General features: G+C 68.6%; 56 protein-coding genes and 1 tRNA gene (2 of these 57 running past the window's edge). 26 read left to right on the top strand and 31 right to left on the bottom strand.

Going from position 1 to position 57494, the window contains the following annotated elements; translation table 11 throughout:
- From uvrC to ASG53_RS12190, 9 genes are all read left to right on the top strand, one after another.
- A protein-coding gene (gene uvrC / locus ASG53_RS12230; protein WP_056133309.1) for an excinuclease ABC subunit UvrC crosses the window boundary here: on the top strand, positions 1–2019 show its 3' portion. It extends 138 nt beyond the left edge of the window; 2019 of the gene's 2157 nt are visible here — the last part of the coding sequence; its start codon lies beyond the left edge, outside the window; it ends in the stop codon at positions 2017–2019.
- Between the two features lie 42 nt (positions 2020–2061).
- Positions 2062–3006: an RNase adapter RapZ gene (rapZ, locus tag ASG53_RS12225; RefSeq protein WP_056133306.1), complete on the top strand. Its 945-nt coding sequence runs from the start codon at positions 2062–2064 to the stop codon at positions 3004–3006.
- A gap of 2 nt (positions 3007–3008) precedes the next feature.
- A complete protein-coding gene (locus ASG53_RS12220) occupies positions 3009–3974 on the top strand; it encodes a gluconeogenesis factor YvcK family protein (protein ID WP_235533913.1) in 966 nt (321 codons plus the stop codon).
- A gap of 79 nt (positions 3975–4053) precedes the next feature.
- The gene (gene whiA, locus ASG53_RS12215) at positions 4054–5034 is read left to right on the top strand and encodes a DNA-binding protein WhiA (RefSeq protein ID WP_056133300.1); all 981 of its coding nucleotides are present in this window, start codon (positions 4054–4056) and stop codon (positions 5032–5034) included.
- Positions 5035–5630: 596 nt separating this feature from the next.
- Positions 5631–6635, top strand: coding sequence for a type I glyceraldehyde-3-phosphate dehydrogenase (gap, locus tag ASG53_RS12210; RefSeq protein ID WP_056133296.1), 1005 nt, complete (start codon positions 5631–5633; stop codon positions 6633–6635).
- Between the two features lie 130 nt (positions 6636–6765).
- On the top strand, positions 6766–7965 hold the full coding sequence (locus tag ASG53_RS12205) for a phosphoglycerate kinase (RefSeq protein WP_056133293.1): 1200 nt from the start codon (positions 6766–6768) through the stop codon (positions 7963–7965).
- 89 nt (positions 7966–8054) lie between these two features.
- Positions 8055–8849 carry a triose-phosphate isomerase gene (gene tpiA, locus ASG53_RS12200; protein WP_056133290.1) on the top strand — a complete coding sequence of 265 codons (795 nt, stop codon included), beginning with the start codon at positions 8055–8057 and terminating at the stop codon, positions 8847–8849.
- A 318-nt stretch (positions 8850–9167) separates the two neighbouring features.
- Entirely contained in the window at positions 9168–9419 is a 252-nt protein-coding gene (secG, locus tag ASG53_RS12195) for a preprotein translocase subunit SecG (protein WP_056134243.1), read from the top strand.
- Positions 9420–9450: 31 nt separating this feature from the next.
- Complete coding sequence (locus ASG53_RS12190) at positions 9451–9801, top strand: RNA polymerase-binding protein RbpA (protein WP_056133287.1); 351 nt, start codon at positions 9451–9453, stop codon at positions 9799–9801.
- 317 nt (positions 9802–10118) lie between these two features.
- Here the strand turns inward: ASG53_RS12190 and pgl are convergent, their stop codons facing one another.
- The 5 genes from pgl to tkt form a co-directional block, all read right to left on the bottom strand.
- Positions 10119–10865 (bottom strand): 6-phosphogluconolactonase, encoded by a 747-nt coding sequence (gene pgl / locus ASG53_RS12185; protein WP_056133285.1) that lies wholly within the window; start codon positions 10863–10865, stop codon positions 10119–10121.
- A complete protein-coding gene (locus ASG53_RS12180; RefSeq protein WP_056133283.1) occupies positions 10862–11782 on the bottom strand; it encodes a glucose-6-phosphate dehydrogenase assembly protein OpcA in 921 nt (306 codons plus the stop codon). Before ASG53_RS12180 ends, pgl begins: the two co-directional genes overlap by 4 nt.
- A gap of 51 nt (positions 11783–11833) precedes the next feature.
- Positions 11834–13375: a glucose-6-phosphate dehydrogenase gene (gene zwf, locus ASG53_RS12175; RefSeq protein WP_056134239.1), complete on the bottom strand. Its 1542-nt coding sequence runs from the start codon at positions 13373–13375 to the stop codon at positions 11834–11836.
- Between the two features lie 148 nt (positions 13376–13523).
- A complete protein-coding gene (tal, locus tag ASG53_RS12170; RefSeq protein ID WP_056133280.1) occupies positions 13524–14660 on the bottom strand; it encodes a transaldolase in 1137 nt (378 codons plus the stop codon).
- A gap of 250 nt (positions 14661–14910) precedes the next feature.
- Complete coding sequence (tkt, locus tag ASG53_RS12165; protein ID WP_056133277.1) at positions 14911–17088, bottom strand: transketolase; 2178 nt, start codon at positions 17086–17088, stop codon at positions 14911–14913.
- A 596-nt stretch (positions 17089–17684) separates the two neighbouring features.
- Between tkt and ASG53_RS12160 the strand changes: the two genes are divergently transcribed.
- The 13 genes from ASG53_RS12160 to ASG53_RS12100 all read left to right on the top strand — a co-directional run bounded on the left by ASG53_RS12160 (position 17685) and on the right by ASG53_RS12100 (position 29313).
- Positions 17685–18617 (top strand): heme o synthase, encoded by a 933-nt coding sequence (locus ASG53_RS12160; RefSeq protein ID WP_056133274.1) that lies wholly within the window; start codon positions 17685–17687, stop codon positions 18615–18617.
- 9 nt (positions 18618–18626) lie between these two features.
- A complete protein-coding gene (locus tag ASG53_RS12155; protein ID WP_056133271.1) occupies positions 18627–19580 on the top strand; it encodes a site-specific tyrosine recombinase XerD in 954 nt (317 codons plus the stop codon).
- A 104-nt stretch (positions 19581–19684) separates the two neighbouring features.
- Entirely contained in the window at positions 19685–20563 is an 879-nt protein-coding gene (locus ASG53_RS12150; RefSeq protein ID WP_056133269.1) for a ParA family protein, read from the top strand.
- Positions 20547–21578 (top strand): segregation and condensation protein A, encoded by a 1032-nt coding sequence (locus ASG53_RS12145; RefSeq protein ID WP_056133266.1) that lies wholly within the window; start codon positions 20547–20549, stop codon positions 21576–21578. Before ASG53_RS12150 ends, ASG53_RS12145 begins: the two co-directional genes overlap by 17 nt.
- A complete protein-coding gene (scpB, locus tag ASG53_RS12140) occupies positions 21575–22246 on the top strand; it encodes an SMC-Scp complex subunit ScpB (RefSeq protein WP_056133263.1) in 672 nt (223 codons plus the stop codon). Before ASG53_RS12145 ends, scpB begins: the two co-directional genes overlap by 4 nt.
- 4 nt (positions 22247–22250) lie before the next feature.
- Positions 22251–23042: a pseudouridine synthase gene (locus tag ASG53_RS12135; protein WP_056133260.1), complete on the top strand. Its 792-nt coding sequence runs from the start codon at positions 22251–22253 to the stop codon at positions 23040–23042.
- A gap of 83 nt (positions 23043–23125) precedes the next feature.
- Positions 23126–23488 (top strand): chorismate mutase, encoded by a 363-nt coding sequence (gene aroH, locus ASG53_RS12130; RefSeq protein WP_056133258.1) that lies wholly within the window; start codon positions 23126–23128, stop codon positions 23486–23488.
- 20 nt (positions 23489–23508) lie between these two features.
- Positions 23509–24273, top strand: coding sequence for a (d)CMP kinase (cmk, locus tag ASG53_RS12125; protein WP_408669697.1), 765 nt, complete (start codon positions 23509–23511; stop codon positions 24271–24273).
- Between the two features lie 173 nt (positions 24274–24446).
- Positions 24447–25154 (top strand): lysophospholipid acyltransferase family protein, encoded by a 708-nt coding sequence (locus ASG53_RS12120; RefSeq protein WP_235533912.1) that lies wholly within the window; start codon positions 24447–24449, stop codon positions 25152–25154.
- Positions 25155–25267: 113 nt separating this feature from the next.
- Positions 25268–26839 carry a ribosome biogenesis GTPase Der gene (gene der / locus ASG53_RS12115; RefSeq protein ID WP_082544001.1) on the top strand — a complete coding sequence of 524 codons (1572 nt, stop codon included), beginning with the start codon at positions 25268–25270 and terminating at the stop codon, positions 26837–26839.
- A 241-nt stretch (positions 26840–27080) separates the two neighbouring features.
- Entirely contained in the window at positions 27081–28478 is a 1398-nt protein-coding gene (locus ASG53_RS12110) for a UTP--glucose-1-phosphate uridylyltransferase (RefSeq protein ID WP_056133255.1), read from the top strand.
- Between the two features lie 89 nt (positions 28479–28567).
- A tRNA-Pro gene (locus ASG53_RS12105) sits at positions 28568–28644 on the top strand.
- A 309-nt stretch (positions 28645–28953) separates the two neighbouring features.
- On the top strand, positions 28954–29313 hold the full coding sequence (locus tag ASG53_RS12100; protein ID WP_056133252.1) for a hypothetical protein: 360 nt from the start codon (positions 28954–28956) through the stop codon (positions 29311–29313).
- Between the two features lie 12 nt (positions 29314–29325).
- On the opposite strand, the gene ASG53_RS12095 is transcribed toward ASG53_RS12100, so the two are convergent.
- From ASG53_RS12095 to ASG53_RS12075, 5 genes are all read right to left on the bottom strand, one after another.
- Entirely contained in the window at positions 29326–29964 is a 639-nt protein-coding gene (locus ASG53_RS12095; protein ID WP_056133249.1) for a hypothetical protein, read from the bottom strand.
- Positions 29961–30587 carry a recombinase family protein gene (locus ASG53_RS12090; RefSeq protein WP_056133246.1) on the bottom strand — a complete coding sequence of 209 codons (627 nt, stop codon included), beginning with the start codon at positions 30585–30587 and terminating at the stop codon, positions 29961–29963. Before ASG53_RS12090 ends, ASG53_RS12095 begins: the two co-directional genes overlap by 4 nt.
- Before the next feature lie 116 nt (positions 30588–30703).
- On the bottom strand, positions 30704–31420 hold the full coding sequence (locus tag ASG53_RS12085) for a hypothetical protein (protein ID WP_056133243.1): 717 nt from the start codon (positions 31418–31420) through the stop codon (positions 30704–30706).
- Between the two features lie 64 nt (positions 31421–31484).
- Positions 31485–31700, bottom strand: a complete 216-nt coding sequence (locus tag ASG53_RS12080) for a hypothetical protein (protein WP_056133241.1) — start codon at positions 31698–31700, stop codon at positions 31485–31487.
- Positions 31697–32299, bottom strand: coding sequence for a hypothetical protein (locus tag ASG53_RS12075; RefSeq protein WP_056133239.1), 603 nt, complete (start codon positions 32297–32299; stop codon positions 31697–31699). Before ASG53_RS12075 ends, ASG53_RS12080 begins: the two co-directional genes overlap by 4 nt.
- Positions 32300–32506: 207 nt before the next feature.
- On the opposite strand from ASG53_RS12075, the gene ASG53_RS12070 reads away from it, so the two are divergent.
- A complete protein-coding gene (locus ASG53_RS12070) occupies positions 32507–32788 on the top strand; it encodes a hypothetical protein (protein ID WP_156382772.1) in 282 nt (93 codons plus the stop codon).
- A 61-nt stretch (positions 32789–32849) separates the two neighbouring features.
- Here ASG53_RS12070 and ASG53_RS12065 read toward each other — a convergent pair whose 3' ends face one another.
- The 12 genes from ASG53_RS12065 to ASG53_RS12010 form a co-directional block, all read right to left on the bottom strand.
- A complete protein-coding gene (locus tag ASG53_RS12065) occupies positions 32850–33560 on the bottom strand; it encodes a hypothetical protein (protein ID WP_156382771.1) in 711 nt (236 codons plus the stop codon).
- Positions 33557–34504 carry a hypothetical protein gene (locus ASG53_RS12060; protein ID WP_056133231.1) on the bottom strand — a complete coding sequence of 316 codons (948 nt, stop codon included), beginning with the start codon at positions 34502–34504 and terminating at the stop codon, positions 33557–33559. Before ASG53_RS12060 ends, ASG53_RS12065 begins: the two co-directional genes overlap by 4 nt.
- A 120-nt stretch (positions 34505–34624) precedes the next feature.
- Complete coding sequence (locus ASG53_RS12055; protein WP_056133228.1) at positions 34625–35554, bottom strand: hypothetical protein; 930 nt, start codon at positions 35552–35554, stop codon at positions 34625–34627.
- Between the two features lie 303 nt (positions 35555–35857).
- The gene (locus ASG53_RS12050; protein WP_056133227.1) at positions 35858–37471 is read right to left on the bottom strand and encodes an FtsK/SpoIIIE domain-containing protein; all 1614 of its coding nucleotides are present in this window, start codon (positions 37469–37471) and stop codon (positions 35858–35860) included.
- A complete protein-coding gene (locus ASG53_RS12045) occupies positions 37468–38568 on the bottom strand; it encodes a hypothetical protein (RefSeq protein ID WP_056133224.1) in 1101 nt (366 codons plus the stop codon). Before ASG53_RS12045 ends, ASG53_RS12050 begins: the two co-directional genes overlap by 4 nt.
- Entirely contained in the window at positions 38565–39203 is a 639-nt protein-coding gene (locus ASG53_RS12040) for a J domain-containing protein (protein WP_056133217.1), read from the bottom strand. The genes ASG53_RS12045 and ASG53_RS12040 overlap by 4 nt, the downstream gene beginning before the upstream one ends.
- Positions 39200–39958, bottom strand: coding sequence for a hypothetical protein (locus ASG53_RS12035; protein WP_156382770.1), 759 nt, complete (start codon positions 39956–39958; stop codon positions 39200–39202). The genes ASG53_RS12040 and ASG53_RS12035 overlap by 4 nt, the downstream gene beginning before the upstream one ends.
- Entirely contained in the window at positions 39955–40404 is a 450-nt protein-coding gene (locus ASG53_RS12030; protein ID WP_056133212.1) for a hypothetical protein, read from the bottom strand. Before ASG53_RS12030 ends, ASG53_RS12035 begins: the two co-directional genes overlap by 4 nt.
- The gene (locus ASG53_RS12025) at positions 40404–41030 is read right to left on the bottom strand and encodes a hypothetical protein (RefSeq protein WP_156382769.1); all 627 of its coding nucleotides are present in this window, start codon (positions 41028–41030) and stop codon (positions 40404–40406) included. Before ASG53_RS12025 ends, ASG53_RS12030 begins: the two co-directional genes overlap by 1 nt.
- Positions 41031–42151: 1121 nt before the next feature.
- A complete protein-coding gene (locus ASG53_RS12020; protein ID WP_056133207.1) occupies positions 42152–42577 on the bottom strand; it encodes a GNAT family N-acetyltransferase in 426 nt (141 codons plus the stop codon).
- Between the two features lie 49 nt (positions 42578–42626).
- Positions 42627–43175, bottom strand: a complete 549-nt coding sequence (locus ASG53_RS12015; RefSeq protein WP_056133204.1) for a hypothetical protein — start codon at positions 43173–43175, stop codon at positions 42627–42629.
- A 141-nt stretch (positions 43176–43316) separates the two neighbouring features.
- Complete coding sequence (locus ASG53_RS12010) at positions 43317–43751, bottom strand: hypothetical protein (RefSeq protein ID WP_056133202.1); 435 nt, start codon at positions 43749–43751, stop codon at positions 43317–43319.
- A 92-nt stretch (positions 43752–43843) separates the two neighbouring features.
- Here ASG53_RS12010 and ASG53_RS12005 point away from each other — a divergent pair, with 92 nt between their 5' ends.
- Positions 43844–44485, top strand: a complete 642-nt coding sequence (locus tag ASG53_RS12005) for a hypothetical protein (RefSeq protein ID WP_156382768.1) — start codon at positions 43844–43846, stop codon at positions 44483–44485.
- A gap of 382 nt (positions 44486–44867) precedes the next feature.
- Here ASG53_RS12005 and ASG53_RS12000 read toward each other — a convergent pair whose 3' ends face one another.
- From ASG53_RS12000 to ASG53_RS11975, 6 genes are all read right to left on the bottom strand, one after another.
- Complete coding sequence (locus ASG53_RS12000; protein ID WP_056133196.1) at positions 44868–47675, bottom strand: hypothetical protein; 2808 nt, start codon at positions 47673–47675, stop codon at positions 44868–44870.
- Positions 47676–47885: 210 nt separating this feature from the next.
- The gene (locus tag ASG53_RS11995) at positions 47886–48215 is read right to left on the bottom strand and encodes a glutaredoxin family protein (RefSeq protein WP_082544000.1); all 330 of its coding nucleotides are present in this window, start codon (positions 48213–48215) and stop codon (positions 47886–47888) included.
- The gene (locus ASG53_RS11990) at positions 48212–48763 is read right to left on the bottom strand and encodes a hypothetical protein (RefSeq protein WP_056133193.1); all 552 of its coding nucleotides are present in this window, start codon (positions 48761–48763) and stop codon (positions 48212–48214) included. Before ASG53_RS11990 ends, ASG53_RS11995 begins: the two co-directional genes overlap by 4 nt.
- Entirely contained in the window at positions 48760–49239 is a 480-nt protein-coding gene (locus tag ASG53_RS11985; protein WP_156382767.1) for a hypothetical protein, read from the bottom strand. Before ASG53_RS11985 ends, ASG53_RS11990 begins: the two co-directional genes overlap by 4 nt.
- Positions 49240–49283: 44 nt before the next feature.
- On the bottom strand, positions 49284–49856 hold the full coding sequence (locus tag ASG53_RS11980) for a hypothetical protein (RefSeq protein ID WP_056133184.1): 573 nt from the start codon (positions 49854–49856) through the stop codon (positions 49284–49286).
- 119 nt (positions 49857–49975) lie between these two features.
- Complete coding sequence (locus tag ASG53_RS11975) at positions 49976–50764, bottom strand: helix-turn-helix domain-containing protein (RefSeq protein WP_162246150.1); 789 nt, start codon at positions 50762–50764, stop codon at positions 49976–49978.
- Between the two features lie 250 nt (positions 50765–51014).
- Here ASG53_RS11975 and ASG53_RS11970 point away from each other — a divergent pair, with 250 nt between their 5' ends.
- The gene (locus ASG53_RS11970) at positions 51015–51773 is read left to right on the top strand and encodes a hypothetical protein (protein ID WP_056133178.1); all 759 of its coding nucleotides are present in this window, start codon (positions 51015–51017) and stop codon (positions 51771–51773) included.
- Between the two features lie 104 nt (positions 51774–51877).
- Positions 51878–53668: an SIR2 family protein gene (locus ASG53_RS11965; protein ID WP_056133174.1), complete on the top strand. Its 1791-nt coding sequence runs from the start codon at positions 51878–51880 to the stop codon at positions 53666–53668.
- 10 nt (positions 53669–53678) lie between these two features.
- Here the strand turns inward: ASG53_RS11965 and ASG53_RS11960 are convergent, their stop codons facing one another.
- From ASG53_RS11960 to ASG53_RS19515, 3 genes are all read right to left on the bottom strand, one after another.
- Positions 53679–54608 carry a hypothetical protein gene (locus tag ASG53_RS11960; RefSeq protein WP_056133172.1) on the bottom strand — a complete coding sequence of 310 codons (930 nt, stop codon included), beginning with the start codon at positions 54606–54608 and terminating at the stop codon, positions 53679–53681.
- Positions 54609–55467: 859 nt separating this feature from the next.
- Complete coding sequence (locus ASG53_RS11955) at positions 55468–56679, bottom strand: hypothetical protein (RefSeq protein ID WP_056133169.1); 1212 nt, start codon at positions 56677–56679, stop codon at positions 55468–55470.
- A gap of 202 nt (positions 56680–56881) precedes the next feature.
- On the bottom strand, positions 56882–57494 hold the 3' portion of the coding sequence (locus ASG53_RS19515; protein ID WP_162246149.1) for an FRG domain-containing protein. 353 nt of this gene lie beyond the right edge of the window; the window shows 613 of its 966 coding nt (coding positions 354–966); its start codon lies off the right edge, out of view; its stop codon occupies positions 56882–56884.

Below are 57494 nucleotides of genomic sequence, written 5' to 3'. Positions count from 1 at the left end.
TTCCAGGATCTCTCGGCGCTGCACCCGCGCACCCAGACGATGGTCACGACGGCGTGCTCGGTCGAGTGGACAGTCGTCGGGACCGAGGTCGAGGCTCTCGCCCTCGAGTACTCGTGGATCAAGGAGTTCGACCCGCGCTTCAACGTCAAGTACCGCGACGACAAGTCGTACCCGTACCTGGCCGTGACGATGGGGGAGTCTGTCCCGCGCGCCCAGGTGATGCGTGGCTCCAAGCGCGCTGGCACCCGGTACTTCGGTCCCTTCGCCCACGCGTGGGCGATCCGCGAGACCCTCGACCTGCTGCTGCGGGTCTTCCCGATCCGCACCTGCTCGGCGGGCGTCTACAAGCGCGCCCAGCAGTCGGGTCGCCCGTGCCTGCTCGGGTACATCGACAAGTGCGCAGCGCCGTGCGTCGAGCGCATCTCCAAGGACGCCCACCGCGCCCTGGCCGAGGACTTCTGCGCCTTCATGGCCGGTGACACCGCGAAGTTCATGCGTCGCCTGCGCGACGAGATGGCCATGGCCGCCCAGAACCTCGACTACGAGCGTGCTGCCCGGCTGCGCGACGACATCGGCGCGCTCGAGCGTGCGATGGAGAAGAACGCCGTCGTCCTGCAGGACGGGACCGACGCCGACATCTTCGCGCTCACCGGCGACGAGCTCGAGGCTGCCGTCCAGGTGTTCCACGTCCGGGGTGGGCGCATCCGCGGTCAGCGCGGCTGGGTCGTCGAGAAGGTCGAAGACCTCACCGACGCGGACCTCGTCGAGCACCTGCTCCAGCAGGTCTACGGCACCGCCGACGAGGCGGCCGGCGGCGACGTGAAGGCCGCCCGCGACAGCGGACTGGTCCCGCGGGAGGTCCTCGTCCCCGTCCTCCCGGCGCACCTCGAGGAGATGACCACCTGGCTCTCCGGCCTGCGCGGTGCGCGCGTGGACATCCGCGTCCCGCAGCGGGGTGACAAGCGTGAGCTCGCCGCGACGGTGCTCAAGAACGCCGAGCACGCGCTCGCCCTGCACCGCACCCGTCGTGCGGGCGACCTCACCAACCGGAGCCTCGCGCTCCGCGAGATCCAGGAGGCGCTCGACCTCGACAGCGCGCCGCTGCGCATCGAGTGCTACGACATCTCGACGACCATGGGTACCCACCAGGCCGCGTCGATGGTCGTCTTCGAGGACGGGCTCGCCCGCAAGAGCGAGTACAGGACCTTCGGTGTCAAGGGGCCTGACGGCGAGGGCGCTCGCGACGACACCGCCGCGATGTACGAGGTCATCACGCGGCGCTTCCGACGCTACCTCGCGGAGCGCTCGGACTCGGCCGACCTCGAGATCGAGACCTTCGGCGGCGAGGTCGACGCCGAGACCCCCGCGACCGACCGCAAGCGCTTCGCCTATCCGCCGAACCTCGTGGTCGTCGACGGCGGTCCGCCCCAGGTCGCCGCAGCGGCCAAGGCTCTCGCCGACCTCGGGATCGACGACGTCGCCCTGTGCGGTCTTGCCAAGCGCCTCGAAGAGGTGTGGGTGCCGGGGGAGGAGTACCCCGTGATCCTCCAGAGGTCCTCCGAGGGCCTGTACCTGCTGCAGCGTGTCCGTGACGAGGCGCACCGCTTCGCGATCACCGCGCACCGCAAGAAGCGCGGGAAGGGCATGACGGTCTCCGAGCTCGACTCCGTGCCCGGCCTGGGCCCGGCCCGCAAGGGTGCGCTGCTCCGGCACTTCGGATCGCTCAAGCGCCTGCGCGCGGCGTCGGCCGAGGAGATCGCCACGGTCCAGGGCATGGGTCAGCGCACGGCCGAGGCCGTGGTCGCGGCGCTCCACCCTGCGGGGTCACCGGCTGAGGAAGGCTCGGCCACGGACACCGTGGAGTCGGCGGCGATCCCGTCAGCCGAGCAGTCGGAGCTCGGCGGGTCGGCAGTGGCGGACGCTCCCGAGGGCGAAGGTTCCGTGGCAGCGGGCTCTCCGGGGCCGGGCTTGGACGCGCCCAACCCCGCGCCGGTCGAGACCTCCGACGCGCGGGCCTGACCTGCGGGTGAGTCGGCGACGGAACACTGGCATGCTTGAGGCATGACTGACGACGTCGCTCCGAAGACCGTCCCCGTAGGGATCCCGCAGGTCGAGGCCGTCACGCACCCTCCTGAGCCAGAGGCGAGCGAGGTGCTCATCATCACGGGCATGTCGGGCGCCGGCCGGTCGAGGGCTGCCATGGTGCTCGAAGACCTCGACTGGTACGTGGTCGACAACCTCCCGCCCCGGATGCTCGTCCCGCTCGTCGACATGATGACGCGCGCGGGTTCGTCGATCACCCGCGTGGGTGCTGTCGTCGACGTCCGAGGCCGTGAGTTCTTCAACGACCTGACCGAGGTGCTCGCACGGTTCCGCAAGCGCGGCATCCCGTACAGGATCCTCTTCGTCGACTCCTCTGACGAGGTGCTCGTCCGTCGCTTCGAGCAGGTCCGCCGGCCGCACCCGCTCCAGGGCGAGGGTCGCATCCTCGACGGGATCGCCGTCGAGCGTCAGCTGCTCTCGGCCATGCGCGACCGCGCCGACGTGCTCATCGACACCTCAGAGCTCAATGTCCACGACCTCGCCCGCGAGGTCCGCCGCAGCGTCGCCGAGACCGGCCAGAGCCCCGAGACGCTGCGTATCAACGTGGTCTCCTTCGGCTTCAAGTACGGCATCCCGCTCGACGCCGACCACGTCGTCGACATGCGGTTCTTGTCCAACCCGTACTGGATCACCGAGCTGCGCCACCTCACAGGCCGCGACGCGCCCGTCCGCGACTTCGTGCTCGCCCGCCCGGGGGCCGTCGAGTTCATCGACCGCTACGTCGACGCTCTCGAGCCTGTGCTGTCGGGCTACCTCAACGAGGAGAAGCGGTACGTGACGATCGCGATCGGCTGCACGGGCGGCAAGCACCGCTCGGTCGCCGTGAGCGAAGAGATCGCGCAGCGCCTGCGCGACCGCGGCCACCGTGTCGCCGTCACCGCCCGCGACCTCGGGAAGGAATGACCGTGGGGTCTGGCGACGCCCCCGCTGTCGTCGCGCTCGGAGGGGGGCACGGTCTCTCCGCGAGCCTCTCCGCGCTGCGTCTGATGTCGGACAGGCTGACCGCGATCGTCACCGTGGCGGACGACGGCGGTTCGTCGGGTCGGCTGCGTGAAGAGCTCGGTGTGCTGCCTCCAGGGGACCTGCGCATGGCGCTCGCTGCGCTCTGCGACGACTCCGAGTGGGGTCGGACGTGGCGCGACCTGCTCCAGCACAGGTTCACCTCCACGGGTGACCTCGACCAGCATGCCGTGGGCAACCTGCTCATCGTCGCGCTGTGGGAGCTCCTCGACGACCCCGTCGAAGGGCTCGACTGGGTCGGACGGCTGCTCGGTGCCCGCGGTCGGGTGCTGCCCATGGCGTCGGTCCCGCTGTCGATCGAGGCCGACGTCGTCAGGGACGGCGAGCTGACGACCATCGTCGGGCAGTCCGCCGTCGGGTCGACCGCCAGCCGCGTCGAGAGCATCCGGCTCATCCCGTCGGACCCGCCCGCCCACCCGCAGGCCGTCGAGGCAGTCATGGCCGCCGACTGGGTCGTGCTCGGCCCGGGCTCGTGGTTCTCCTCGGTCATGCCGCACCTCCTGGTGCCCGAGCTCGCCGAGGCCCTCGTCACCTCAAAGGCCCGGGTCTGCCTCACGCTCAACCTCGCGAGCGAGACCGACGAGACCCACGGCATGACGACGGTCGAGCACCTGCGCGCGCTGGCCCGCCACGCCCCGGACCTCCACGTCGACGCCGTCGTCGCGGACCCCCTCGCCGTCGACGACCCCGACCTGCTGCTGGCCGAGGTCGAGCAGATGGGCGCGACGCTGCTCATGCGCCAGGTCCGTCGCGGTGACGGCACGCCCCGCCACGACGCGCTGCGGCTCGCGGCCGCGTACAGGGACGTCTTCGACAACTTCCTCGGAGACGTCGGCACCCGCAGCCTCTGAGTCTCTGAGGCCGTGCAGGCACCCCCGGTGGTGGTCCTGCGGGTCTCGGGACGACGAGCAGGGATGGCAGGATTGACCCATGGCGCTCACGGCTCAGGTGAAAGACGAACTCGCACGGCTCCCGGTCGACAAGACCTCCTGCCGTAAGGCCGAGGTCGCAGCGATGCTGCGGTTCGCCGGAGGTCTGCACCTCATCCAGGGACGCGTCGTCATCGAGGCCGAGCTCGACACCGCCATCGCCGCGCGCCGGCTGCGCCAGGCCATCGCCGAGGTCTACGGCCACACGAGCGAGATCGTGGTCGTCTCCGCCGGTGGCATCCGACGGGGGAGCCGCTACGTCATCCGGGTCGCGAAGGACGGCGAGTCCCTCGCCCGGCAGACCGGTCTGCTCGACGCCCGGGGCCGTCCGGTCCGTGGTCTGCCGCCCCAGGTCGTCTCGGCCGGTGTCGCCGAGGCCGAGGCAGCGTGGCGCGGGGCGTTCTTGGCCCACGGCTCGCTCACCGAGCCCGGCCGTTCCTCGGCCCTCGAGATCACCTGCCCGGGTCCCGAGGCTGCGCTCGCCCTGGTGGGCTCCGCCCGCCGCCTGGGCATCTCGGCCAAGTCGCGCGAGGTCCGTGGGGTCGACCGTGTGGTCATCCGCGACGGCGAGGCGATCGGTGCCCTGCTGACCCGCCTCGGCGCGCACGAGACCGTCAAGGTCTGGGAAGAGCGCCGGCAGCGCCGCGAGGTCCGCGGGACCGCCAACCGCCTCGCCAACTTCGACGACGCGAACCTGCGCCGCTCGGCGCGGGCCGCCGTGGCCGCGGGAGCTCGGGTCGAGCGGGCTTTCGACATCCTCGGCGCCGAGCTGCCCGACCACCTGCGCGAGGCCGGCGAGCTGCGCCTCGCGCACAAGCAGGCCTCCCTCGAAGAGCTCGGCCAGCTGGCCGTCCCACCGCTCACCAAGGACGCCGTCGCCGGGCGGATCCGGCGTCTGCTGGCGACAGCCGACAAGCGCGCGGCCGAGCTCGGGATCCCGGACACCGAGGCCGGGTTGAGCCCGGACCTGCTCGACCTCTGACGCGGCCGGGGGAGCGCGGCGCCTCGTCCTCTGACTAGCGGGTTGTTCGCGCGCCGCTGCCACGCCGTGCGTTCGCGGCTGCCATCTGCGCACAGCTGCGGAGCGTGCTGCTCGTGCCGTCGGCCGTCGGCCGTCCGCCCACGCCAGGACCTCGGTCCGGGGTCGCCGGGCCGCTCTGCGCACCCCGAGGCCGGCCTCGCACACCGCTGTCGACCGCTCCTCCGTGGGCAACCTGTCCCGCCCATCCCGCCGGGCGGCCACCCAGGCCAGACCTAGGGCTCCAGCAGGCCCAGGACCCCTCCCGGACACGTGCGTGTGACCAGGTCGTGGGAGTTGTTGCCGGATCTTGGCCCGCCGTTGGTTGCCAGGTGCCCAGACCGTGGGGTGAAGCCGTCTCACGGGACGATGGTCCTCACACGAGAGGCCATCTAGGTATAGGCTCAAGGAGTCAGGTTCACGGGAGACCCCGAGCCGGACCGAGGATCGGTCCAGCGACGTCTTTTCGGATACCAGGCAACTCACCAACGTACGCTGACGTACGTGTCGTTCGTCAACTACCGTGCGTCGGTTCGTCCGGCGCGCCCGAGGAGGGCATAGTGACCATCCGCGTCGGAATCAACGGCTTCGGTCGAATTGGACGTAACTTCTTCCGCGCAATCCTTGCGTCTGGAGCAGACATCGAGATCGTCGGTGTCAACGACCTCACGGACAACAAGACGCTTGCGCACCTGCTCAAGTACGACTCCGTCCTGGGCCGCCTCGCCGCCGAGGTCTCGTACGACGAGGACTCCATCTCCGTCGACGGCAAGAAGATCAAGGCCCTCGCAGAGCGCAACCCGGCAGACCTGCCCTGGGGCGCACTCGGTGCCGACATCGTCATCGAGTCGACCGGCTTCTTCACCGACGCCACGAAGGCGAAGGCCCACATCGAGGCCGGCGCCAAGAAGGTCATCATCTCCGCTCCCGCGAGTAACGAGGACGGCACCTTCGTCATCGGTGTCAACGAGGGCGACTACAACCCCGAGACGATGCACATCATCTCGAACGCCTCCTGCACGACGAACTGCCTCGCCCCCATGGCGAAGGTGCTCGACGAGGCCTTCGGCATCGAGCGTGGACTCATGACCACGATCCACGCCTACACCGGTGACCAGAACCTGCAGGACGGCCCCCACAAGGACCTCCGCCGCGCCCGCGCAGCAGCGATCAACATCGTCCCGACCTCGACCGGTGCGGCCAAGGCCGTGGCGCTCGTCCTCCCGCAGCTCAAGGGCAAGCTCGACGGCTACGCGCTCCGCGTCCCCGTGCCCACAGGCTCGGCCACCGACCTCACCTTCACCGCCTCCAAGGAGGTCACGGTCGAGTCGGTCAACGCCGCGATCAAGGCTGCAGCCGAGGGCCCCCTCAAGGGCATCCTCGTCTACACCGAGGACCCGCTGGTCTCCTCCGACATCGTGACGGACCCCGCGTCGAGCATCTTCGACGCTGGCCTCACCAAGGTCATCGGCGACCAGGTCAAGGTCGTCTCCTGGTACGACAACGAGTGGGGCTACTCCAACCGCCTCGTCGACCTCACGGTCCTCGTCGGCGAGAAGCTCTGAATCGCTGCGAATCCCTGAGTCACGGGTGATCACCCGAGCTCGCTGAACCGTCCGCGTGAGTGATGAGAGCCGTCTGGCCACGTCACTCACGCGGACGTTCTCATGTCCGCCCTTTGAACCTGGAGTACCCATGAAGACGATCAAGGACCTCGGCGACCTGCGCGGCAAGCGCGTTCTCGTCCGTTCAGACTTCAACGTGCCGCTCGACGGCACGACGATCACCGACGACGGCCGCATCCGCGCCGCGCTCCCCACCCTCTCCTCGCTCGTCGAGGCCGGCGCGAAGGTCGTCGTCACGGCGCACCTCGGCCGCCCCAAGGGTGCTCCCGAGGACAAGTACTCGCTCGCGCCCGTCGCAGCCCGCCTCGGCGAGCTCCTCGGCGCCCCGGTCACCCTCGCGAAGGACACCGTCGGAGAGTCCGCGAAGGCCACCGTCGCAGCTCTCGGCGAGGGCGAGGTCGCCCTCCTCGAGAACATCCGCTTCGACCCGCGCGAGACCTCCAAGGACGAGAGCGAGCGCCAGAGCCTCGCCGCCGACCTCGCTGAGCTCGCCGACTTCTACGTCTCCGACGGCTTCGGCGTCGTGCACCGCAAGCAGGCGTCCGTCTACGACATCGCCCTCGCGCTGCCCTCCGCCGTCGGCTCCCTCGTGCTCAAGGAGGTCGAGTCCCTCAAGAAGGCGACCGACAACCCCGAGCGCCCCTACGTCGTCGTCCTCGGCGGCTCCAAGGTCTCCGACAAGCTCGGCGTCATCGGCAACCTCATCACCAAGGCCGACCGCCTCCTCATCGGTGGCGGCATGCTCTTCACCTTCCTCGCCGCCAAGGGCTACTCGGTCGGCAACTCGCTGCTCGAGGAAGACCAGATCGACGCTGTCAAGGGCTACCTCGCCGACGCCGAGAAGGCCGGCGTGGAGATCGTCCTCCCGGTCGACATCCTCGTCGCCGACGAGTTCAAGGCGGACTCGCCCGCGACCGTCGTCGCAGCCGACGCGATCCCCGACGGCAAGATCGGCCTGGACATCGGCCCGGAGTCGCAGAAGCTCTTCGCCTCCAAGATCGTCGACGCCAAGACCGCGGTCTGGAACGGCCCGGCCGGCGTCTTCGAGTTCGAGGCCTTCTCCGGCGGCACCCGTGCCGTCGCCCAGGCTCTCGTCGACGCGACGAGCAACGGTGCCTTCACGATCGTCGGCGGCGGCGACTCGGCAGCAGCCGTGCGCATCCTCGGCTTCGACGAGGCCGGCTTCAGCCACATCTCGACAGGTGGTGGCGCGAGCCTCGAGTTCCTCGAGGGCAAGTCCCTCCCGGGGATCGCCGTCCTCGACGCCTGACACACCCGCTCGACAGGGGAGGGCGACGGTCTGCGCAGACCGTCGCCCTCACCCTCGCCCCCACCCCTGACTCACGAAGGTAGGACCACATGGCCAACGCCCGTACCCCCCTCATCGCCGGCAACTGGAAGATGAACCAGGACCACCAGGAAGCCATCCACCTGGTGCAGAAGCTCGCCTGGGCCCTCAAGGACGCCAAGCACGACTTCTCGCAGGTCGAGGTCACCGTCCTCGCCCCGTTCACCGACCTCCGCAGCGTCCAGACCCTCGTCGATGCCGACAAGCTCGAGCTCACCTACGGTGCGCAGGACGTCTCCCAGCACGTCTCGGGCGCCTACACCGGCGAGATCTCGCCCGTGTTCCTCAGCAAGCTCGGTGTCTCCTACGTGGCCGTCGGCCACTCGGAGCGTCGCCAGTACCACGCCGAGGACGACGCGCTCGTCAACGCCAAGTCGAAAGCCGCGCTGGCCCACGGCATCATCCCGATCATCTGCGTCGGCGAGCCCCTCGAGGTCCGCAAGGCCGGTGACCAGGTCTCCCACACCCTCGCCCAGGTCGACGGCGCCCTCGAGGGCCTCTCGGCCGAGGACGCCGCCAAGGTCGTCATCGCCTACGAGCCCGTCTGGGCCATCGGCACCGGTGAGGTCGCCACCCCGCAGGACGCGCAGGAGGTCGCCGGAGCGATCCGTGCCCGCCTCGCCGAGCTCTACTCGGCCGACGTCGCCGACGCCGTCCGCGTGCTCTACGGCGGTTCGGTCAAGTCCTCGTCGATCGCCGAGCTCATGAAGGAGCAGGACGTCGACGGCGCCCTCGTCGGAGGCGCCAGCCTCGACGCCGAGGAGTTCGCCAAGATCGCCCAGTTCAAGGCTGCCGCCGCGAGCTGATCGCCCGACCGACAGGGTGGGACCGGGAGCCCGGTCCCGCCCTGTCGTGCGTCGCAGGCCACGGGCGACGATCCGGGTCGCCGGTCCGGTCAGGACGAGCGTCCGGACCACGGGCCACGCCTCCTGCGAGTGCCTCGCGCTCGACGAGCGTGGGGTGGTCTATCCTGGTAGACGGCACGGATCGTGGTGTCCGTCACCTGCACTCCCCGCCCCGGTCGTCACGACCTCGGCCTGCAGGCGACCGACCTGCTCCACGTGCTGCTGAACATCGGTGCTCCTCGGCGGGCACCTCACCGACGTAGAGGGAAGAACAAGTCTGTGGACATCCTGCGTATCGCGCTCCAGGTCGTGCTCGTCCTCACGAGCGGCTTCCTGATCCTCCTGATCCTGCTGCACAAGGGCAAGGGCGGCGGGCTCTCGGACATGTTCGGCGGCGGTGTCTCTAGCAGCGTCGGCAGCTCCGGGGTCGCTGAGCGCAACCTCAACCGCATCACCGTGGGCTTCGCCCTCGTGTGGTTCGTCGTGGTGGTCCTCCTCGGGCTCATCACCAAGGTCGACACGGGCATCTGACAGCCCATCCATCTCTGGCAGGAGCGGCACAGTGGCCGGTGGTAGTGCGATCCGAGGATCGCGAGTTGGAGCAGGTCCCATGGGCGAGGCCGAGCGGGGCGCGACAGCGCCACGCTTCTTCGTCTCCTACTACTGCGCGAACGGGCACGAGACCCGCCCGAGCTTCTCGATCGAGAGCAACGCCCAGGCGCCCGAGCACTGGGACTGCACCCGGTGCGGCTACCCGGGCGGCCAGGACGCGGAGAACCCGCCGCCCCTCGTGCGCAACGAGCCGTACAAGACGCACCTCGCCTACGTGAAGGAGCGCCGCTCCGAAGAGGACGGCGAAGCCCTCCTCGACGAGGCCCTCGCAGCACTCCGCGCCCGCCGCGGTCGCCGCTGACCAGCAGCCCCCCGCACCTGGCCCGAGCTGGCCGGTGCCTGCTCGACCGTCCGACGAGATCGTGACTTCGGAGCGAGATCGATAGCTGTACGACACGATCTCGCTCCGAAGTCACGATCTCGTTGCCGTCTGCCGTCTGCCGTCTGCCGTCTGCCGTCTGCCGTCTGCCGTCTGCCGTCTGCCGTCTGCCGTCTGCCAGGTTCCGCTAGATCCCAGACAGACGACCAGACCGAGCGGCTCGAAGGTTTCACGCACGACGAGGGCGAGACCACTCAGTGGTCTCGCCCTCGTCGTGTCTGCAGCCTAGGCCGTGTGGGTCATCGTCCGGCGGCCGCCGAGTCGAGGAGCCACAGGGTGAGCTGGGCACCGACAGCGGCAGCCACGGGGGCCTCAGCCTTGTCAGCTCCGGCGAGGCCGGCCTTGACGGCGTCGGCCTTCTCGGCGCCGGCGGCGATGATCCATACCTCGTGCGAGGCCTGGATCGTCTCGAAGGTCAGCGAGACACGCTCGGGCGGCGGCTTCGGGGAGTTCCGCACACCGACGGTGCTCTGCCCGGTGACGGTCCCACCGGGGTGCCCGGGGAACAGCGACGCGACGTGCGCGTCGGGGCCCATGCCCAGCAGCGTGATGTCGAAGACGGGCGCCGCTGCACCCTCGGGGGCGAAGCGCGCGAGCTCCTCGGCGTAGAGCGCCGCAGCCGCGTCGACGTCCACGTCACCGTCGACGGACGGCATCGCGTGCACGTTCTCTGCGGGCAGGACGTCGAGGTGGTCCAGGAGCGCCTCACGGGCCTGGGTCTCGTTGCGGTCCGCGTCGCCGGCGGGCAGGTAGCGCTCGTCGCCCCACCACAGGTGCACGCCAGTCCAGTCGACGGCGTCGCGCAAGGGGTTCTTCGCGACGGCCGCGAGAGTCTTGATCCCCACGGTCCCGCCGGTCAGGACCACGTGCACGGGGGAGCGCACGGACTGCAGGTCGAGGATCCGGGTGAGGAGCCGAGACGCCGCAGCCTCGGCGAGGATCTGCGCGTCCGGGTGGACGACCACCAGCCGGGACTGCGGGCTCATGCGGAGGCCGTCACGCGGGGCAGACCCTTGGCGAGGACCTCGCCGTAGACCTCGTCGGGGTCCAGACGGCGGAGCTCCTCCGAGAGGCACTCGCGGAGCGAGCGCACCGGGAGGGTGATGCGGTGGTCCGGCTGACCGGGCTGCGAGAGCGTCGCGACCCGGCCGTCGGGACGGTCGAGCACGATGTCGCCGGACTTGCGGTGCAGGACGACCTTGGTGATCGCCAGCTCGTCGGTGTTCCGCGTGATGGTCACGGGGCACCGCAGCTTCTCGGCGAGCCAGGCGCCGAGCAGGTCGACCGAGGTGTGCGCCTCGGAGCCCTCGACGGTCACACCGGTGACGGGCTCGTAGGGCGGCTGGTCGAGCATCGCGGCGAGAAGCCCGCGCCACACCGTCACGCGGGTCCACGACAGGTCGATGTCACCCGGGTGGTGGTTCTTGCGGAGCGTCTCGAGCGTGGAGCTCGGCGAGGTGCAGTTGAGGCTGTCCGTGATGCGGATCTTCGCCATCTGCCCGACGAGGTCGGTCGACGGGCTGTCGGGGATCTCGTTGGGCCACCAGGCGACGATCGGTGCGTCGGGCAGCAGCAGCGGCATGATGAGCGTGTCCGGGTGCTGGGCGACCACCGAGGACGGGCGCAGCACGATGACCTCGCTGGCGCCAGCATCTCCGCCCACGCGGATCTCCGCGTCGAGCTGGTCGGGGCGGCCCTCGGCGGTCGAGACGACGACGATGCGGCACGGGTGCTCGCGGCTCGCGTCGTTGGCGGCGTCGACCGCCTCCTCGATCTCGTTCTCGTCGGCGACGATCACGAGGGTGAGGACGCGGCCGAGGGCGATCGCCCCGCCCTCCTCGCGGATCTTGATGAGACGACGCGCGACAGCGCTGACTGTCGTCTCCGGCATGTCGATGATCATGGTGTGCTCTCTCAGTCGGTCAGGCGCAGGTCGGTGAGGTCCGGTGGCTCGTCAGGGCCGACGCCAGGACCGGCCGTCGCGGGCGAGCATCTCGTCGGCAGAGTCCGGGCCCCAGGTACCGGAGCGGTACGCGTCCGGGGTGCCCTTGCTCTCCCAGAACTTCGTGATCGGGTCGAGGATCTTCCACGAGAGCTCGACCTCCTCGTGGCGGGGGAAGAGGGGCGGGTCGCCGAGGAGCACGTCGAGGATGAGTCGCTCGTAGGCCTCGGGGGAGGACTCGGTGAAGGCGTGGCCGTAGCCGAAGTCCATCGTGACGTCGCGGACCTCCATCGCGGTGCCGGGGACCTTCGCGCCGAGGCGCAGCGTGATGCCCTCGTCGGGCTGGACGCGGATGACGATCGCGTTCTTGCCGAGCTCGCTCGTCGCGGTCGACTCGAAGGGCAGGTGCGGCGCCTTCTTGAACACGACGGCGATCTCGGTCACGCGGCGGCCGAGGCGCTTGCCGGTGCGGAGGTAGAAGGGCACGCCGGCCCAGCGACGGGTGTCGATGTCGACACGGATCGCCGCGTAGGTCTCGGTCGTCGAGGCGGGGTCGGTGCCCTCTTCCTCGAGGTAGCCGACGACCTCTTCGCCGCCCTGCCAACCGGAGGCGTACTGCCCGCGGGCTGTGTGCTTCCCGAGGTCCTTGGGCAGGCGCATCGCGGAGAGGACCTTGATCTTCTCGGCGATGAGGTCGTCTGCCGCGAAGGAGACCGGCTCTTCCATCGCCGTGAGGGCGAGGAGCTGGAGCAGGTGGTTCTGGATGACGTCGCGCGCTGCGCCGATGCCGTCGTAGTACCCGGCGCGGCCACCGATGCCGATGTCCTCGGCCATGGTGATCTGCACGTGGTCGACGTAGTTGGCGTTCCAGATCGGCTCGTACATCTGGTTCGCGAAGCGCAGGGCCAGGAGGTTCTGGACCGTCTCCTTGCCGAGGTAGTGGTCGATCCTGAACACGTCTTCGGGGGCGAAGACCTCGGAGACCACGTCGTTGAGCTCGCGGGCGGAGGCGAGGTCGTGACCGAAGGGCTTCTCGATCACCACGCGGCGCCAGGCGTCCTCGGGCGACTTCGACAGGCCCGAGCGGGCGAGCTGGCGGCAGACGACGGGGAAGGCGCTCGGCGGCACGGAGAGGTAGAACGCGTGGTTCCCCTTGGTGCCGCGCTCCTCGTCGAGCTCTGCGACTGTCTGGCTGAGGCGCTCGAAGGCCTCGTCGTCGTCGAAGGAGCCCTGGACGAAGCGGATGCCCTCGGCAAGCTGGTTCCACACGTCTTCACGGAAGGGCGTGCGGGCGTGCTCCTTGACGGCGTCGTGGACGACCTTCGCGAAGTCCTGGTCCTCCCAGTCGCGCCGGGCGAAGCCCGTGAGCGCGAAGCCCGGGGGCAGCAGGCCACGGTTGGCGAGGTCGTAGACGGCCGGCATGAGCTTCTTGCGGGCGAGGTCTCCGGTCACGCCGAAGATCACGAGACCGGACGGTCCGGCGATGCGCGGCAGGCGCAGGTCGCGCGCATCGCGCAGCGGGTTGGAGTCGGCTTCGATCTTTGCGGGTCTCACGGGCGCCACCATCTTCTCCGGGTGTGGCCTGTCCAGGTCACGCCCACGGTCTGACTTGTCTGTCTGACGTGTCGAACGACTGGTCTGCGACGCTGCGCCGCAGACCAGTCATGTCTAGCAGGACTCTAGGACCTGAGTCCTGGGTGTCTCAGGAGGAGGCCCCGGAGAGTCCGTCGCGGACTGTCTGGAGCAGCTCGTCCCAGCTGGCCTCGAACTTCTGCAGGCCGTCTTCTTCGAGGTTACGTGTCACCTCGGCGAGGTCACCGCCGAGACGCGCGAACGTGTCGAGCGTCGCACGCGCCTCGTCGTAGGTCCCGGTGATCGTGTCGCCGGTGATCTCGCCGTGGTCGGCGACGGCCTGGAGGGTCTTCTCGGGCATGGTGTTGACGACGCCCGGTGCGACGAGCTCGGTGACGTAGAGCGTGTCGGGGTAGTCGGGGTTCTTGACACCCGTCGAGGCCCAGAGCGGGCGCTGCGGACGTGCGCCGCGTGCCTCGAGCGCCTTCCAGCGGTCGGAGGCGAGCGTCTCGCGGTGGATCTCGTAGGCGAGGCGGGCGTTGGCGATCGCGACCTTGCCGAGGAGGCTCTTGGCCTCGTCGGAGCCGATCTCCTCGAGCTGCTTGTCGACCGATCCGTCGACGCGCGAGACGAAGAAGGACGCGACCGACGCGAGGTCGGAGACGTCGCGGCCTGCTTCGAGCGCCTGCTCGAGACCTGTGAGGTACGCGTCGATGACCGCGGAGTAGCGCTCGAGGGAGAAGATCAGCGTGACGTTGACGCTGATGCCCTGGGCGATCGCCGCCGTGATCGCGGAGAGGCCCTTCTCGGTCGCAGGGATCTTGATGAACAGGTTCGGGCGGTCCACGGTCGACCACAGACGCTCGGCGAGCCTGCCTGTCGCGTCGGGGTCCTGCGCCATGCGCGGGTCGACCTCGATCGACACGCGGCCGTCGACACCGCCGGAGCGGTCGTAGACGGGTCGCAGGACGTCGCAGGCGTCACGGACGTCGCGGGTGGTGATCTCCCAGACGGCGTCGTCCAGGTCGGTGCCCTGCGCGGCGATCTCCGTGAGCTGCTCGTCGTAGCTCTGCCCCTGGGAGAGCGCGCTCGCGAAGATCGTCGGGTTGGTGGTGACGCCCACGACGTCGCGGGTGGCGACGAGGTCGGCGAGGTTGCCTGTCGTGATCCGCTCGCGGGAGAGGTCGTCGAGCCAGATGGCGACCCCCTCTGCGCTGAGTCGGGTCGTGGCCTCGGACTGGGTGGGAGTGCTGCCGTTCTCTGTCACGGTGTGGACCTCTCCTCGTGCTGCTGGGTGCTGCTGCGGCGGGTGCTGTGTGCCGCGCTGCGGGTAGTGCTCGTCGTGTGGTGGTGCTGGTCGTGCGGTCGTGCTGGGCAGACGACGACGGGCTGCGTCCGTCCCTGTTCCATCAGATCAGAGAAGGACGCAGCCCGCGATCAGAGCCGTGCGTCTCGTGCCTCACACCTGCGGTGCGGTGCCCCCGAGGGGACGCTCACCGCAGGTGTGCTCGCACGCGTCAGGGACGGTCGGCGGTCCCGCCCTCGGAGGGGGTGGCGGAGGCACCGGGAGCTGCGGAACCCGCAGCCTCGATGGACTCCTTGGCCGCGGCCACGACGGCCTCGGTCGTGATGCCGAACTCGCGGTACAGCGTCTTGAAGTCCGCGGAGGCGCCGTAGTGCTCGATCGAGATCGAGCGGCCGGCGTCTCCGACGAGCTCGCGCCAGCCCTGGGCCACAGCGGCCTCGACCGACACGCGGGCCTTGACCGAGGCGGGGAGGACCGACTCGCGGTACTCGGCGTCCTGCTGGTCGAACCACTCGCGGCTCGGGATGGAGACCACGCGGGCGTGGATTCCCTCGGCCTTGAGGGTTTCGCGGGCGTCGACCGCCAGCTGGACCTCGGAGCCTGTGCCCATGAGGATGACGTCCGGGGTGCCGTTCGGCGCCTCGGCGAGGACGTAGGCACCCTTCGCGACACCGGCCGCGGAGGCGAAGGTCTCGCCGGTGGCGGCACCCTCTCCACGCTCGTAGGTCGGGACGTTCTGACGGGTCAGGACGATGCCGGCCGGACGGTCGGTGTGGCCGAGGATCGTCTTCCAGGCCCAGGCGACCTCGTTCGCGTCCGCGGGGCGGACGACGTCGAGACCCGGGATTGCACGCAGCGCGGCGAGGTGCTCGATCGGCTGGTGCGTGGGGCCGTCCTCGCCGAGACCGATCGAGTCGTGCGTCCAGACGAAGGTCGACGGGATGCGCATGAGGGCCGCGATGCGGACCGCCGGGCGCATGTAGTCGGAGAAGACCAGGAAGGTGCCGCCGTAGGCGCGGGTGCCACCGTGCAGGACGATGCCGTTGAGGATCGCGCCCATGGCGTGCTCGCGGATGCCGAAGTGCAGCGTGCGCCCGTGCGGGTTGCCGGTCCAGGCCGCCGTGGAGTGCTCGGCCGGGATGAAGGACGGCTCGCCCTCCATGGTGGTGTTGTTCGACTCGGCGAGGTCGGCCGACCCGCCCCAGAGCTCGGGGAGCACGGGTGCGAGGGCCGTGAGGACCTTGCCGGAGGCAGCACGCGTCGAGACGTCCTTGCCACCCTCGAAGGTCGGGAGCACGGAGTCCCAGCCCTCGGGGAGGGTGCGGGTGGTGAGGCGCTCGAGGAGCTCTGCGCCCTCGGGGTTGGCGGTCTTCCACGCGTCGAAGCCGACGGTCCAGGCCTTGCGGGCCTCGGCGCCACGGGCACCGACCTCGCGGGCGTGGGCGAGGACGTCGTCAGCCACGTCGAAGGACTTCTCGGGGTCGAGGCCGAGGTTCACCTTGAGGCCGGCGACCTCGTCAGCGCCGAGGGCCGAGCCGTGGATCTTGCCGGTGTTCTGCTTCTTCGGCGAGGGCCATCCGATGATGGTGCGCAGCGCGATGATCGACGGCTTGCCGGTCTCGGCCTTCGCAGCCGAGAGCGCTGCGTGCAGCTCCTCGACGTTCTCGACGTAGCCGGTGCCACCTTGCGTCCAGTCGACGCGCTGGGTGTGCCAGCCGTAGGACTCGTAGCGGGCGAGCACGTCCTCGGAGAACGAGATGTTGGTGTCGTCCTCGATCGAGATCTGGTTCTGGTCGTAGATGACCACGAGGTTGCCGAGCTGCTGGTGACCTGCGAGGGACGAGGCCTCGGAGGTGACGCCCTCCTGCAGGTCGCCGTCGCCGGCGATCACGAAGATCGAGTGGTCGAAGGGGCTCTCGCCGGGGGCGGTGCTCGGGTCGAGCAGACCGCGCTCGCGACGGGCCGCCATGGCCATGCCGACGGCGGAGGCGAGGCCCTGGCCGAGGGGGCCGGTGGTGATCTCGACACCGTCGGTGTGCGTGTACTCGGGGTGACCGGGGGTCTTGGAGCCCCAGGTGCGCAGCGACTTGATGTCGTCGAGGTCGACGTCGTAGCCCGAGAGGAAGAGCTGGAGGTAGATGGTCAGCGACGAGTGGCCGGCCGAGAGCACGAAGCGGTCGCGACCGACCCAGTGCGAGTCGCTCGGGTCGTGGCGCATGACCTTCTGGAACAGCGTGTACGCGGCGGGCGCGAGCGAGATCGCGGTACCCGGGTGACCGTTGCCGACCTTCTCGACGGCGTCGGCGGCGAGGGCCTTGATGGTCGCGACCGCACGGTCGTCGAGCTCGGACCAGTCGAAGGGCTGCTGCGCTGGGGTGAAGGAGTTCACCGAACCTCATCTCTGTCGTGGCGTGCGTGCACGCCCGAATTCGTCGTGGTCAGAGCCTGCGAGGCGTCGGAGGACGCCAGCAGGTGGCGGGCTGGTGCGTCGTACGGTCACGGCGAGGCCGTGGTCGTCGGCGGGCGGGCCCGACTGTCGCTCTGGATTCCGCCTTCCACCCTACGCTCGTGAGCCCTGTGAGGGGCGGTCACGTCCGTGTGACGGTCAGCGGAGCCCGCGGCCGTCCCGCTGCCTGCCTGACCTCTGCTCGTCGTCGGGCAGGTGTCGGGCAGACGTCGAGCGCAGGCTCGTCCGGGATGGCTGTGCAACATCTCCCGGCAGGCTAGCGCCTCCGGGGGACAGAAGTGTGAACGTTAACAATCGTGTCGTGGTCGGGCGGGTGACGAGTCGTCCGCACAGATCACATCTCTGGTGAGCGCGGATGGCCGGGACGAACGACCTAGGGCACGTACGATGAGTCAGACGTTGTGCTGGCCTGGACGCGGATCATCCCGCGACGAGGCCGGCCTCTCTCGGACGCAGAACGGAAATCGGCACGCGTGCACACATCGAGTCCCGCCTCGGCCCACCTGCCCAGCGACCACGTGGCAGGTGAGCCGCTGCCTGCGGTCGGGCAGCAGACCAAGGGCGCAGTGCTGCGCCGGAGGATCGGGGCGTACGTCGCGCTGACCAAGCCGCGCGTCATCGAGCTGCTGCTCGTCACGACGATCCCGACGATGATGCTCGCCGAGGGCGGTTTCCCCTCCCTCTGGCTCGTGCTCGCGACCCTCGTCGGCGGCGCGGCCGCTGCGGGCGCCTCGGGTGTCCTCAACTGCTACATCGACCGTGACATCGACGAGAAGATGAACCGCACCAAGCGGCGTCCGATCGTCACGGGTGAGGTCTCGCCCCGCAACGCGCTGATCTTCGGCCTGGTGCTCGGAGCAGTCTCGCTCGTCTGGTTCGCCGTCTTCGTCAACATGGCCTCGGCCCTGCTGACCGCCGGTGCGATCGCGATCTACGTGGTCGGCTACACGATGATCCTCAAGCGCCGCACCCCGCAGAACATCGTGTGGGGCGGCATCGCGGGCTGCATGCCGGTGTTCATCGGCTGGTCGGCCGTGACCGGCGGCCTGAGCTGGGGCGCCGTCGCGCTGTTCCTGGTCATCTTCTTCTGGACGCCCCCGCACTACTGGCCGCTGTCGATGAAGTTCCGCCGCGACTACGCCGAGGCCGGCGTGCCGATGCTCCCCGTCGTCGCCGACGACCTCAAGGTCGCCCGCGAGATGATCATCTACACCGTCGCCATGATCGCCTGCTCCCTCGCGCTCGTGCCCCTCGAGGGCATGACGTGGGTCTACGCGGTCGTCGCCTCGCTGCTCGGTGCGTGGTTCCTCGCCCAGTGCATCGGTATGTACCGCCGCGCTGCGGACCCCAGCCGCGGCAAGCTCGGCGCGATGAAGGTGTTCCACGGCTCGATCACGTACCTGACGCTCCTGTTCGTCGCCGTCGCGGTCGACGTCTTCCTCCCCTTCTGAGGTGACCGGGTGGTCGCAGCGGGCACCCGGGGCGACGTCCTGCGTCGTGCCGTCCAGGGGTACCTGGACCACCTGACGATCGAGCGCGGGCGCTCCGCCAACACCGTCGCCGCCTACAGACGAGACCTGGACCGCTACGTCGGGTACCTCGAGGCCCGTGAGCTGTCCCTCGGCGACGTGACGACCACCGTCGTCGAGGACTACGTCACGGCGGTCCGGACTGGCTCGGACGGTCGGGCTCCGCTCGCCGCGGGCTCGGCTGCGCGCAGCCTCGCCGCTGTGCGCGGCTGGCACGCCTTCTGCGTCGCCGAGGGGCAGGTCGACACCAACCCTGCCGCCGCGGTCCGACCGCCGAGCCAGGGCAAGCGGCTGCCCAAGGCCATCTCGACGCATGACGTCGAGCGGCTGCTCGCGGCCGCCGGGGCGGGCGACGGTGTCGCAGCCGTCCGCAACCGTGCGCTGCTCGAGCTCTTGTACTCGACCGGGGCGCGCATCTCCGAGGCTGTGAACCTCGACATCGACGACCTCGACCTCACCCCGGGGCTCGAGGCCGTGAGGCTGTTCGGCAAGGGCAGCAAAGAGCGCGTGGTGCCCGTCGGGTCCTTCGCCGTCGAGGCTCTCCAGGCGTACCTCGTGCGGACCCGGCCGGTGTTCATTGCCGCCGGGCGGGGGACACCCGCGGTGTTCCTCAACACCCGTGGTGCGCGGCTCAGCAGGCAGAGCGCATGGCAGGTGCTCCGGTCCTCGGCCGAGGCTGCGGGGCTGCCCGGTGCCGAGCACATCTCTCCGCACACCCTGCGGCACTCCTTCGCGACCCATCTCCTGTCGGGCGGTGCCGACGTCAGGGTGGTGCAGGAGCTGCTCGGGCACGCGTCGGTGACGACGACGCAGCTGTACACGATGGTCACGGCCGACTCGCTGCGCGAGGTCTACGTGCAGTCCCACCCGCGCGCGCTGGCCTGAGACGTCGGCCTCGACAGCCGGCTGAGTGCCGGGCCCGCCTCCACCCCGCGCCCGGCGCGGCGCGCTTGCAGCCGCGTGACGCAGGGCTGCGGTAGCGTTGCCGCGTGAGTAGTCAGGCCCCGAGCAGCACCGAGAACGAGCCCCGCCGCGACCCGGTGGGGCGCCTCCTTCCCGACTTCCCCGAGCCCGCGCGGCTCTCGGGGCACGGTCCCGCGCGCATCATCGCGATGTGCAACCAGAAGGGTGGCGTCGGCAAGACGACGACCACCATCAACCTCGCGGCGTGCCTCGCGGAGTACGGGCGCCGGGTGCTCATCGTCGACTTCGACCCCCAGGGCGCCGCGTCTGTCGGGCTGGGGATCAACCCCCACGAGCTCGACCGCACGGTCTACAACCTGCTCATGGAGCGCTCGGCCGACATCCACGACATCATCGTGCCGACCAACGTCGAGGGCCTGCACATGCTGCCGGCCAACATCGACCTGTCGGCCGCCGAGGTCCAGCTCGTCGGTGAGGTCGCCCGCGAGTCGGTGCTCTCCCGCGTGCTGCGGCCGGTCCTCGACGACTACGACGTGATCCTCGTCGACTGCCAGCCGTCGCTCGGTCTGCTGACCGTCAACGCGCTGACCGCCGCGCACGGAGTGCTCATCCCGCTCGAGTGCGAGTTCTTCGCGCTGCGCGGTGTCGCCCTGCTCGTCGAGACCATCGAGAAGGTCCGCGACAGGCTCAACCCGCGCCTCGAGGTCGACGGGATCATCGCGACGATGTTCGACCCGCGCACGCTGCACTCCCGCGAGGTCGTGGCCCGGGTGTACGAGGCCTTCGGCGACACGCTCATGCAGACCGTGATCGGGCGGACCGTGAAGTTCCCGGACGCCTCGGTCGCCGCAGAGCCGATCACCACCTACGCGCCGACCCACTCGGGTGCGGTCTCCTACCGTCAGCTGGCCCGTGAGCTCATCGCTCGTGGCGACGCAGCCTGAGGCGTCGGCGACCGACGTCGCGCTGCTCGACGCCCCGGGTGACGGGGCGTCGGTGACGGAGGCGGCCGACCAGGGCTCGACGGCCTTCGCCGTCCACCTCGACAACTTCGAGGGTCCCTTCGACCTGCTGCTCTCGCTCATCGCGAAGCACAAGCTCGACGTGACCGAGATCGCCCTCGCGCAGGTGACCGACGAGTTCATCGCGTACCTGAGGTCGGGGGAGCGGGACCTCGGGACGACGAGCGAGTTCTTGCTCGTCGCCGCGACGCTGCTCGACCTCAAGGCCGCGCGTCTGCTCCCCGCGGGCGACGTCGAAGACTCTGAGGACCTCGAGCTGCTCGAGGCCCGCGACCTGCTCTTCGTGCGGCTGCTGCAGTACAGGGCGTACAAGCAGCTGGCCGGGGTGTTCTCCGAGCGGCTCGCCGAGCAGGGGCGGCGGACGCCGCGCTCTGTCCCGCTCGAGGCGCAGTTCGCGGCCCTGCTGCCCGAGCTCGTGTGGACCACGACGCCTCAGGACCTCGCGGCTCTCGCCGCGCACGCCCTCGCCCCCAAGCCCGCGCCGCCGACCGTCGACGTCGCGCACCTGCACGCTCCCGCGGTGAGCGTGCGCGAGCAGGCGGCGATCATCGTCGAGAGGCTGCGGGCTGGTGGGGCGCTGACCTTCCGGACGCTCGTCACCGACGCGGGCTCCGTCCTCGTGGTGGTCGCGCGGTTCCTCGCGCTGCTCGAGCTGTTCCGGGAGGGCGTGGTCGGCTTCGACCAGATGACTCCGCTCGCCGAGCTCACTGTCCGCTGGACCGGCGACGACGACACCGACGTCGAGGTCCGCGGCGACTTCGACGAGCCCGAACCCGCCGACGAGCCCGAGATGGTGGCTGCCGAGAGCGTGACGGACGAGACCATCGCCCAGCTGGCCGCGGGGATGTCCGGACCGGGTGCTCGAGGGGCGACGACCGCTGGGGCGTTCCTCGACAGCGCCGCGAGCCCGTCGACCGACGACGGAGCGTCCTCATGACCGTCGACGTCGAGCACGTCCCCTTCGAAGACCGCCCTGGCGGTGTCCTCGCGGCGATCGAGGCGATCCTCATGGTCGCCGACGAGCCCGTCTCGGTCGTGCGCCTGGCTGCGGCCCTCGGCATCCCCGTCGACCGCGCGGCCGACCACCTGTGGCGGCTCGAGAGCGAGTACAAGGCAAACGAGCGCCGTCCTGGTTTCGAGCTGCGCGAGGCCGGCGGCGGGTGGCGGATCTACTCTGCGCCGGACTTCGCGGACGTCGTCGGGCAGTTCGTCACGGAGGGGCAGTCGGCCCGGTTGTCGCAGGCCGCGCTGGAGACCCTGGCCGTGATCGCGTACCGTCAGCCGGTCACACGTGGTCAGGTCTCGGCCGTCCGTGGCGTGAACGTCGACGGCGTGGTGCGCACGCTGACCATGCGTGGTCTGATCGTCGAAGACGGCTCCGACGAGTCCAGTGGTGCGCTCTTGTACCGGACTACGGGATACTTCATGGAGCGAATGGGCCTGTCGTCACTCGACGAGCTGCCCGCACTGGCTCCGCACCTGCCCGAGATCGACGCCCTGGAGCTGCCCGACGACCCCGGTCGTGGTCAGCTGACAGGTCGCTGGGCGCAGGGTCAGACCGCCGAGGCGGCAGAACAGCCCGCAGTGGCACAACTGGAGGATTGAGTACATGAGCAACACCCGTGGCGGACGCAAGAAAGCCCGCCCGCAGGAAGCACCCCGCGACGTCCACGTCCCTGACGGTGTGCGCCTGCAGAAGGTCCTCGCGACGGCAGGGCTGGGTTCTCGCCGTGCGTGCGAGAACCTCATCACGGCCGGTCGCGTGACGGTCGACGACGTGCCCGTGCACGAGCTCGGCGTCCGCATCGACCCCGACAAGAACGTCGTGCACGTGGACGGTCTGCGCATCCAGCTCGACATGTCTCTCCTCACGCTCGCGCTCAACAAGCCGCTCGGCGTGGTCTCGACCATGCACGACCCCGAGGGCCGCCCGACGCTCGCGCAGTTCGTCGCGGACCGCCCGGAACGCCTGTTCCACGTCGGGCGTCTCGACGCCGACTCCGAGGGCCTGCTGCTCCTGACGAACGACGGTGAGCTCGCGAACCGTCTGACGCACCCCAAGTACAAGATCACCAAGACGTACACCGTCCAGGTCGAGGGCCGCGTGCCCGCGAACCTCGGTGCCCAGCTGGTCAAGGGCATCGAGCTCGAGGACGGCGTCGCCACCGTCGACAAGTACCGGCTGATCGACGCGACCCCGCAGGCGAGCCTCGTCGAGGTCGAGCTGCACGAGGGACGCAACCGCATCATCCGCCGCATGTTCGAGTCCGCCGGGTACCCCGTGACCCAGCTGGTCCGCACGAAGATCGGCCCGATCCGCCTCGGCGACCTGCGCCCCGGGCGCGTGCGCGTCATCGGACAGACCGAGCTCGGCACGCTCATGGCCGAGGTCGGCCTGTAGCAGGACCATCCAGACGGCCGCCGGGAGACCGGCGGCCGTCGGTGCATCACAGCCCCGAACCCGCCTGACCGAACGGAGTCACCATGACGGTGCGCGCGATCCGCGGTGCCACGCAGCTCGACGTCGACGGACGCGAGCACCTCTTCGAGCGGACGACCGAGCTCGTCAAGGAGGTCCTGCGGGCCAACGACCTCGACACCGAGGCGCTCATCTCGATCATCTTCACGTGCACGCCCGACCTCGTGTCGGACTTCCCGGCGGCCGCGGCGCGCGAGATGGGCCTCGGCGACGTGCCGCTCATGTGCGCGACCGAGATCGCCGTGCCGCACGCGCTGCCGCGCGTGGTCAGGCTCATGGCGCACGCCAACCTCGAGGTGCCGCGCAGGGACGTCCAGCACGTCTACCTGCACGGCGCGACGACCCTGCGGAAGGATCTGGCCCAGTGACGGCGATGGTAGGTGGGACTGTGAGCGGTTCTCTGGTCGGCACGACCGACCCTGACGTGGCGGTGGCTGTCGCCGTCGCCGAGGCGTCGGGTCCTCTGGTGATCGCGCTCGACGGGCCCTCGGGCTCGGGCAAGTCGAGCGTCTCCCGTCAGGTCGCGAGCCGTCTGGGCCTCGCGTACCTCGACACCGGGGCCATGTACCGCGCCGCCACGTGGTGGTGCGTGCGCAACGAGGTCGACCTCGCCGACCAGTCGGCCGTGGCCGCTCTCGTCGCAGCGATGCCTCTCGACATCGGTGTCGACCCTGCGGGGCCGACCGTGCACGTCGACGGTGTCGACATCGCCGAGGCCATCCGTGACTCCGCGATCTCGACCGCCGTGAGCGCCGTCGCGACCAACCTCGACGTGCGCGCCGAGCTGCGTCGCCGTCAGCGCGAGATCATCGACGTCGAGCGGACCGCAGGGTTCTCCGGCGGGTCGGGGGTCGTCGCCGAGGGCCGCGACATCACGACCGTCGTCGCCCCCGACGCCGACGTCCGCGTGCTGCTGACAGCGAGCGAAGAGGCGCGCCTGGCGCGTCGCTCCCTCGACGTGCACGGTGACGCCGACGCGTCCTCGGTCGAGGCGACGCGCGACCAGGTGGTCCGCCGTGACCGCGACGACTCGACGGTGTCGCAGTTCCTCGTGGCCGCAGACGGCGTGGTGACTGTCGACTCCTCCGACCTGGACTTCGAGCAGACCGTCCAGGCCGTCCTGGAGGTCGTCGAGCGTTCAGGCCGGCACTGATGCCTGGTGCAGGGGGCACAGAGAGCGCCGGGGGTGCGCCGGGCGGCGACGATGCTGCTCGTGCGCGGGAGGGTGCCCGGACGGATGACGCTGCCCGCACGGGCGGCACTGCACCGTCGAGCGACGCTGTCCGATCGGGTGATGCTCCCCGCAAGGCTGCCGTGCGCCGGGACGTGACGAAGCCGCCGCTCGCGACGATCCCGGGGCGCTCGGGACCGGCGTGGTCGCGCTGGGTCGGGCGGTTCCTCGCCAAGGTCGTCTGGAGCACGCGCGTCGTCAACGGTTCCAACCTGCCGCTCGACGGCCCCGTGCTCGTCGCCGCGAACCACACGGGCCTCATGGACGGTCCCGTGGTGCTCGGCGTCGCGCGGCGCCCGCTGCACATCCTCGTCAAGGACTCGATGTTCCGCGGCCCGCTCGGCCCGGTGCTGCGCGCCGCCGGCCAGATCCCCGTCGACCGGCAGGGCGGGCGCTCTGCGCTGACGACGGCTCTCGCCGTGCTCAAGCGCGGGGGGGCTGTCGGGGTGTTCCCCGAGGGCAACCGTGGCCGTGGCGACCTCGCGGAGGTCCGTGCCGGCGTCGCGTGGCTCGCGCTGACCTCGGGCGCGCCTGTCGTGCCTGTGGCGGTGCTCGGGACACGACGGACCGGGCAGAAGGTCGGTGCGATCCCCGGGTTCCGGCGTCGCCTCTACGTCGAGGTGGGCGAACCGATCGTCGTCGAGCGGACCCCAGGCGTCTCCGGACGGGTGACCCTCGAGGCTGCCAACCGCGAGATCCGGGACGCGCTCTCGGCGCTGGTCGTCGGTGCTGTCGAGCGCAGCGGCATCGCACTGCCTCTCGACGACCCGAACCGCGAGAAGGCCCCGCGCGGAGACGTGTGACCGGTGGTCTTAGGCGCGGCGCTGGCTCGGTGTCGCCTCGGGGCGCAGGCGGTGTGATGCGGTCGTGAGCGACCGTGTTACCGATTCGCCGCCGTTCCTGGGAGAATAGGTGTATGAGCACGCCTGAGCAGAACCTTTCAGAGGACACCGCGACGACCGCGGACCCCACATCAGCGCCACAGCCGACGTCTGACGTCCCCGAGTCTGCCCAGCAGCAGGTGCCCCTCACGGACGGTACGGAGTCCGACGGCGACGACGCCCAGCGCGAGCACGCGCTCCGTGTCGGCCTCGAGGACTACGAGCTCGGCGACGAGGACATCGCGCTCCTCGGCGGCGAGTTCGACGACGGCACCGGCGAGTACGCCGGGGTGCCGCTGCCGGTCCTCGCGATCGTCGGCCGCCCGAACGTCGGCAAGTCGACCCTCGTCAACCGCATCATCGGCCGCCGCGAGGCCGTCGTCGAAGACAAGCCCGGCGTGACGCGCGACCGCGTCAGCTACCCGGCCGAGTGGGGCGGACGCCGCTTCATGGTGGTCGACACCGGTGGCTGGGAGGTCGACGTCGCCGGCATCGAGGCGCGCGTCGCCGAGCAGGCCGAGGTGGCCATCTCCCTCGCCGACGCCGTGATGTTCGTCGTCGACGCGACAGTCGGCCCGACCTCGACCGACGAGCAGGTCGTCAAGCTGCTCCGCAAGTCCGGCAAGCCCGTGGTGCTCTGCGCCAACAAGGTCGACGGACCGCGCGCCGAGGCTGACGCCTCGGAGCTGTGGAGCCTCGGCCTCGGCGAGCCGCACCCCGTCTCGGCCCTGCACGGCCGTGGCACCGGTGACCTGCTCGACGCCGCGATGCGCAAGCTGCCGAAGAAGACCGTCCACGGTGTCGCCGTCCCGAACGGCCCGCGCCGCGTGGCCCTCGTCGGCCGCCCGAACGTCGGCAAGTCGTCGCTCCTCAACAAGGTCGCCGGCTCCGAGCGCGTGGTCGTCGACCCGACCGCTGGTACGACCCGCGACCCGGTTGACGAGCTCATCACGCTCAAGGGCAAGGACTGGGTCTTCGTCGACACCGCAGGTATCCGTCGCCGCGTGCACCAGACGCAGGGCGCCGACTTCTACGCCTCGCTGCGCACCCAGGCCGCGATCGAGAAGGCCGAGGTCGCCGTGGTGCTCCTCGACGCGAGCGAGAAGCTCACCGAGCAGGACACCCGCGTGATCTCGCAGGTGATCGACTCCGGTCGTTCTGTGGTCATCGCGTACAACAAGTGGGACCTCATGGACGAAGACCGTCGTCCGTTCCTCGAGCGTGAGATCGAGAAGGACCTCGTGCAGGTCCAGTGGGCGCCGCGCGTCAACATCTCGGCCGCGACAGGCTGGCACACCGACCGTCTGGTGCCGGCCCTCGAGCGTTCGCTCGCCTCGTGGGACACCCGCATCTCGACAGGACGCCTCAACTCGTTCATGGGTGAGCTCGTCGCCGCCAACCCGCACCCGCTGCGTGGTGGAAAGCAGCCGCGCATCCTCTTCGCGACTCAGGCGTCCACGCGCCCGCCGCGCTTCGTCATCTTCGCGACGGGGTTCCTCGAGGCTGGCTACCGCCGCTTCATCGAGAGGCGCCTGCGCGAGACCTTCGGCTTCGAGGGCTCGCCCATCTCGATCTCGGTGCGAGTGCGCGAGAAGCGCAAGCGCTGACGGTCTAGCGCGCTAGCGCTGACGGTTCAGCGTGCAAGCGCTGATGGTCTAGTGCTCACGCGCTGAGCGTCCGACCAGGCCGGGGTCTGCAGACAGTCGTCTGCGGGCCCCGGTCTTCGTCGTGCCTGGTGGCGGGGCTCGGAGGGCGCTCCGGGGCTCCTGTGGCGCGTTCTGGTGTGATCTGGTGCCGTCCACAGCGCCCCGGCTGTCCGGGAGGGGCCGTTCTCACTACAGTCGGGGCATGAGCGACACAGGACTCTCCCAGGCCCAGCAGAAGATGCGCGACGGTGGTGTGGCCGAGACGGCGATCGACGTCTTCTCCCACTTCTACAGGCTGCTCGAGTCGGGGGAGACGGGTGTGATCCCCGAGTCCGAGGTGGACCCTCTCGTCGACGTCGACAAGCAGTCCGAGCTCGACGTCCCCGAGCAGGTGGGACGCGACGCCCTCGCGAAGACCGCGATCATCAAGCTCAACGGCGGCCTCGGCACGTCGATGGGCATGGACAAGGCGAAGTCGCTGCTGACGGTGCGCGGCGACGAGACCTTCCTCGACATCATCGTCGGGCAGGTGCGGCACGCACGGGAGACGTCCGGGGCACGGTTGCCCCTCGTCTTCATGAACAGCTTCCGGACGCGTGACGACACCCTCGCGGCCCTCGAGAAGCACGCTGACGTCGCCGTCGATGGTGTGCCGCTCGACTTCCTCCAGAACCGCGAGCCCAAGCTGCGCGCCGACGACCTCACGCCCGTGACGTGGGAGGCCGACCCGAGCCTCGAGTGGTGCCCCCCGGGCCACGGGGACCTGTACACGGCCCTGCAGACGTCTGGGGTGCTCACAGCGCTCCTGGAGGCCGGGTTCGAGTACGCGCACGTGTCGAACTCCGACAACCTCGGAGCGTCGCCCGACGCGGCCGTCGCCGGCTGGTTCGCGCAGACCGGGGCACCCTTCGGTGCCGAGGTGGCTGTGCGGACGCCTGCAGACCGCAAGGGAGGCCACCAGGTGGTCCGCAAGAGCGACGGGAGGATCGTCCTGCGGGAGACGGCCCAGACCCTCGACGAAGACGCTGCAGCGGCCGCAGACATCTCCAAGCACAAGTACTTCAACACCAACAACCTCTGGTTCGACCTCAAGGCGCTGGCTGTGGAGCTGGAGCGCACGGGTGGGGTGCTGCAGCTGCCGCTCATCAAGAACTCGAAGACCGTGGACCCGTCCGACGCGTCGTCGACGCCGGTGATCCAGATCGAGTCGGCCATGGGGGCCGCCATCGAGGTGTTCGAGGGTGCGCGAGTGCTGGAGGTCGACAGGTCCCGGTTCCTGCCTGTGAAGACCACCAACGACCTCCTGGTGCTGCGGAGCGACGTGTACGAGCTGGGGGAGGACTACAGGCTCACAGCGGTCGTTGAGGCCCCGTACGTGGACCTGGACACTGACTACTACAAGACCATCGGGAAGTTCGACGCCCGGTTCGCCCAGGGGGCTCCGTCGCTGGTGGGAGCCACGGCGCTGCGGGTCGAGGGGGACTGGACCTTCGAGGCCGGCGTGACGGCTGTGGGGGAGGCGCGGCTGACCGACCCGGGGGAGCCCGCGACGGTTCCGTCCGGGGCCACGATCAGCGCCGACGGGCTCGACGTGTCGTGAGCACCCCTCAGGATGGGGTAATGTTCTTCTCGGCCCTCCGGGGTCAGTGAGGTTCTCACAGACGGTCTTCGGACCGGCAAGGGAACCTTCGGGCTGTAGCGCAGCTTGGTAGCGCACCTGACTGGGGGTCAGGGGGTCGCAGGTTCAAATCCTGTCAGCCCGACCAGCGTTTAAGCAGGTCAGAGGCGGTTTCAGAGAAATCTGGAACCGCCTCTTCTGCGTTCTAGGGCTCTTTTCGGGGGCAAACGTGGGGCAGGGAAGGATTGGACTGCGTTGTGACCTGCCGTGCTCTGCCCTTTCGAACAGCAGATGTGGGGCAGGAATGCCCCCGCTTCATCCTTGTGGTCCGCGCCCTCCGCCTGAGACTCTGAACGGCCACCACCGGCCCCTGCGCCGGTGGTGGCGCTGAGGCTCACGCGTCGTCACAGTGCGACGCATATCCACCGGAGAAGAATCCACCATGACTAGACGAGCAGTGCGTGCCGCCCTCCTCGTGGCGCTGCTCGTCCCCCTCGTGGGCTGCACGTCCACGGTGGACGACAAGTTGTCCACGCCGGTCGACAGCGGTGTCGTCACTGACGCTCCGCAGTCCACACAGGAGCCGCAAGCACCACTCCCGTCGGTGTCCATCGTCGAGGTTTTCGGGAGCGGCGTCGTCGATCTGCTGAATGCTGTCGACACGGGCGGCCCGGACGAAAAGCACGCGGTTTGCCAGGGTGTCCGTGAGGCGGTGGCCGGGCTGACGCGGTCCCAGATCAGCGACGCGAAGTCGGCCATGACGGACTACGACCAGAGCGTCCTCCAGGACCTGTTCGCGGAGTGTGAAGTGCTCTGATGGAGCGGGGATCTACAGGTCGGCGGTCGCGTCCAGGATGGCAGCGGCTCTACGAACGGCGCCCTGAACGGCCCCGGGGTGGGTGAGTGTTCCCCAGGGCTGTAGCCCGAGCTCTCCGCCATCGGAGACGACCACGCTGGTGAGCTGAGCGGCTGCCCGAGACCGAGCGACCTGATCCTCGCGGACGATGACGTCCAACGCGATGCGGCCCGGCGCAGTCGGCCCCTCGCCGATCCGCGCCCAGCCCTCGGGTGCTGGATCCGAGGACAGGCACCAGTGCCACTCGCTCGCGCGGCCTCCTCCGACGAGGACCTCGATCTGGAGGGTCTCCAGCAGGAGCCCGAGATCATCCGCTAGCGCCTCCTCCCAGGCCCGACGAGCGAGACGGAGCTCGAACATCCGCTCAGCCAGAATGCTGGCCAGCCCCGCGTCGACACTGACGATCGTCGCCACGGCCTCGTCCAGCTGCCGGTCGGTCAGAACAGGGGTCGGATCGCCGAGGAGCCGCTCCTTCTCGGCGATCATCCATGCACCACGGACCTGTGCGGACCAGCGCTCCACCTCATCCGCTGCGGCCAGGTGCGTCCAGCGCTGCGTGTCCGGATGAGCGGGGGTGGGGTCGAGAGCGGCGAGGACGTCTTCGTCGGTCATCGGGCTGCCTTCGAACGGGCCAAGACCTTCTCGCCATCAGGGCGCAGCTCACCGGTGGGGGAGACGTGGCGGTACAGAGTCTGTGATGAAACCCCGAGCTCCTTGCACAGCTCGCCGATGACGGTCTCGGGCTGCCCCATCGCTGCCATGGCCATGCGGATCTTCCCCGGGGTCATCTTCGGCGGGCGCCCACCGACCCGGCCGCGAGCCCGCGCGGCCGCGAGGCCGTCCTTGGTGCGAGACGACACCAGACCAGCCTCAACCTCGGCGAGTGCTGCGAAGAGCGCCGTCACGACCACCGCGTAAGGCCCGGTGGTCGAGAAGAGCTCGCCCTGCGGACCTAGGACCTTCAGCTTCACGCCCCGGTCGGTCAACTCGCCGATCCTGTTCAACAGAGATCGAGTGCTTCTCCCCAGACGATCCAAGGACACCACCACCAGGGTGTCGCCCTCGCGCAAGGCCTTCAGGCACGCAGCGAGGCCCGGGCGGTCGTCATCGCGTCCGCTGGCACGGTCCTCGTAGATCGCATCTGGTGCAACGCCCGCTCGGAGTAACTGATCGAGCTGGGGGTCGGTGGTCTGGCTCCCGTCGGACTTCGACACCCGCATGTAGCCCATCAGCATGCCGAACCCCCATCACGAAAACGACCGTATACGGAGCGAACGGTGATCGCGGCTCCTGGTGCCCGGAATCTATCACGAAACTCGTCACGAAACCAACACTCCAGAAAGGGGAGGTGTTAGGCGTTTCGTGACAGCGCTTCTTTCACCGCAGCATCCGCGACCCTCAGAGCCGCCTCGACATCGTCGACGGACCGGTAGAACCCCCATGGGCGGTGCCACGACGAGCGACCGGTGGTCCGTGCGTCATGCAGCACCACGCTCATCGGGGCATCGGTGAGCAGCTGAGCCAGGCGAGGGTCGTCGACCTCCAGGTCGATCGCAACGCGGCCGGGCTCCTGAGCCTGCCGTGAGCCGCGCCCGGGGATCCAACCGCCGGTGCCGGGCTCACCCGGGCGGAGCCACCGGACGCGAGGGTCCGTATGTAGCTCGGTGCTGAGCTCGTGAACCCGCTCGTCGAGGAGGAGCATGTCGGCAGCCATGTCGTCGTCGGAGAGCTGTTCCGAGAGGGCGAGGTTCGAGAGCACCTTGCGCAGGAGGCGTGCCAGATCTGGGTCGCCGTCGTCGGCGATCGTCTGCGCGGCATCGCGCATGACGCTGCCCAGGGAGTCGGAGGCGAGGACCAGGTCGGTGGTCCAGGCGCCAGCAGGCCACCGCGTGAGAGGAAGTCGCGAGCCGCGCTGGCGGGCTGCGTGCAGGATCCTGTCGATGCGGGCGTGCAGGACGCGCCTGCGCCGGGTCCACCCGAGGTGCTGCCACTGCTCCGAGGCGCCCACCGGCCACGTGTCGAGGGCGCGCAGCACCTCGTGGGCGGGGTCGGGCACGGACGCGGGCATGGGTCTCCAAGGTAAGTAGTCGTGAACCCCCACTGTCGTGGGGCGTGCAGGTTGTGCGGGTAGGTCAGCCGAGAGCGTCGATCTCCGTGGTCAGATCCTCCACAACCTGCATCCGTGCCTCGGGTGCCACAAGGCCACCGACGTGCTCCTGGATGGTCGCGGCACCCCCGATGCCGATCTCACCGGCCCGGTCGATCAGCTCGCCCGGGAGCCCCATGATCTGAGCGATCGCGAGGCCCGAGAGGATGACGATGGTCCAGAGCCCACGCCACGTGATCACGCTGCCACCTCCAGCGTGTAGAGGTCCGAGAAGTCGTACTCGGGCACTACCGGCGTGACGTGCGAGAAGTCCATCCGGCCGAGCGCCTCGATGTCGTCCATGCGCTCCTGCTCAGCGAGCATCACCGCGTACTCAGCGTCTGCCTCCTGGCGGCGGGCGGCTGCGATCGACAGGCGGTCGATCTCGGTGAATCCGTTGACGGGAGGCGAGTAGGGCTTCGGGCGGATCTCCTCCTGGATCTCTTCGAGGGCGAGCTGGTCTGCCTCGCTGAACGGCCAGGGGGTCGCGGCCTGGATGACCGGCGCCCTGTCGAATCGCAGGGCGGCTGCGAAGGCCTCGTCGAAGCCCTCCGGCGAGAGCTCACCGGTCGCGCGCCCCTCGACCGCGATGTCGATGAGCGACATGGCGTAGGCCGACATGTCGTCGTACTCGGGTGGCGTCGTGTCGACGTACTCGCCGATGCGCTCGTAGCGGCCACCACGGGCCTCGACGAGTTCGGCGACTGTCTGGGCGGGGGTGTTCTGGACTGCGTACATGTCAAGCTCCTTGGTCGGTGCTGCGGTGATCGTGCTGGTGGGTGCTGCGGTCATGCGGTTCATCGGTGCTCCTTGGTCGGTGCTGCTTGATCGATCTTGCCTACTCTCTAATAGTAGAGGTGAGGTGCAAGTGCCACACAACTGCTACTTAGTAGCGGGTACAACGTGAGGAGTTGCTGGTCTATTCCCTCGTGGTGTGCGGGGCAGTTCTTTGCGAGTCAGTAAGCACTTCAGGAGTGGGACTTGTGCCCTAGGTGTACGATCGTACGTATGAAGACACCTGCTGCTACTACCCGGAAGAAGTCCCCGCCCTCCGACATGTCCACCAAGGAGGCGCTTCGACGCCTGCGTGCTGCCCGGCGAAAGTTGGACGCCGCCAGGACCGGCTTCGACGAGGCGATCTACCAGGCCAAGCGTGCGCGTGCCACGAATGACGAGATCCAGACCGCTGGGGGCATCAGCCTGCGCGGCTCCCAGCTCGCCATCACGCGTCACCTGGAACGGCAGGACGACAACGCGCCAGCGGAGCCGGAGCCTGAGCAGGCCGAGTAGCAGGCCCGGGCACGAAAAAAGCAGCCCCCGACACGGATCCGTGTCGGGGGCTGCTTTCTTGCTACGCCGTGCGCTGCACGATCGTGACCGCGTTGGACGTGGACGAGTCCAGCCCGGTCTCGGGGCGGCAGGTGACCAGCACCGTGCCCCCTTCCGCCAGGGCATCCCAGAGTTCCTGGGGCAGCGCGCTCTTCGGGCTGACCTCGCTGTAGGTCACGACGCCGGAACCGCCGTCGGGGAGTACGACCTCCGTCCCTACGTCGATGGTGCTGGCGCCGTCGCGCTCGACCAGGGCGTTGCCGGGGTTCTCATCGGCGCCTCCGGAGTGGATGAGGAGCAGCTGGCCAGCCGACCACGGTTCCGGGAGACGAGTCACGACTGCAAGGCGACGTCCCTCCGGCTTCAAAGTGCCGCCCTCGACGAAGGCCACCTCCTCGACCACCGACTCACTCCATCCGTTGAGCGAGGGGATCGTCAGCGCTCCGGTCGCGACCGGTGCGGCCTCCTCGGTGACCGGAACCGGGGCAGGCACCTGCTCGGGCTGAGCAGCAGCCTCCTCGGCCTCGACCGGCGCGACGGCCGCAGGCGGTCGACCCGTCAAGGCCAGGCCGTGCTCTCCGGTTGTCTCGACCGTTCGCTGGACGTCTGTCGGCTCCTCCATGGAGAGGGTCTCGATGGGTGTCGGAGCATCATCCGGCAGCGCCGCGACGCAGCCGGACCCCATGAGCACGAGCACCGTCGCGAGCACGACGCCCGCCACTGGCCGCTTCACAGCGAACCCCCGATGAGACGGCGAGACGCGGCCATGACCGTGAGCAGCGCAGCGCCACCCAGGACCGCCACGCCGCCGATGAGCCTTGGCTGGTCACCCTCGGCAGGCAGACCGGTATCGATGCGCGTGACCGGAGCAGCGCGCTCGGCCTCGGCCGGACCGTTCGGCTCAGCCGGGGCAGGAGCCGGAGCATCCTCGACAGGAGGCGATCCCGGCTTGACCGGCTGAGGAACCACGGGCGTCGGCTCGGTCGGGACCTCCGGTGCCGGGCTGACGGGCTCCGGCACGGTCGGGTCGACCGTCACCGGAGGCTCGACCGGGGCGACCACGGGTGGAGTGACCGGCGGCTCGACAGGCTCAGGGTCGACGACTGGCGGAGTCACGCCACCCCCAGGCAGCACGCCAGGAGCCCACCAACGGACCGAGATGGGGGTCCAGGACCCGTCGGGCAGCAGGCCCTCAGCTCGGCCTCCACCCCCGTAAGCAGGGCAGCCCCATTCAGCCACGTGCTCGGGGTCGTCGCACTCGTAGTGAGCCGGGGGCACGGTGTCGAACGCGATCCCTCGACCGTCAGCGGTCAGGCGTCCCATGTCATCGGGCCATGAGTAGCGCAGCTCGGTGATGCCGAAGCTCTGCGCGCAGGCGGAGCCCAGGACATTGATCTGAGCGGTAGCACCGGTGCTCTCGACGTAGAGGCCGATCGCAGGCGCCGAGACGTCGTACCCGGGTGTGGTCGTGAACGCCGTGCCGGGGTCGAGGCAGGTCTCAGCCTCGGTGGACCACGCGGTCTGGTCGGCCCAAGCCTGTGCCGCCTCCGGGTCGAGGTTCGGGTGGACGACGCCGATGGGGCCGGGGTACTCAGCCGCGCTGGCGGTCGTAGCGCCAGTGGCGGCGAGCAGGGCGATGAGCGAGATTGCAGCAGCGCTGCGGGTGATGGTGCGCATGAGGATCTCCGATGAGCGTGCCGCAGTCGCGGCGGTGAAGCCTCCCCGGCCAGGTTGGCCGGGGAGGGGCTTGCAAGGGCCGCAGGCAGCGGCCCAACCCCCGCTGACGCGAGGCTGTTCTCAGGCGCCGTGACGGCGACGACGGACAAGAACCGTCGCGGCTGCGAGAGCCGCGAGGATGGCACCAGCGGCTGCCGGTGTCACGTACGACCGGCCCTCCGGAGGCAGGTCGGTGTGGATCGTCACGCGCGGGACGCGAGGTGCCTGGACGGGCTCAGCGGCGACGGGGACCACGGGCGCGACCGCCGGGACCTCGGGGAGCGCGGCAGGCTCCTCGACGGCGTCAGGCACCTGCTCCGGGGCAGGAACGACGTCGACCGGCACCGGCTCAGGCAGCGGGGTCTCCTCGACCGGCTCAGGGGCCGGCTCAGTCGGCTCAGGGACCTCCGGCTCGGGAACCGGAGGCAGGGGGACCTCGCAGGCCTCAGAGAGCTCGGTCACCTCAGCCGTAGCCGAGACCGCACTGCCGTCCGGCGACGTCAGTGTGAGCGTCGCCGCCTCGCTGCCCTCGGGCAGTGCGACGGTGGCGGTCATCGACCAGGTGCTTGGCCCGTAGTTCCCCCCAGCGCCGAGAGAAGACCGCAGTGCCGGAGCAGTCGGCTGGAAGGGCAGGACATCAGCGTCCGACCGTGTGACGACCCCGGCTGCCGGTGTCGTCCAGCGGTAGACCTCAGTGGAAGTTCCGGAGGCGTCGACGGCCGTCACGACCGCCGTACCTCCAGCCCGAGGGTTCTGGTACGCAGGTGCGTCGGGCTGGCTCCACTCGGTGCGGGCACCCAGGCCGAACGCAGCCTGGAGGGGGATGGAGCCGCAGGACTCGTAGGCCGAGATCGTGCCCGCCGTGGAGTGAGACATGTAGCTGTGGTCCGGGTTGTCGCCGTAGTACGGGCCGGTTGAGCCGGGCGCGAGGTCGGCAGCCATCGCGGTGCCGCCAACGGCGACGAGCAGGGCGGTGGCGAGAGCGGTCGTGGTGTAACGAGCGGTGCGCATGGTGTGGTCCTTTCAGGGCCTGCGTCGACCTGATGGCCGATCGCGATGGAGCCCGGTCGCCGTCTGGACGACCGGTGGTGCCGTACCCCACATATGTGCGGCAGATGGCGGCGATGCAGGAAGGCCGGTCACCAGGGGTGGTGACCGGCCTTCCTCGGGGCTCGGTGTGCGTCATCGGGACGCCCATCGAGCCGGAATGCAGCAGGCCCTTCTGTGAGGTGTTCGGTTGGGTGGATGGAACCGGCCTGGTGGCCGGGTATGAGAGACGGCCTGTCACCGGGAGTGGTGACAGGCCGTCAGGGGTTACAGCGGGAGGAGGGGGTCCTCGTCGCCGTCGTCGCCGTTCAGCTCTCTCAGCCGGACGCTGATGGGATCGTCGTCGAGGTCTTCGACGGTGAGATCCAGGATGACTCCGAGATCCTCGGGCGCGAGGTCCTCGTCGTAGTACTCGGAGTCCTCGAAGTCCTCAGCCCTAGGGACGGGTGCGTCCGAGGGGTTCGTCGAGCGGATCCGTCGGACGTAGTCGTCGTAGCCGCCGGGTGCGTAGGACCCCCGGAAGCGCACGACCCGCTGGTCGGCCACGCTGGACTCGTAGAGTCCAACGCCGGGTTGGAAGCCTCGGACGTCCTCGACGTCCAGACCCTCGGGGATGCTCTCGTGGAGCATCTTGACGGCGTCACCTCGGTCGACTCGGTAGCTGATCCGACTTGGGATGTTGCTTCGGTCGCCGCCCGAGAGCACGGTCGTGTCGAGACGCTGGGCAAGAATCATGACCCGGATGCCGACCTTCGCCGCCTCGGCCAGGAGACGAGAGATGTGAAGATCGACCTTCGGGAGGAGCCGGTCGGATGGGCCAGCTCCTGACTCCTTGTCGCGAGCCTCGATGCCCCGTCGAAGCCCCGGGTACTCCTCCAGCACGACCATGAACAGCGGCCGCTGTTCGTCGAAGGTGTCGAACTTGTCTCGCGTTTCGGCCACGAGCTGACGAGTTCGCCGATCCATCTCGGCGACGAGCCGAGCGAGCAGCGCCTCGACCTTCTCAGGCTCTGACGTCCCCAGGACCTGCCAGTCGGCGTGGCGGGTGCCGATGAACGGGGCCAGCAGGATGCTCGAAGGGTCAACACCGGCCACGATGGTGTGCGGTGACGCTGCGAGGTCCGAGAGCACCGAGTAGGCGAAAACGGACTTGCCCGATCGGGTCTGCCCCTGGACCGCGATGCTTGTAGCCATCGTGGCGAGGTCGAGCTTCAGCAGCTCGCCAGCCTCGGACCGACCGATCGTGATCTCCGTTGTACCGACGGGCTCCGGTGGCGCGAGGAGCAGCTCCCTGAGCGGGTCGACGCGGCTGATCACCGATGCGACCGGTGAGAGCGACCGATCGGCCAGCCGCCACTCAGCGTGTCGCTGGAGTGGCAGTCGCAGCCCCTTCACGGCCTCCAGGAGCGCCTCACCGACCTTGGATGGCGACCCGGGCGCCCGGTGGACATGGACGTAGCGCAGGAAGTTGTAGTCGCCGTGCTCGATGGTGACGCGCACCTCGTGCGGCTCAGCTCGCAGCTCGCGGGCCAGAGCGTCGCGGACCATGATGTCGAGCGGCGGGGCATCCTGGAGGATCGCTTCATGATCGAACGGAGCGAAGCGCACCAGCTCCTGTCCCGTGAGGCGCCTCGAAACCGCAGCCACACGAGGGCCGTCGCCCTTGCCGACCGTAGCCGCCAGCGGCTGACGGTGGGCGAAGACCCGTGGGTCGACCTTGTCCGTCGAGAGGACGATCTGTGTGCCGTCGTCCGTGCGACGGACGCCCTCGACGCAGAACGCCCCCGGGGCGACCCCGAGGGCGTTCGTTGCTGCGCGGAGGAGACGTCGGCGATCCTTGCGGTCGTCGTAGGAGGCCGGAGCCTCGATCAGGTACCTCACTGAAGCTCCTTCTCTGAGATGACCACGACCCGGTCAGGTCGTGGCTGGGGGAGCGCCACCGGCGGTGACGCGTAGAGGCCCTCACTGTCGTGCACGACCTGGCGGGCTGCCAGGGTCGCGGCGCTCGCCTTGACGAGCTGGACACGCTCCGGTGAGGCCTCGGCGAGCTCGAAGTCCGGCATGTACTCGATGAGCCTGGCGGAGATCTCGCTCGCGTTCGTGAGGACCTGCGCCGGAGGTCGGTGCAGCGTGATCGCCACCGGCTGGGGCTTCGACCAGAGCGGCTGACGTCGGTAGGTGATCGCCCAACGGATCGGGTCCTCACCGATGAGGAGCTGCTCGCTGCCGAGGCGGAGTGACGCCGCCAGGGCGGGAGCCAGCGCAACCCGTCGTCGACGTTGCGCTGGGACTGACGCCTCAGCGCACCCGATGCAGGCTGCGATCAGGATGACCGCTGCCAGCTGAGTGGCGCTGCGCGTACCGCGCCACTCAGAGAAGGCGTACCACGCGCCTCCGGCCACAGCAGCAGCCAGGAGCGCGAGCGGCGCCCCGTAGATCAGGAGCCCCGGAACGGTCCGAGGCGAGACACGATGACCACGCCTCGCACCGCTGCGGCGTACCGCTGTGACACCCGCAAGGATCGCGGCACCGACCACGGCTGCCCACACCGTTCGGGTGTTGTAGTCGGTGTGCGGTGCGTAGCCCGCCAGGATGATCGCTGCGGCGACCGTGAGGCCGCTGCTGAGTCGGTCACCGAGGTCCCAGTTGGCCCTGAGTGCCATGCCAGCACTCGGGGTGACACCGACCATGCTCGCGGCATCCCGCCCGATCCCACCGAGGACAGGTGCGACACCGGACGACCGTGCGAGGTCACTGCGAACGCGGGCCTCCGACCACAGGGCTGCGAGCACGAGGACGACGGCCGCGACCGGCGCCACGCGCTCCGGCCATGTAGGCGTGGAGCTCGTCGACGACCAGAGCACGTACCCGAGGATCGCGATCGGTGCGAGCAGCACCGTGGCCCACACGCCGAGGCGGAGGGCCCTGCGCAGGAGCGGCCAGATGAGCAAGCGTCCAGCTGTGCGAGTGATGCTCATGCGGTGCTTCCTCTCGTAAGACGCGCTGCGACAGCCGCAGCAACGGGTAGCGCCCAGAGTGTGAGGTCAGCTGCGACCGAGATCGCTCCGGATGACCGAACGCACCACGCGAGGGCGACCACGGCGACTGCCGTGGCGATCGCCGGGATGGACGCCCGGGTGCGCCAGACGACGACCGACACGGCCGCGAAGATGGTCAGCCAACCCCACTGCCCGCCACCTTCGACGAAGGTGAGGATGACGCCTGCCACGGCGACCACGGCGAGCACCCCGATCGCGCTCGGGGATGGCCGGAGCGTCTCGGACGGGGCGTCGGTCGTGTCCATCTCGTCAGCCGGCTCTTCGACCTTGATGTCCGCGTACTCGTCGTACGAGGTCTCCTCGCCCCAGGTCTCCTCGGGCTCCGGCTCGTCGTCCTCAGCGGCTGCTGGAGCGGCCAGGGTGCGGTCGTACTCAGCGCGAGTGTCCGGATTCTTCAGTACGTCATGCGCACGGTTGACCTCAGCGAACCGGTCAGCGTCGCCGTCCGGCCTGTCGGGGTGCAGCTTCTTGCTGAGCGCCCGGTAGGCGGCACTGATGACCTCAACGTCGGCGGCGTCCTTCGAGACCCCGAGGGTGTCGTAGTGCGTCGTCATGGCCGTCTCCTCTCGATGGTCTTCTGGTCAGTGGGGAACTTCAGGTCGTAGGTGGTCTGGGTGACCTCCCACGCGGCGTCAGGCCGGTGCGGTCGGGTGGCCCTGACGACGACTGCCGTTCGCCCGTCCATGCGCAAGACGTTGACCTCCTGCGTGTCACCTGACGGCTTCGACCAGAGCAAGAAGTTGCCGACATGCGTGGTCGGGGAAGGTACGGCCGCAGCGAGCGTCGCCTGGACCGATGAGGGCAAGAACGCCTCCGCTTCCAGCGCGCTCTCGGCCTCGCGGTGAACGCCCGCACCGGCCGTACTGGTCGGTGCTGAAGGCTGTCGGAGAGCACCCGGGCCGACCACGCCCGTGCGACGCAGTGGGATCGACTCCTCGTCGACTGTGTGTGTCTCGAAGCGCGCCGTCCAAGGGCCTGTCGGCTTCATCGCGCCGGTCTCCGTCTGCACCAGAGGACGCGTTGCACGGATGAGGGTGACGCCCCTCTCCATGGCTCGGTAGCCGATGCGACGCTGCTCGAAGCCGGTCGCTGTGCGGTGCGCACCGCGCACCTGGACGACCGCCTCCGACCCGATCGCCCTGCCACTTGCACGGTCCGCGATGCCCGCCGGGGCGACGTCCGTCCAGGTGAGTGCGCGCTCGGTGAACTCCACGCCCGAGGTGCTCAGGCTGGAGGTCATCTCGCCGCGACCGCCGGGGGCACCGACGGCGCGGGTCGACTGCGTGAAGGTCGTCAATGATGTGGTCATCGGTGCTCCTTCCAGAGCGACGTTGTGAGTGCGTAGACGAGCAGGGCGAGCACGAAGGTTGCGGATGCGAGGTGGACGATCATCGCGACGGTCGTGCCGCTGAGGACTGCTGAAGCGGCGGTCAGTACCGCGACCGCCACGGCGATGACGAGGGCGCGCGTTCGAGTGGCCTGAACACGCACGACGAGGTCGCCGATGTACCGGCGAAGCGACAGCCCTGGAGTCCGTCGACGTGCGACGGCGAACGCCCCCGCGAGGAGGATCAACGGCCAGAGGATCGGAGTAGAGGCGGCGATCAGGACGACCCCCGAGAGCAGCCCGAGTGCGACCACGCCGAGCACCAGGACGGCGATGGCGATCGCCGCCCACTTGACGAGGGTTGCGACGAGTGACGGACCCTGCGGTGCCTCTTCAGGTGACTGCTTGCGGGTGAGTAGCTGCATCATCAGATCTCCTCGTGGGTGTAGGTCGAGCGGCGGGAGTGACGGGCGAGCGCGAAGCCGCTGCCGATCACTGTGGCGAGCCCAGCGATGCCCATGACGACCGCTTCCTGCCAGCCACCGGAGCGGCTGGTCGTATCGGGCGCAGGGGCGGGGTCGACCGGCTCAGTCACGTCAGCGCCGTCGTCGATCGGTCCGGCGGGGACCGGTGCTGGCGCAGGTGAACTGGTGGCTGGCGCGGCAGGTGGTGGCGCGGCGACCGTGACTGCGATCTGCCCCGGCTCGGCACTCACGACGGAGGTGAGGGCGTCATGCGGGGACCAGGCCACTCGGCACTCGCCGGGCTCGCCCGGCGCCGTGATGGCGACGGAGTTGATGCCCGCGCTGTATGTCCACTCGGCCGTGCACCCTCCGCTCTCGACGACGATGTTCGTGTCGTAGACAGCTGGATAGTCGGTCCCGCTCGTGAGCGACTCAATGTCGACTACTGTCTCGGCTCCAGGCGCCAGGGTGACTGACGTGTCTTCGGCAATGACGACGGGCGGGGTGTCGACGTCGTAGGCGGTTGCTGTACCCGCAGCCCCGACGAGGAGCACAGTTGTGATCGAGCTGATGGCAACGATTCGGTGCACGGTGTCTCCTCCTCGGAGCGTGTTCAAGGGGCGCCGGAGTTGGCGCTTCAAGATCTGTGGGGAGCGCTCTCAGACGCTCAGAAACCCCCAGAGCAGGTGCTCGAAGGGGAGGAGTGTGGCTCTCCCCGTTCTGACGCAGGTCTCGCGCTGCCCACGAACTCGCCGCCCGGAGGGGCAGATGTGTGTCAGCGACGGCCCGGTCGCTCGCGCGCGGGGCCAGCTCGATGGGAGAGGGGTTGTGTGTCGGCTCGGGCGCCGGGCCGTTCGTCGTACCGGTCCGCGCGGAGCGCGAGTGTGTTGGGGTTGGCCCCTCCGGCCCGGATCTTCGTGTGCTCACAGGCCGGAGGGGTGAGTGGGTGCGCAGACCACGGTGGATGATCGCCACCGGTGCAGGTCGAGCGCTTGGACTGCGCAGCGGGCGGGCTGCGCGAGGGTGTTGCTGGGTCCCTCCTTGTCTGGGGTTGTTCGCTGCGCGTGGGCCGGACCGAGTCGGCCAGCTGGATGTTGTGTGCCGTGGATGGCTCGCGCGCAGCGCTGGGGTGGACGGGTGGACTGGACCGTGCGGTCGGCAGTGAGCGGACCGCGCGGTGGTTCATGGGGTGGCCCGTGGGCCGGGTGGTGTGTCCGGGCGGACCGGGGCCGTGTGGTTCGTCGTACCGCCGGTCGGGCTGGACCGCGTCGGCTGGACCGGTGTGCCGGTCGGGCGACGGCGCCGGGCTGGACCAGCGCCGGGTCGCGCCCCGGCAGGCGCCACTTGGTATGGGGGCCTAGCGGCGGGGCTACCGAACCGCGCAGCAGTGCGCGGTCGGGCAGGTGTAGGTGCCGCCCCGGCCTGGTCCGGGGCGGCGAGTTCGAGTGGCCGTCATGGCCGGACACGGCGAAGCGCCCCCGTCCGGGTGGACGGGGGCGCTTCGGCGTGTGGTCTAGCTGCGAAACTGACGCCCGCGGAATCGTCACGCGGGCGAGTGCATCGCTCGCTCCTCGGCCACCGACCAAAGCAGGGAGGAGCTACCGTTTTCGGGTGCAGCAAGCTCCCCGGTGCGATGCGCTATGTCCCATAGTACCATGCCTTATAGCCGTGTGGCACCTGCAAGTCAAGTTTCGACTCGGCGTGTCGCAACCTAAGGGGTCACGTAGAGCGCGGACGAGCCCGGCTTGGTGCGGTGCACATGTCGCGTCCAGCCCAGTGCTTCCCAGAACCCGTCCGCGATCGAGTACGCGTGCAGAGGGCGGTCAGAGGTCCGGGCGAGGTGCTCCATCATGCGACGGCCGTGTCCCGCGCAGCGCGCGTCCGTCGCGACCTCCATCGTCACGATCCACGCGTGCATGTGAGGCTGACGAAGGCCGTACTCGTAGCCGGACTCGTCCGCCGGCTGAAGACGTGCCCGTGCCACCGCACGGTTCAGGTGCGTCATCTCGAACCACTGCTCACCGGACGGCGGTCCGCACTCGTCCTGCCAGTCGTCGAAGTCGAACCGGTCGTCGTCGTCGAACGCTGGGTAGAGGAGTTTGCCGACGGTGAGCGTGGGAACTAGACGGATGTTCATGAGCGGGTCCCCGTTGTCCTTCCGCGTCGAGAGACGAGCGTGTCGGGCCTCAGAAGACCAGCCTGTAACTCTTCGGTTCGACCTTCTCGACGATCCGCTTCGCCACCAGCGATCGCAGGACCCGCCTCGCCTCCTCCTTGCCGTCGGGGTAGTTCGCTCGAAGCTCCTTGCCGCGCACCGACTTCCTGAACAGCTTGCCGGTGCTAAGGCGAGCAATCCGACGCACCATCTCCAGTTCGTCGTCCGGAAGCCGTTTCACCGACTCGATCAGCTCTGGCAGAGCGGTGGCGCCAGCCTGGGCGGCCGAGGATGTCGCGTCGTCCGGGTTCACGATCAGAGTCGCGACAAGTTGCCATACAGCTGCCTTCAGGCTCTCTGAGATGCGGGTGAGGTTCACGTTCGTGCTGAGTATCTGGAGCGAGTAGGTCGGCACCTCGGCGATGCTGTCAGCGCTCGTAAGCGGGGGCTCGAAGGCCGCAGCCAGCGTGGCATCGCCGTCGACGATCTTGGCGAGCTCATCCAGCGCGAAAGTGTCGATGCTTCTCGTGTCGTAGCCCAGGGCCCTGATTGCTTGGACAATCTGTCCTTTACTTGTCATGAGCCAAAGGCTTGCAGGTTCATGCTGGTCTGGCGGAGGAGGCGCGCCGGGAGGTGCGGGTGATGCGAACGAGGACCTGCGAGCGCGAGGGCGCGGGCTGCCACTGCAGCCTGACCATCCTCTCGCACGGCACCTTCTGGCTCAGTCCACAGCTTCGAAGGTGAAGAACGCGTCGTACCTTGATCCTTCAGGGTGCTCGTGCCGTATGCCGCCAGCGGCGTCCCAGAAGCCGCGCACGCTCGACAGTGCGCACACGGGCCGATCACGGTAGAGCTCTCGTAGGAGGCCTACTGCATGGAGGCCGAGCCCGCCTCGGTGCGCCGTTGCCGCCACCTCGAACATGCGGATCTCGACGAAGCCTTCCTGCGGAGCGCGCACGCCATAGCCGCTCCCCACGAACGATTGTTCGTCGACCTCGACGCGGACAAGATCCTTCCCGGCGCGACGGATGGCAAACCACACGGTCCCGCGCGTCGTGTAGTCGGTCCAGGTGCGGAAGCGGAAGTTGCCATCATGATTGAAGCCCGGGAAGATCGCGCGGCCCTGCACCCGGGTGTCCACCATCTCCAGTTTCATGTGCAGAGAGTAGCCCGCTCGTAGTGCGGGGCTTGACCCTGGACCAAGGCTGCGCCAGGGTCATTGACTCGGACTATCGCAAGGGGCTGGGCATGACTGAAGGTGACTTCGACCTGGAACCGCTGTCGGAGGAGGAGTACAACGAGCAGGGGTCGTTCTCTTTCCCTCCGCCTCCTCGCTCGCTCGGTCAGGTCGTGCGCTTCTGGCGCTCGGTCCAGATCTCGGACAACGTCCTTCTGCGGATGTCGCGGGAGTACGAGCGTCACCAGTACGGACTGCGCGAACAGGCTGTACGTGAGCACGGGCAGGCGAACCCGGAGCCGTCACAGATGCGTGGTCATCGGATCAACCCTGACTATGAGACCTGGATCGCTGGTCAGAACAATGCTGAGGCAGAAGTCGACGCGGAGCACCCGCGTTCCATCCCGCCACACTGGGCTCGCGGACTCGCACGCGCCACCATGCTGATGAAGCAGGCAATCGATCTCGACCTCGACCTTGTCGACCTTGAAGACGACCGCGTCTACGAGTACCAGGTTGGTGGTGGACCTAGCGGCCAGAGAGTGTTGCTCTCCTACATCGATGTCGGGTCGCGAGGTCAGATGCGGGTCAGTGACGCGCTGGAGACGTTCCGCACGATGGATCTCGACGGAGACGTCTGGTTCGATCAGAGTGCTAGAGACATCGCCCTGATCGCGGAGGCTGTCGCTTCTCACTTGGCGGAAGGGGAGTAGCCAAAGCGGTCGTCCGGCAATCAGGCCGTGGCTGACCGACCAGTGGCCGGTGATGTAGCTAGTGATGCGCTAACCAGGGCAGCTTGCGTCAGCAGGATCGGCATGTTTCTGCGGCTGGTGAGGATCGTGATGCGTGATGAGCGAAAAGCGCCCAAGAACCTCTCCATATATGAGCCTTCCCCCTCTCTCTAACTTTTGGACTTTCAGAGAAAGAGCTTCATCACCACATCACTATGCTCACTAGCCGCATGATCCTGCGGCTGAGAGGTGATGTGGAAACCCGGGTCTTGCCACATCACGCCACATCACCCACATCACTTGAAGCGTGAACCAAACACAACAGCCACCCCACGCGTCGTGGGGCGGCTGTTGTCAGCGGGTCTCAGAAGTCCTGGTCTCCGGTGTAGTGCGACTCGGGTGCCCGGAGGGAGCGAACGAAGCGACCGTTGCGAGGGCGCACCTCACCCGACCTCGACGTCGTCGCCTTCTCGTCGGCGGGGTGCCCGGCAGCCTTCAGGAAGTCGGGGAATGCCCGGTCCCCGAGGGTCGCACGCTGACCCGTGGAGCGAGCCCAGCTGGCGTACGCGACTCGCAGCTCAGAGAGCATCGCGACACCCTTCAGGCCATCGCGCTCGTCCTCGGGGATCACCTCGACGTGCTCGGTGAGCCACGTGGTGAGGGGGTTCACGTCGGCCAGGTACTTCTCACGACCTGCGAGCACGCATGCAGGAGGCTGAAGGGCTGCCTGGCCACCACCTCGCGCGTACCAGGCAGCTGCACCCCTGATCGCCCACGCAAGTACGACGTCGAGCGCTTCGGGGGTACGCAGGCGGTCGCTCAGGCCCTCGTCGATCACGGCTGGGCTCGCCGTGAGGTGCACGGGATAGAAGCGGTTGATCAGTCCCGCGTCGGTGCTCGGCAGGCGCAGCTTGCCGTTGCCGAGCAGCAGCGGGGTGCACCTGGACCGCCACGCACGTGCGCTGCCATAGTTCGCGCGCGACTCGATCAGCTCGCCCGAGCTGATCATCTTGACCAGGTTGGGGTCGAAGGCGGCGTGCGCCGCCTCGTCGATGCCGACCATCCGCATGCCTTCGAGGGCCTGGAGAGCCTCCTGCGGTGCACCGCCCGCAGTGGTCTGGATCGCTCCGATGCCAACGGTGGTTGCGTACCCGGGGCCGCCCTTCAGAACTCCCTGCTGACCTCCACCGAGCGCCTTGAGCAAAGCGCCCAAGACAGTGGACTTGCCCGCGTTCGGGACGCCCCAGATATGTGAGAAGAGCCTGGGGGACCGGCCACTGCAAGAAACGCCAGCCATGGTGGCGAACCACTCGGGGAGGTCGGCGTCCGTGGCGGCATAGCCGTCCAGAACCGTCTGGAGGTCGGCGCTGACGGGGATGTCCGAGCGTCCGGACCCGAGCGCGATCTTCGTGCACATCGCGGCCGGGTCGTGCGGGCGGAGCTCGCCAGTGCGCAGGTCGACGATTCCATCCTGGCAGTTAAGGACGTCATCATCAGCGTCCCAAGCGTCAAGGGGAACGCTGACGCCAGGGAGAGTGTGAAGCAGGGAAGCCACGGCACGCAGTCGGGAAGCGCTCTCGAAGCTCATGGCGGCACCGATGTGCTCGCTACGGGCTGTCGCCATACGGTCAGCGAACGGCTCGTCACCGCTCGCGGGTGCAATGTGCTTGAGCTCCTCACGCTGCATCCCCTGCCGCAGTGTCGTCACGATTGTCTGGATGACCGCTGCCTCAGTTGCCGCGAGCCACACGCGGCCGTCCCACCGGCGCCAGGAACCGCCGGTGGGACCTTCGCTCGTCCATCGCCACACGAGACCGAAGTACCCGCCCCATCGCTCAGCGATGCCGAGGTCCGTTCGCGCGCACCCGACGACCTCGGACGCGACGCTGGGGTCGGGCAGGCTCGTCGTCGAGATCTCGCCTGCGGGGATGGTTGCCAGGTCCCCGGTCGCAGAGACTGTCAGCGACCTTGCGGGAGCTAGCGGGTACTCGGACGCGAGACCGTCGGCGTCGAGGCCATCGACCGCGTCCAGGATGGCGTCGATGTCTGCGTCGTGGCGAGCGACGACGCGCGCAGCGAGCCCGGCGTCACCAGCGCACAGCCGCTGGATGAGAACATCCCACGCGGAAAGGACGTGACCGTCGGTGTTCCAGTCGGCCTGCATGCGCGCACCGTGGACTGCGAGTCGCTCGACACCGTCGTCGTCCTGGTGGATCTGTGCGTGCGTGTCACCGCGAGCGAAGGAGCCGTCTTCTCGTGGGTAGATCCAGCGCACCTGCGAGCTGTCAGCCGGGCGCAGCCCCAGGTGGATGAGGAGCTGAGCGAGCGCACCGCTTGACCGAGCGAGGCGGTCACCGGGGCGGTCGCTGGAGTCTCCAGCTACGACTGCCTTCGTCCGTGTCGCTGCGACAGGCGCAGCAGCATCCGGCGAGGGCAGGTACGCGACGATGTCGTCGACGTCGTACCGGCGCCCCGGCTGAGCGTCCTCGATTGTGACGGGCACGCCCTCGCCACCACGCTTGCGGTTCATGGTGCCTGCGGGGCGCAGGACCCGTGCTGCGTCCAGCGCGACGCCCTTATCCCATGCATACCCGCGCGAGGTCGCGTCAGCGGTCCACCATGCGTCCCAGGCGGCAAGCGTCTCGCGCCCTTCGGAAGTGTTCGGGTCGAGGAGCTCGTGCAGCGCCCAGTAGGCGTGTACCCCTCCTCCGCTGTTCACGACAAGCGAGGGCGGACCCCAAGGGGTCGAGGCGAGCATCTCAGCAACTTGCGCACGCGTCGGGTGGGGGAGGCCGTCGGCTGACGCCGCGTGTGCACCGTCGGCTGTGTCGGCGTCGATGAAGAGCCCCGGGAGGCCTACGACGTCGATGGCCTTGCCGCGACCAGTCGCGGGTGCCTCGGCGAGGCCTCCGACCATCATGTAGGTGCCGGTCGCGGTGCGGTCGGTGCGCTCGATGAGCGTGTACGTCGCGTCGACGTCGTCGATGGGAGCGCAGCCTGCGAGGCCGAACCGCTGGCGGTCGTCTCCCCACATGCGGGAGACGGCGAGGACAGCACCCTCCGGCCATTCGTGTGCACCCCAGAGGATGGAGTGCATCAGGTCCCACTGCTCAGCGGGCGATGCGGAGGCGATGCGGTCGGTGGTGCTGGGTGAAGCGGAAGCGATGGTCATGGTCGGTGGCCCTTGCTCTGCGAGGCATCAGACTGCCTCGTGTCGCGGGTCCCGGAAGACGACCGATCTGACGACCGGCCGAGGGACACACCCCCACTGACGTGGGGTAGGAACACTGGTCGCCCCTCCGTGTCCAGAAGAGGCGGTTCCGGTCAGACATGTCTGCCCGACGCATACATCTTAGCACATGCTGTCGCGTGGACGGATTCCCTAAACCGCGTGTCGCGCGATCTGCTCGCTGAGCGCTGCGATCTGCGCGTCCAGCTCAGCCTCACGGGCTTCGAGGTCCAGGAGAACCTCCAGGTCCTCCAGCTCGCCGACCCGGAAACCTGCCCAAGACCGGACGACAGCGCCTCCGCGAAAGACCTCGACGACCGGTGCTGCCGAGTGCCCCTCACTCCGGAGATAGGTGAGCGTCTCTGGGTCCGTGGCGTCGAGAACTTCGTAAGGGATCCCGCGCCGGTCCAGCCACCGGTAGGTGGCGGTGCACTGCGGGCACGAGGACTTGGAGTAGACCGTCACGGTCGAGCGGGTGCTCATGCCGGGACCTTCTGGGCCACGAGCTTCACACCGGGCCAGGAGCGCGGCGCCTGCGTGACGACGTGCCCAAGGCACGGGGTGACGAAGGCCTTCTTCTCTGCGCTCCAGGTGCGTGCTCGGTACGTCCCGCTCGGGGTCGTCGCTGAGGCCCGCTCCATGCGGACCATGAAGGTCGACCCAACGCGAACGTGCTCGCGGCGCGCGACCTCGGCGGGCACTAGCCATGCCAGAGCTTCCGCCACGGTCGTGATGGTGCCGGGGACCCGACGGACCCACGGCCTGCCCCCCTCGGTGAGCCCACCGACATACGCCAGCGTGCGGTCCCGCCGCAGCCCCTTGTGCGTTCCGTAGAGCTCGAAGCCGCTCGCGCGGAGCAGGACATCCCCACCGTCACGGTCCGCGGTCTCCAGGGGCGTCACCTGCCAACCCCAAGGGGAGTCGCCGCCGATCTCCGTCTCCCAGCCACGGCGCTCGACGGCCTTGCGCCAGGTCCAGAGCACGCGCTCGGCGCTCCAGCGGGAGGGCGTGGGGGTGCCCGCGCGGCTCACGCTTCCACCTTCTGGCGGAGGCTCGTGAGCGTCTTACTGAACGCGGCTGCGAAGACCGGCACGGTGAGCCACTCACCTTCTCTGTACAGGAACATGCCGCCGTCCTCCCCAGTGTCATGAGTGATGAGGAGCCAGCCCTCCTCCTCACTTTCGGCGAGGCAGACCGAGTAGCCAGCCGGGAGCCAGGCACCGGCCTGCCTGTAGCGCTCCTGGACGAGGAACTCGTCTCCCAGCCCCCGGAGCCCGTTCGGGTCCTCATCGAAGTCGACGATGTCGTGCCCCTTCTCCGCGAGGAGGCGCGTGATCTCCTCGCGGATGGTCTCGGTGGCAACGCCGCTCCCGGGCTCCCCGTCGAACGCGGTGATGGTGTCCTCGGGAAGGCCTGAGAGCACGTCGGCCAGGGTCGGCCCGCCCGTCGTCTCGGTGAGGTGCACCATGGCCGGGGTCTTGGGGGTGGGGTTGCGCTTCATGGTCATGCCCTTCTTCTCGGTGGTCGTGCTCGGGGTCGTGCTGCGGCCGCTCATGCTGCGACCTTGCTCTCGGAGTTGATGCCCATCAGGACGTTCCACACAGCCATGTGGAGCGTGACGTCGGGGAGGTCCCCCCAGGTCTTCACGTTCTCGGGCACGATGGCCTCGACGCGTGTGCCATCGGCCAGGTGGACCGTGATGGTGTCGTCCTTGACCTGGATGTTTTCGACCCCGTCCCACGTCTCAGCCGAGACGATCGTCGAGATGGACGACTCGATGGCCTCCCACGCGGACTGGCGGTGAACGGCGAGCGGCTCGGTGAGGAACCGCGCGCGCAGGCCCGGCAACCCCTCGACGGTCGACCGCAGGAAGGCTTCCTCGAACGTCTCCGGAGCCAGGTCCTCGCCAACGTCTCGCTGCGCGTCACGCACGGCCTGGCGCTGACGGCGCGCCTCGGCCTGACGGACACGGGTGGCGACGAGGGCCTCAGAGCGGTCCTGGTCGGCATCCCAGAGCCGGCGGGCGTGCTCCAGGCTGAAGGTCGCGGCGCCGCCGTACTCCCTGGTCCACAGGGTGTCGCGGTAGGAGGTGAGCTGCTCGATGGTCGGGGTGCTGCGGGTCATGGTCGTGCCCTTCGGTCGGGTGTTGCTGAAGCCAAGTTCGATTCGACTTGACTGTCTTGCCTACATACTATACAACGTGTGCGCAAATCGGGTTGTTCCCGATTAGTCGGACAAGTTTTTCAGGCTGCGATGAGCGCCTGGACGTCGGATGCCCGGTAGAGGGGCGACCGGTCACGCGAGCCCTCACGGAGGCGTCCTCGGCTGCTGACCGGTGCCAGCCGCCCACGGTGCGCCCAGGAGCGGACCGTCGCCGCCGAGACGCCGAGCTGCTCAGCGGCCTGCTGGGCGGTGATCAGCTCGACCTCGACGACGGCCTGGGAGATCCACGCGTCGAACGCGCGCTCGGCGCCGCACCCGGTGCACACGACGACGGGCTCGTGAGTCGTGGCCCATCCCGTCGGGAGGGTCCACGCGGTTGCCCCGCACTCGCAGGGGGCGATCCCGGCAGGGGCTGCGACCCGTGCACCGACGACGGCGAGGTCGAGCGCCCGCTCAGCCCGGTCGACGCTCGACTGGAGCCACCGGCCTGCACCCCGTACGAGCCGGTGATCCGCCAGGCCCTCGGCGGACGCTACGGCACAGAGGTCGGCGATCGCTGCTACGGCTCCCTCGACGTCCTCGATGCGACGCTCGAACCTCTCGCCGGCCAGGACGTCGATCAGGCCCGTCTCGACCTGGATCGACCTGCGTGCGATGTCCACCAGGAGGCTGAGCGACTCACCGCCCGGCAGTGTGGTCGGCCGCAAGACCCGCCGCGCGCGCTCGGTCGTGGAAGCCTGGCCGGTACGTGCACGGTGAACGGTGGCGCGAGGGCGGCGCGTGCCGCCACCGGCCTGCGCCTCATGGCGCAGGAGGGGGAGCAGCGCGAGGAGGCGGGCGGCGAGGGTTGCTGTGGTCGGCTGGATCATGGTCATCTCCGTGGTCGGGGTGCTGCACTACGCGGTCACTAGGGAGCATGCGCCGGAAACGCTTTCGCCCCGGTTGGAGCCGAAACGTGCTCACTAGACTGGTGTGCGGGAGAAGCGCAGAACACGGCGGAAAGCGCTGGATTCGTCTCACTATCTGGTCGTAGGGGATCTGTGCGCATACATGCGGAACGGCGTGCGGAGGAGTGCGAGGAAAGCGGGCGCGCGCCCCTCGGCATGCGAGGATCGCGTCATGGTGGATCTGGCGTGGGTGGCCCCGTTCGCAACGGGCGCTGCGGGACTCGTGTCTGCGGGCGTGGCGTGGCGTGTCGCGACCAACCAGCAGCAGCAACTGCGCATGGCGCTCGAACTCCGCGAGAAGGTCCCCGAGCTGCTACGCGCCGAGTGGGACGACATGATCTACCGCACGACGTCCTCGATCATTCGTCGCTCTAAGAAGACGTATCTCCCGCTGTATCTCCTCGTCGGCTCATGGTTGTTTCTGGTGTCTGGCGTTGTGTTCGACACGTTGTGGCTCACAGCCGCAGGTGCGGTGTCTGCCCTCGCTGGCTTCATTGCATCTTGGGTCAAGATCAGGCAGGTCAAGCGCGATTCGCGAGATCGGATCGAGCGGATCGAGGCCAAAATCAGACATACCCAAGACCTCATAGACGAGACTCGTGCCCGTCAAACTGAGCAGGCGGCCCTGATCGGACCTATGACTAGCGAGCTGATGGCCGCGCTGTTCGCGGAGGGTATGTCCAAGAAGGAGCTATACGCCTACCTCCACGGAGTTCAAGGTGCTATCACTTCCCACGGCGACCTGCCACCGGATCCAAGGGGGGAGAAGGGGATGTCAACTCAGTGGCGTATCCGCGCTCGATGGAGGAGGTGGAGGGAGCGCACGTTCGTGCTTCCCGGTGACATCGTCTTCGTGCCCGGCTTCGATCCGAAGGCGACGAGTGAACATGTCGTCGGCGGCGACCGGCAGGGAGACGAACCCGGAGACTGACGTAAGAAGCTGCGCTTAGTCTTCCCCCGCGCCACGCCCGCGCGCATCAGATCGCCCCGCTTCTCCAAGTGCGAGACTCATGTATTCAGACTGAAAGAGGATCCATGGGAAAGCCCATCTCGCCAGCCGTCCACCTTGCCCTCGGCATGCACTCACAGCCAGGGGTGTACGCGGTCCTCCTGGGGTCGGGAGTGTCGACCGGCGCTGGGATGCTCACCGGCTGGGGCGTGGTCAAGGACCTGGTCCGGCAGCTCGCGGGTGCAACACCATCCGCTGACGAAGAGTCGAAGACCCTCGCGGCGACCGACCCGGAGGCCTGGTGGGCAGAGCGCGGCGACGGCGAGCTCGGCTACTCGTCTCTGCTCGAAGAGATCGCACCTACTCCTGCTGCCCGGCAGGGGATCCTCGCTGCGTACTTCGAACCCAATGACGAAGAGCGGGCGGAGGGTCTGAAGGCCCCATCCGAGGCTCACAAGGCCCTCGCTGAGCTCGTCAAGCGGGGGACGGTAAGAGTCATCGTCACAACGAATTTTGATCGCCTCATGGAGCAGGCTCTGGAGGCGGTGGGAGTGTCCCCGCAGGTTATCAACCGGCCTGAAGCGGTTCGTGGCATGGCGCCCCTGGCGCACGCGCAGGCCACCGTGATCAAGCTGCACGGCGACTACCAGGACCTCGGCTCGCTCAATACCCCATCAGAACTGGAGGCCTACCCGACCGAGTGGACCACTCTCCTTGCGCAGGTGTTCGACGAGTACGGCCTTCTGATCGCTGGCTGGTCGGCTGACTGGGATGCCGCGCTGGTGGCGGCGATCGAACAGGCGCCCAGCCGCCGATACCCCCTCTACTGGGACAGTCGCAGCAGCAAGGGTGCGACGGCGCAGCGCCTCGTGAAGAACCGGCACGGGCAGGTCATCCCCACCGATGGAGCCGACACCCTCTTCAAGGAGCTACTCGGGAGCGTCGAGGCGCTCGACCGCCTGGCTGAGCCGCCGCTGACGACGGCGATGATGCTCACGCGGTTGAAGCGCTACCTTCCAGACCCCGTTCGCCGAATCGACCTGCACGACCTGGTGATGGGGCTCGCGGCAGATGTTGTCGATGAGATTCATCAGCAGCCCACGATGGTCTCCGGGTTTGACGGTGCGGCCATGGAGGAGCTGCTCGGACAGTACACGGCGGTATCGACACCTCTTGCTCGCGCTCTGATCACCGGCGCGTGGCACGATCCGGACGGAGAACACGACCAACTCTGGCTGGACGTGATGCAACGCCTGGTCGACGCGGGGACCGCTACTCTGACATCGACCCTTGCCGTGCTGGATAGCGCTCGGCTCTACCCCGCGTTGTTCGCCTACTCGGCGCTGGGTGTGGTGGCTGCGCGTCGCGGCCGCGAAAGCCTGTTCGTCAACATCGGGAACGAGGTGAAGGGGCGCCCTGGGCTTGGGGGAGGGGGAGTGCAGCGAGCGGCGCAGCTCCTGCACCCGCAACGGTTCTTTGAAGATGGTCTTCTCCACAGCATGCCGCGCGCCAACCACCGTCAGCTTTACAGCCCACTGAGTCACCACATGCGGGCCGATCTGCGGCCGCTTTTCGTGGATGAAGTTCTGCTCGACAACGACTTCATCACTGCTTTCGACGGTTTCGAGTATCGGCTAGGGATTCTCCAGGAGCTCCAGCAATCCGATCCAGGGGCTTGGCGTGCCGTGGACGGCGAGTACGTGTTGCGGCACAGATGGGCATCCGACGACGTGGAGGACTACCCGGTGATCGAAGATGAGTTCCGAGACCAGGGAAGGGTGCGGGCTGACTGGCCTTGGAGCAAGCTCTTGGGCGGGCCTGAGTTGTCGGACCGGTGGCTGAAGAACCATCGCGAACTCTTGCGGAAATATCGCTGACGCGGGTACGTCATGCGGCTGTCCTCGCTGCGGCGGGCACCCTCTTCAGAACTGAATGGCCGTGGCCGAGCCGGACGCCGACGACGGTGTACCCACGACCTGCCCAGTTGGCCTTGAAGGCCGGGCCGTGGACTGACGGGTCGAAGTTCGGGGGCAGGTCCACCCGAAGCTCACCGCTTGCGTGAGAGACCGGTTCGGCAGGAGCCTGAGCCGGCTCCTGGACCGCAGCGCCCTTCTCGGCACGGGCGGCGGACCTCTCGGCCTCTCGGACAGCCGCGAAAGCCCGGACTTCCTCCGCCCGAGCTGCGGCCCGTTCGCGCTGCTGCCTGATGGCGGCTGCGCGAACCGCCCGTGGCGTCAGACCGATCGTCGGGTCAGACTGGTCCGCAACCCTATCCAGCGCCTCGCGGACCGAGTCTCCGGTCCACGACCTATGGTCCAGCCCGACCTCGGCCATGGCCTTCAGGGTGGACCGCACGGTCCGCTGGGCCGAACCGATGACGACCGTGGGGTCCTGGCCCGCAGCCTGGGCCACAGCGATGCCCCAGGCCCGGCCTGAGCCGCCGAGCGCGGACCAGGCGGGGTGCTCAGCGGACCGGATGAGGACCGCAAGGGCGTCTTCGCCGCCGTCGAGAGTCTGGGCGATAGCCTCAACGGATTCGCACAGCACGTCATCGGTCTGGGCCGCGAGCGCTGCCGGGATCGTGCTCGGCAAGCGATACCTCCCTGCGGTTCCACGACCACCGGAGAGCCGCACCAGCCACCGGCGCTCGATGGCCGTCTGGATGGCCCGGGCGGCTCCCTTGTCCGAGAGCCCCAGCCGGGCACCGAGCTCGTCGTAGGAGACCTGCACCCCCAGCCAGCCGTTCCCCGAGTGCAGCTGCTCCAGGACCTGAACACCGATCGCCGCCGCCGCTAGCCTGGCGCGTTGCGCCTGCACAGCACGAGCACCTGCTGGTTCGACGGCGAGGCGTCCGATCAAGCAACGGGCAACCCGCAGAGCATCCCGCTCCCTTGCCGAGTCCGTACCGGACTCTGCGACATACCGACGAGCCTTGGACACGAGGGACCGCCACACGGCCGTGGACTCGACAGGAGCACCGAGCTCACCGACCCGGCGCAGGGACGCACGCAGGAACCGGGGCGGTACAGCACGCGAGGGGTCTCCAGCCCAGCAGAGCGCAGCCAGAACCAACTGGGTGGGGGATGACCCAGTACGGGCACGCAGAAGAGCGCGAACCTGGGCGTCGAGGACAGCGGGTGCGAAAGGTGCGTTCATGCTCTAATCTTACTATCACCATGCAACTGAGGGGCGAAGCCCCGTAAGTTGCAAATAGGTGAGAGGAAGAGCGGAGCAAGTGATGAGCGCGTGTTCGTCGCGGCCGCGAGGTCCCCGCAGACGACCAGCGTGGGTGAAGAGCTCTGACGGCGGGCACTGGTAGGGCGGCAGCGCACGCGCGGCAGGCAAGCTTGCTTGTGGCCAGCGAGCGGGAGTGCGAGAACACGGTGCGAGGGTTGGGCTGTCGACGGTGACAGCGAGCATCCACAGCAGCAGGGGAGCGAGAGCACGGCTGCGCCCGTCGACGACCAGCGGCGGGTGGCAGGGCTGCGTGACCAGGGCACCGGCAGGCAGGGGGCGCAACGACGACGGTGCGGACCCCGGTGCGGGTGTCGGGTCAGCTCAGCAGGTGCAGCTCAGGGGCTTGGGCAGGGCGGGTGGACCGGCGGGACTTCGGTGGGGTCGGGTTCGGTGAATCAGGGGAGGAACTTCGTCCCTCCCCTGATTCACCTTCCTCTACTTACCTGCCTGCCTTTTCATCCACATGGTCCCCCTCAGCCGGCTCATTCACTTCTCCGGCGAGCCGGGAATCCTTGCTGGCCTTCCGGACGACCGCTATGGCCTCAGCTTGGAACGACTCGACCAACGCTGCGATTCCAGGGTCGTACGTATCGGCGAACTGCTCGACCGCGCGTGACCGGTCTAGAGCCTGTTGATCTGTGAGCGACCTAGCCCACTCGATCAGCACAGGCATGGGTGGACTGTCCTTGTGCTCCGAGAGCAGGCCGACCAGCGACGGCCGGGCCATGTACGCCTGGACCCGTTCGTTCGCTCGCTCTCTGGCCGTGGCGTAGCCCCCTCCCCGAAGGGCCTCCCGTTCATCGATGTGCCCGACCGAGGTGTCGAAGGTCGCAGGCAAAAGGTTGGATTGCTTTGAACCGGCGATGAGGGTCGGGATGGCGATGTTCCTCACCCAGGTCGCGAGGTCGCTGACCTCATGGACGAGGACTGGCCACGCGCCGGTCGTCGGGTGCTGGATCGCGAGGGTCGCGTAGATCGAGGCGGGAACTTGGTGCCCCAGGAGCGTCCAGGCCAGCACGTCCCCAACCTGCGCTGGCTCCTCGCTGGGCGGGGCGAGCGTGATGGCATCGCTGGGGGAGTCAGGACGCACGAGCGGTACTCTCACGGCCGCGACGGTGGGTGAGCGGTGCTTCGACAGATTGGTGTACGCAGCGAGGCGGTGCAGCGGATGAGCCTCTGGAGCGGCGTACCGCTGGTAGGGCTGGAGTGACTGAATCCGCTGGTGCAGGACCGAACCCGGGAGGATCGGCGCGGGCATCCTCTTCGCGCCCTTCTTCTCCCAGTCAGCGAAGTCTCCGAGGGTGTCCGACGCAGGCATTGAGATGCTCCCCGGCTCCCGGTCCCGCATCTTTCGACCGAGCTGGTACTCCACCTCTGCGTAGAGGGTGTGTTCGATCGCGGCCCGCAGGGTGGTCAGAGCATCAGCAGCGTAGAGAGCGATCGCTCGCGGGACGGGCCGGATGCCGGAGATCCTGGTCTCGGACCTGCCGTCGACCGGTACCTCGATCAAGTCGAGAGGGCCGTCGTCGCCTCGCGTTTCGCCGTACCGCAGCACGAGCGCGCTCAGATGGTCGATCAGCTCTTCAGAGTGCGCGAGCGTAGCAGCCACGGGTAGGTGGTGGTCAGGCAACCAGGCGAGGTGCTGCGGCATGGTGACACCGTAGCGTTCTGTGCGCCGAACTCGTCACAGATTCGTCGGAGTCGTCAAGTCTTCAGGCGGAAGCCAGGGCTCGCGTGTACCCACCAGACTCCCGAAGGCTGGTGGGGCTGTACCCGTGAACTTAGGGGGGAGCGCAGACCGCTCAGAGAAAACCTCGTTCATCGCTCCGTGCCTTCGCTCTGGTCACTGCACGTCATACCGTCCCGTCGGCTTGAACGAGTGGACCGATTTCCACCTGGTGGCGGGTCGGCAAGTCCAGGGATAGTGGCCTGAGTCGGTCGAAGACTTCTGCGAACTGAGTGATGAACGGGCGGTTCCAAGGTGTGGGGTAGACGGTCGCGACTGACAGCCCGGACCTTTCCAAGAGCAGCTTGCGGAGATGTTGTTTCGAAGACGGGGGGACGTAGATGCGGAAAGCCTCGCTTCTGCGCTGTACGGGGCTCCCCGGGTCGCCTTGATTGCGGATCCGAGAGTCGAGCCAGTGATCTGCAGGATTCAACGTCGTCTTCCCGTCTTCTTGAGTCTCGACCGAGGGTGAAGTCGCAGCCTTCTTGGAGCGACCGCCGGGCTTCGGCTTTGTGGAAGGGCCGAGGTCGAAGGGTAAGGTGCTGTCCGAGTTGTCTGCATTGGCGAGGGGGCCGATGAGGAAGGAGCCCCGCTGTATACGTAGACGCTCGGTGACATCGGGCGCCTCGTACCACCACACGGCGTTTCCTAGCGAATCGCTGATGTTCTGGCCCTGAGGCCCTCCATAAGAACGTGGATCTAGGGGTTTGATCCACCGTTCCCGGGGTGGTTTGAGGATT

This window comes from Sanguibacter sp. Leaf3 (assembly GCF_001425965.1).
GTDB classification, from domain to species: Bacteria; Actinomycetota; Actinomycetes; order Actinomycetales; family Cellulomonadaceae; genus Sanguibacter; species Sanguibacter inulinus.
This window is presented reverse-complemented; position numbering and strand designations above follow the sequence as displayed.

Coding starts and splice junctions, on each gene's coding strand:
- ASG53_RS12060 (WP_056133231.1), bottom strand. CDS start 34,504: ATGCGCACCATCACCCGCAGCGCTGCTGCAATCTCGCTCATCGCCCTG.
- aroH (WP_056133258.1), top strand. CDS start 23,126: ATGACGGTGCGCGCGATCCGCGGTGCCACGCAGCTCGACGTCGACGGA.
- ASG53_RS12035 (WP_156382770.1), bottom strand. CDS start 39,958: ATGACCACATCATTGACGACCTTCACGCAGTCGACCCGCGCCGTCGGT.
- ASG53_RS12040 (WP_056133217.1), bottom strand. CDS start 39,203: ATGACGACGCACTACGACACCCTCGGGGTCTCGAAGGACGCCGCCGAC.
- ASG53_RS12020 (WP_056133207.1), bottom strand. CDS start 42,577: ATGAACATCCGTCTAGTTCCCACGCTCACCGTCGGCAAACTCCTCTAC.
- ASG53_RS11955 (WP_056133169.1), bottom strand. CDS start 56,679: ATGCCGCAGCACCTCGCCTGGTTGCCTGACCACCACCTACCCGTGGCT.
- ASG53_RS11985 (WP_156382767.1), bottom strand. CDS start 49,239: ATGACCATGAAGCGCAACCCCACCCCCAAGACCCCGGCCATGGTGCAC.
- ASG53_RS12010 (WP_056133202.1), bottom strand. CDS start 43,751: ATGAAACTGGAGATGGTGGACACCCGGGTGCAGGGCCGCGCGATCTTC.
- scpB (WP_056133263.1), top strand. CDS start 21,575: ATGACCGTCGACGTCGAGCACGTCCCCTTCGAAGACCGCCCTGGCGGT.
- ASG53_RS11965 (WP_056133174.1), top strand. CDS start 51,878: ATGGGAAAGCCCATCTCGCCAGCCGTCCACCTTGCCCTCGGCATGCAC.
- ASG53_RS12205 (WP_056133293.1), top strand. CDS start 6,766: ATGAAGACGATCAAGGACCTCGGCGACCTGCGCGGCAAGCGCGTTCTC.
- pgl (WP_056133285.1), bottom strand. CDS start 10,865: ATGAGCCCGCAGTCCCGGCTGGTGGTCGTCCACCCGGACGCGCAGATC.
- ASG53_RS12095 (WP_056133249.1), bottom strand. CDS start 29,964: ATGACCGACGAAGACGTCCTCGCCGCTCTCGACCCCACCCCCGCTCAT.
- tpiA (WP_056133290.1), top strand. CDS start 8,055: ATGGCCAACGCCCGTACCCCCCTCATCGCCGGCAACTGGAAGATGAAC.
- ASG53_RS12045 (WP_056133224.1), bottom strand. CDS start 38,568: ATGAGCATCACTCGCACAGCTGGACGCTTGCTCATCTGGCCGCTCCTG.
- ASG53_RS12075 (WP_056133239.1), bottom strand. CDS start 32,299: ATGAACCGCATGACCGCAGCACCCACCAGCACGATCACCGCAGCACCG.
- ASG53_RS11975 (WP_162246150.1), bottom strand. CDS start 50,764: ATGATCCAGCCGACCACAGCAACCCTCGCCGCCCGCCTCCTCGCGCTG.
- rapZ (WP_056133306.1), top strand. CDS start 2,062: ATGACTGACGACGTCGCTCCGAAGACCGTCCCCGTAGGGATCCCGCAG.
- ASG53_RS12110 (WP_056133255.1), top strand. CDS start 27,081: ATGAGCGACACAGGACTCTCCCAGGCCCAGCAGAAGATGCGCGACGGT.
- ASG53_RS12070 (WP_156382772.1), top strand. CDS start 32,507: ATGAAGACACCTGCTGCTACTACCCGGAAGAAGTCCCCGCCCTCCGAC.
- whiA (WP_056133300.1), top strand. CDS start 4,054: ATGGCGCTCACGGCTCAGGTGAAAGACGAACTCGCACGGCTCCCGGTC.
- ASG53_RS12085 (WP_056133243.1), bottom strand. CDS start 31,420: ATGCCCGCGTCCGTGCCCGACCCCGCCCACGAGGTGCTGCGCGCCCTC.
- ASG53_RS12000 (WP_056133196.1), bottom strand. CDS start 47,675: ATGACCATCGCTTCCGCTTCACCCAGCACCACCGACCGCATCGCCTCC.
- ASG53_RS12055 (WP_056133228.1), bottom strand. CDS start 35,554: ATGCGCACCGCTCGTTACACCACGACCGCTCTCGCCACCGCCCTGCTC.
- ASG53_RS12005 (WP_156382768.1), top strand. CDS start 43,844: ATGACTGAAGGTGACTTCGACCTGGAACCGCTGTCGGAGGAGGAGTAC.
- ASG53_RS12015 (WP_056133204.1), bottom strand. CDS start 43,175: ATGACAAGTAAAGGACAGATTGTCCAAGCAATCAGGGCCCTGGGCTAC.
- ASG53_RS11995 (WP_082544000.1), bottom strand. CDS start 48,215: ATGAGCACCCGCTCGACCGTGACGGTCTACTCCAAGTCCTCGTGCCCG.
- der (WP_082544001.1), top strand. CDS start 25,268: ATGAGCACGCCTGAGCAGAACCTTTCAGAGGACACCGCGACGACCGCG.
- ASG53_RS12090 (WP_056133246.1), bottom strand. CDS start 30,587: ATGCTGATGGGCTACATGCGGGTGTCGAAGTCCGACGGGAGCCAGACC.
- ASG53_RS12180 (WP_056133283.1), bottom strand. CDS start 11,782: ATGATCATCGACATGCCGGAGACGACAGTCAGCGCTGTCGCGCGTCGT.
- ASG53_RS12135 (WP_056133260.1), top strand. CDS start 22,251: ATGAGCAACACCCGTGGCGGACGCAAGAAAGCCCGCCCGCAGGAAGCA.
- ASG53_RS12030 (WP_056133212.1), bottom strand. CDS start 40,404: ATGATGCAGCTACTCACCCGCAAGCAGTCACCTGAAGAGGCACCGCAG.
- ASG53_RS11970 (WP_056133178.1), top strand. CDS start 51,015: ATGGTGGATCTGGCGTGGGTGGCCCCGTTCGCAACGGGCGCTGCGGGA.
- ASG53_RS11980 (WP_056133184.1), bottom strand. CDS start 49,856: ATGACCCGCAGCACCCCGACCATCGAGCAGCTCACCTCCTACCGCGAC.